Genomic DNA, 55,327 nt, shown 5'->3' with positions numbered 1-55,327 from the left:
TGTGCATGCCTCCCGCTCACCTGCTCCGCCGGTTGTCTATCGCTCCTTTCCCCGCGGTCCAGGAGCTGCAACCTCCGCCGCGAGCATTCTGCGCAGGCATCCCAGGCAACGGGAACGTTCCGGCCCCAGGCTGCCCTGTGACATTCCCAACTCGCCTGCGATCTCCCGGTAGGTGAGGTCCTTGGGGGACAGCAGCGCGGCCATGAGACCGGGGCAGCGGCCGGGCAGTCTGCGCACCGCCGCGTGCAGCGTGCGGTCGCGGTCGGCCCGCAGGGCGCGCTGTTCGGGCCCGCGCTCGGTGTCGTCGGCGGGCTCGGTCGCGTACGCCACTTCGCGCTCTGCCGTACGCCGGGTGCTGCGCGCCTCGGAGGCGACGGCGGCCCGCAGCCAGGTGGCCGGGTCGGCGGGTGGGTCGGCGGCCTCCATGCGTTCCAGGAGGCGCAGCCAGACGGCCTGTTCGAGGTCACCGGGGTCGGCGCCGCTGCCGTGCGCCGCGGCGGAGGCCTCGGCGGCGAGGAGCGGACGCAACGCGGGGATGAGCGAGTGAGTCATGCAGGGCTGAGTCATGCAAGGCGTGACGCGGCCGCCCCGGCAGGAGGTTGCCGGAGCGGCCGTCTGTCACCCCAACCGGGGCCGGACGATCAGCTGTTGACGCGGCTCGACGGCGAACGTCCGCGCGTGTCAGCCCTTTCGGCCCGTGTCAGCCCCTGAGGAAGTCCTCGCGTCAGCCCCTGAGGAAGTCCTCGCGGGCGAGCAGCGCGGTGTCGCAGTTGTCGGAGAAGATCCCGTCGATGCCCGTCTCGAAGTACGCCTTGAAGGCTCCGAAGGCGTCGCCGTAGGCGGCCGGGTCGGTGCCCTTCTTGAAGTTCGCGGGCAGGAAGGTGTTTTCGTTGCGCATCGTGTACGGGTGCAGGATCAGACCCTCCGCGTGCGCGTCCTTCACCAGGGTGGTCGGGGTGCCGAGGCTTCCGTCGGGCTTCTTCGGGATGACCAGGTCGAGCGTGGGGCCGATGCCCTGCGCGAACGACGCCATCCACTGCAGGCCCTCGGGCTTGACGAGGTCGGCGACGGTGCGCGGGTCGCCCGCCTCGACGAAGTCCCAGGGGCGCGAGCTCGCGCTGGACAGGAGCACCACGAGCGGCGGGTCGACCAGCTTGTTCAGGCGCTGGATGCTGCTGGGCTCGAAGGACTGGAGGAAGTTGGGCGAGTTCTTCTTGTGCCGCCCGTACTTGCGAAGGAGCTTGGCGAGGGGCTCCTCCAGGCCGAGGCCCAGCTTGCGGAAGTACGTGGGGTGCTTGGTCTCGATGTGCAGCCAGATCCGCTTGCCGCGCTCACGCCCCTGCTTCTCCGCCCACCGGAAGACCTCTTCCAGGGTGGGCACGTCCCAGCGGCCGTCGTAGAGGGTGTTGCGCTGGCGGGTGCCGGGGATGCGCTCCTTGGCGCGCAGCGTCTTCAGCTCGGCGAGCGTGAAGTCCTCGGTGAACCAGCCGGTGTAGGAGGTGCCGTCCACGGACTTGGTGGTCTTGCGGGACGCGAACTCGGGGTGCGCGGCGACGTCCGTCGTCGCGGTGATGTCGTTCTCGTGACGGCATACGAGATGGCCGTCCTTGGTGGGGACGATGTCCTGCTCGATGACGTGCGCGCCCATGTCGAGGGCGAGCTGGTACGAGCCGAGCGTGTGCTCGGGCCGGTAGCCGCTGGCGCCGCGGTGCGCGACGACCGTGGGCACCGGCAGGTCCTTGTGGCCGTGCCCGTGCTTCGCGTCGGCTCTCGCCACGCCGGGCAGTCCTACGACGGCTGTGCCCGCCCCGAGGACCGCCGCTCCCAGTACCGCGCGCCGGCCCGGCCGCTGCTCCCCCGACCCCGACCGACCCGACTTCTGCGTAGCCATAGAGCGCTCCTCCCGATGTACTGCCTTGCACCTGACAAAGCGGCACGATCGTAGGTGGCCTCACGTGACGGATGGGAGACCCCGGACCGAACGGAAGGGTGACGCCGGATGGCGACTGGTGTGCGGGGAGGGGTCCTTTCGATGGGCATCGCCCGAGCGGACCGGGACCGAACTCCGTGGCAGCGCGTGACCCCGGTGCGTGACAAGGACCACTAGGGCGCGCCACATGCCGCACACAGGGATAACGTCGTCACAGGGAGAGCGGTCCAAGGGCTACACCACGCGCCCGCATGTCAACTCTGCGTATCCAGTGCGTGAACCCGATGTGCGGTGAGCGGGGACCCGCGAGTATCGTCCTCACCTGCACATACTCGTCGTCGACCCGTTGACACCGGAGGGCTCGTTGTCCCGTCTCGCGCTCATCAAGGCTGTGCTCGGACCGATCTTGCGTCTGATGTTCCGCCCCCGGGTGGAAGGCGCAGAGAACATTCCGGGCACCGGTCCGGTCATCATGGCCGGCAACCACCTCACGTTCATCGACTCGATGATCATGCCTCTCGTCTGCCCGCGTCCGGTGTTCTTCATCGGCAAGGACGAGTACGTCACGGGCAAGGGGCTCAAGGGCCGCCTGATGGCCTGGTTCTTCACCGGCTCCGGGATGATCCCGGTGGACCGCGACGGCGGCCACGGCGGTGTCGCCGCCCTGATGACCGGGCGGCGCGTCCTGGAGGAGGGCAAGCTCTTCGGCATCTACCCCGAGGGCACCCGCTCCCCCGACGGCCGCCTGTACCGCGGCCGCACGGGCATCGCACGCCTGACCCTCATGACCGGCGCGCCCGTCGTCCCCTTCGCGATGATCGGCACGGACAAGCTCCAGCCCGGCGGCAAGGGCCTTCCGCGCCCGGGCCGCGTGACGGTGCGGTTCGGTGAGCCGATGGAGTTCTCGCGGTACGAGGGCATGGACCGCGACCGCTATGTGCTGCGGGCGGTGACGGACTCCGTGATGACGGAGGTCATGCAGCTCTCCGGCCAGGAGTACGTGGACATGTACGCCACGAAGGCCAAGGCAGCCTGACGGCACGAGACATCCGAGGAGGGCCGTACCCACGGGGTACGGCCCTCCTTCGCGTTGCCGGTCGACGACTAGTGCTCGACGCCGTCCTCCAGCCTTGAGCCCTTCAGGAGGAACCACGCCGCCACGGCCGTGGCGAGGAGCACCCCCGCGCCCACGCCCGCCGCGAGGCGCAGGCCGTCGACGAAGGCGTCCTGGGCCGAGTGCAGCAGGGCCTCGGCCTCGTGGGCCGGGAGACCCGCGGAGGATTCCACCGCGCCGCCCAGCGATTCGTGCGCGGCCGACGCCACCTCGGGCGGGGTCCCCGCCGGAGCGGTGAAGTCACGGTAGACGCCGGTCACGATGGAGCCCAGCAGGGCGATGCCGAGGGCCGCGCCCAGTTCGTACGCCGTCTCGGAGACCGCGGACGCCGCGCCCGCCTGTTCCTTGGGCACGCTGGAGAGGATGACGTCGGCGGTCACCGTGAACGAGAAGCCCGCGCCGATGCCGACGACCAGGAGCGAGGCCCCGAGCAGCGGATACCCGGTGCTCTGCTCCAGCGTGGTGAGCGCCGCCAACGCGATGCCCACCGCGGCGAGTCCGCCGGCGACCACCGCGCGCACGGAGAACCGCCGCGCGACCATGCCCGCGATCAGACCCGCCGCCACCGCGCCCACCGCGGCGGGCAGTTCGGCGAGGCCCGCCTCGAACGGCCGCCTCCCCTGGACCAGTTGCAGGAACTGGGAGAGGAAGAAGACCAGGCCCGAGAGCCCGAGCACCGTCAGGAGGTCGGCGAGGACCGCACCGGAGAACCCCCGGTTGCGGAAGAGACGCATGTCCAGGAGGGGCGCCGTCAGGGTGAGCTGGCGTCGTACGAACCAGGTGAGCGCCGCCACGCCGAGCACGGCCGCCACCGCCACGTCCCAGCGGATGCCGTGCGCCGCCGCCTCCTTGATGGCGTACACGACGGCGATCATGCCGATGAGCGAGAGCACGACGCTGATCAGGTCCCACGGGCCCGGCGCCGGATTCTTCGACTCGGGCAGGAACTTGATGCCCACAAGGACCAGGACCGCCATCACCGGCAGGTTGATCAGGAAGACCGAGCCCCACCAGAAGTGTTCGAGCAGGAAGCCGCCGACGACGGGCCCGACGGCGGCACCGGCCGACGCCATGGCGCCCCAGATGCCGACCGCGAGGCTGCGCTCGCGCGGGTCGTGGAAGATGTTCCGGATCAGCGCGAGCGTGGACGGCATCAGCGTCGCGCCCGCGACACCGAGCAGCGCCCGCGCCAGCATGAGGAGTTCGGGAGTGGTCGCGTAGGCGTTGAGCACCGAGACCGCTCCGAAGGCGACAGCGCCTATCAGCAGGAGCTTCTTGCGGCCGATGCGGTCACCGAGGCTGCCCATGGAGACCAGCAGACCCGCGATGACGAACGAGTAGATGTCGCCGATCCACAGCAGCTGCGTGCCGGTCGGCTTGAGGTCCTCGCTGATGTACGGCGTGGCCAGGCCGAGCACGGTCGCGTCCACGGCGACGAGCAGCACGGCCAGGACCAGCACGGCGAGCGCGAGCCAGCGGCCGGGGCTGCGCTCGACCTCCGCCGACGCGGTCCGCTGTTCGATGCTGGTCATGGTTCCACTCTCCGTTGTGCGCCGCCGATCAGCAGCTCGGCGATCATGTGTGTGAAGTCTTTGGCGGCCACTCGGCCGTCCAGTACGGCCCAGGCGCCCGCGCCGATGAGTCCGTACAGCGCCTCCGTGAGCCAGACGGGGCTCAGGTCGATGCGGAACTCGCCGCTCTCCTGGCCGCGCCGGAAGAGCGCGCCGATGTTGTCGTCGAGCCGGGACCAGCCCTCGTGCTGCGCGTCGTCCTCGAAGAGCTGGTTCTCGGTGACGAGGAACGCGAGCAGCCCCGCGGCCGGCTGGATCTCCTTCACCAGACGGCGCAGCGCCTCCTGGGCGCTGTCGTCGCAGAGCCTGGCCGCTTCGAGGGCGGCCTCGCACTCCTGGATGCCGAGCTCCTCCAGGGCGCGTACGAGTGCCTCGCGCCCGGCGAAGTGGCGGTGCAGGGTGGCCCGGCTGATCCCCGCCGCGCGCGCCACCTCGTCCATCGTGGACGAGCCTTTGCGGGTGAGGGTCGCCGCGGCACTGCGGAGCACCTGGTCGCGATCGACTGACATGAGACAAGCATAGCCCTCGTGAGACATATTTGTCTCACGAGATACTCGCGCCTCTCACCGAGGGGGCACCCCAAGGGTCCGTCAGTGCCAGGGCAGCTGTCCGCGCCGCTCCCAGTACGCGGTGGGCTCCTCCACGAGACCCGCGAGCCGATCGAGCTGCTCGGCGTCGAGGTCGACGGCCGCCGCGTGCAGGTTCGAGACGAGCTGGACCGAGGTGGCGGCGCCGGAGAGGACCACGCCCGCCCACGGCTGACGCAGCACAAGGGCGAGGGCCACCGCGTCGCAGCCGAGACCGGTCGCCCCGGCGATCTCACGCAGGGCCGCGGGCGCCTGCGGGTCGGCCAGGCGGCCGTTGGCCATGGCCTCCTTGACCAGGACGGTGAGCCCCGCGTCGTGTGCCTCGGCGAGCGCGGGGCCCGCCGATGTCTCCAGGGCGTTGTACGTCGCCTGGACCGTACGGAAGAGCGGCTCGCCGTCGACGGTCACTTCGAGGGCGGCGCGGATCGCGGCCGCCTGCTCCGGGCCGCTGACGGAGAGTCCGACCGTCACGCCTTCGGCCGCCAACTCGGCCAGTTCGGCGTGCAGTTCCTTGTCGGTGAGGGCGGGGCTCTGCGGCGTGACGGAGTGGATCTGGTAGAGGTCGAGCCGCTCGCCGAGCAGTTGGGCGCTCTCCTCGCGCTGACGGACGTACGCGGCGACGCTGTGGTCCTTGACCTCGTGCGGCCCCGCGGCGTCGGCGTTCCAGGCGGCCGTGTACGTGTAGCCCCACTTGCTGCCGATCACGACGTCCCGGATGTCGGGCCTTGCGTGCAGCCAGTCGGCGAGGAACTCCTCGGAGCGGCCGTAGGAGCGCGCCACGTCGATGTACCGGACGCCCAGCGCGTAGGCGGCGTCGAGGAGTTCGAGGGTGCGCTCGCGCAGGGCCTCGACGCTGCGCGAGGGCGGCAGGTCGGCGTCTCGGCCAAGCGTGATGTAGCCGGGCCTGCCGACGGCGGCCAGGCCGAACCCGATGTGGGCGGTGGGGGTCGTTGCTGCGGCCAGGCGCGAGAAAGGCATCGCGGGCTCCGTTCGGTCGACTCCTTCGGCTCCTTGCGAAGACGACCAACGTAACCCGCGATGCCCACGTCAACGCGGCACGCGCCGCCCCGGCGTCACTTACGCGCCGCGGCCCACTCCTGCTGGACCGTCAGGTCGGTCTTGACCTCGGCGAGCTGGGCGGCGACGGCCGAGGGTGCGGTGCCACCGCGGCCGTCGCGGGACGCCAGGGCGCCGGGGACGTTCAGGACGGTCCTGACCTCGGGGGTCAGGTGCTCGGAGATCTTGGCGAACTGCTCGTCCGTGAGCTGGTCGAGCTCGATGCCGTGCGCCTCGCACTCCTTGACGCAACTGCCGGCGACCTCGTGCGCCACACGGAACGGCACGCCCTGCTTGACCAGCCACTCGGCGATGTCCGTGGCGAGCGAGAAGCCCGCGGGTGCCAGCTCCTCCATGCGCTCGCGGTGCACGGTGAGCGTCGCCATCATGCCGGTGAAGGCGGGGAGCAGGACCTCCAGCTGGTCGCAGGAGTCGAAGACCGGCTCCTTGTCCTCCTGGAGGTCGCGGTTGTACGCGAGCGGAAGCGCCTTGAGCGTCGCCATCAGACCGGTGAGATTGCCGATCAGACGCCCCGACTTGCCGCGCGCCAGCTCGGCGATGTCCGGGTTCTTCTTCTGCGGCATGATCGACGAGCCGGTCGAGAAGGCGTCGTGGAGCGTGACGAAGGAGAACTCCTTCGTGTTCCAGAGGATGATCTCCTCGGCGATCCGGGAGAGGTTCACGCCGATCATCGCGGTGATGAAGGCGAACTCCGCCGCGAAGTCACGGGCGGCCGTCCCGTCGATGGAGTTGGCCGCCGAGCCGCGCTCGAAGCCGAGGTCCGCGGCGACGGCTTCGGGGTCAAGGCCGAGAGAGGATCCCGCCAGGGCACCCGAGCCGTACGGCGAAACGGCCGTCCGCTCGTCCCACTGCCGCAGGCGTTCCGCGTCCCGGGAGAGGGACTGGACGTGCGCGAGGACGTGGTGCGCGAACAGCACGGGCTGGGCGTGCTGGAGGTGCGTGCGGCCCGGCATGGCGACGTCCGGGTGCGCCTCGGCGAGGCCGACGAGCGCGCCCTGGAGGTCGGCGATCAGGCCGCCGATGACGCGGGCGTGGTCCCGCAGGTACATCCGGAAGAGCGTCGCGACCTGGTCGTTGCGGGAGCGGCCCGCGCGCAGCTTGCCGCCGAGGTCGGGGCCGAGCCGCTCAAGGAGGCCACGCTCCAGGGCGGTGTGCACGTCCTCATCGGCGATCGTGCCCACGAAGGAGCCGTCGGCCACGTCGGCTTCGAGCTGGTCGAGGCCGCCGAGCATGCGGGTCAGCTCGTCCTCGGTGAGCAGCCCCGCCTTGTGGAGCACGCGCGCGTGGGCGCGGGAACCGGCGATGTCGTACGGCGCGAGGCGCCAGTCGAAGTGGACCGATGCCGACAGCTTGGCCAGGGCCTCTGCCGGGCCGTCCGCGAACCGGCCGCCCCAGAGCCGGACGTCACCGCCGTTGTTGCTGCTCACTTCACGTGCTCCTTAACCTGCATGCGCCTGTCATGCATGAGTATGCAGTGTTCCGTATGTTTCGTCAATCCAGCCTCGCGCGACGCGGCCGCGCGGCATCGCGAGAAGTCATTAGACAGGCGAACTAACTTTGTGAATAATCCTTAGGCATGGGAAAGACTTACGAACGCATAGACGGCAGGCTCCGCTCGTTCATCGAGGCTCAGCCCCTCTTCTTCACCGCCACCGCGCCCCTCTCCGGCGACGGCACCATCAATCTCTCCCCCAAGGGCATCACGGGTTCCTTCGCCGTCATCGACGAACACACCGTGGCCTACCTGGACTTCGCGGGCAGCAACGCGGAGACGGTCGCGCACCTGCGCGAGAACGGCCGCATCACCCTGATGTGGACCGCCTTCCAGGGACCGCCGAACATCGTCCGGGTGCACGGCCGCGGCGAACCCGTCTTCCGCGACGACCCTCGCTGGGCGGAGCTGCTCGGGCACTTCCCCGACGTCGACCCGACCCCGCACGGCCTGCGCGCGATCATCGTCGTGACGGCCGAACTCGTCCGCGACACCTGCGGATACGCGGTGCCCTTCATGTCGTACGACGAGGACCGCGACCTGCACGCCAAGCGCTTCGCGCGCGAGGACGACGCGTCGCTGAGCGCGTACTTCACCAAGAAGGAGCACATCGCACAGAGCATCGACGGCCTGCCGGGGCTGCCGCTGCCCTTGCCCCCCACTACCGTCTGACCCATGCGCCCTCGTGCCGCCGCCCTCGCGTCCGCAGCAGCCCTCGTCCTGGCCGTCGTCGGCACGCTCGGAGCCGCGCCCGGCGCGGGCCCCCCGCTGCCGGACCGCATGGCCGACACGGGTGGCGGCACCCAGCTCATCACCGCCGAGGCCGCGCGCACCGGCTCGACCACCGGCACCGTCACCTGGTGGGACCGGAGCGGCGGACGGTGGGTGAAGTCCGGGTCCACGGCGGCTCGGTTCGGCGCGAACGGCCTGACGGAGGGCGGCTCCCGCAAGCAGGGGACGAACACGACCCCCACCGGGCTCTTCCGCCTCCCGTACGCCTTCGGGATCAAGCCCGCGCCGTCCGGCACGGACTACTCCTACCGCCGCGTCACGAAGAACTCCTGGTGGTGCCAGGACAACGACTCCCGCTCCTACAACCGCTGGACCCAGCCACGCCCGGCCGACTGCCGCGCCGCAGAGTCCGAGCACCTCATCACGTACGACCCCCAGTACACGCACGCCCTGGTGATCGGCTTCAACTACGACCGCCCGGTGCGCGGTCGCGGCGCCGGAATCTTCCTGCACGTCAACGGGCGCGGGGCGACGGCGGGTTGCGTGTCCGTGCCCGAGGGCGCGATGCGGCGGATCCTCGCGTGGGCCGATGAGGCGCGGCGGCCGCACATCGCGATCGGGACGGCGTCGGGGGGTACGGCGATCACGCGGTACTGACACACTGGACAGGCGGCGGAGGCGTCAACTCCAGCCCATTTATCGGCCCTTGCAGTGTCATCATGTTCCCTCAGCCTGTGGGAGGGACGATGGGAAACGTGCGTAAGGCGCTGCTGATCGGTATCGGGCACGCGCCTTCGGCGCTCGACTTCTTCGATCCACTCGACGCAGTGGTCGACGCGGATCTCCGGCTCATGAACTCTTCCCTCGGTGCCGCCGGATACGAGGTGGAGACCCTGCACGACGCGGGCCTCAGCCAGATCAGGACGAAGATCTTCGAAGTCGCCCGCGACGTACCGGCCGACGGCACTCTCCTGCTCTACTTCAGCGGACACGGCGTACGCGTCGGCCAGACCGACTACCTCGTCCCCTTCGACGCCTGCCCGCCCAGCGACGGGGTCTGGCAAGAGCCCTACGTGTCCTCACTGTTGCCTGCGGCCATCAGTCCCGCCCTCAAGGCATGCACGGCGGGCACGGTTCTCTGGGTGATCGATGCTTGCCGCACGGACCTCCAGGCGGACGGTGGTGCTTTTGGCAACACCATCGACAACGGACCGCCAGGCGGCGGCTTCGCTGTGCTGACGGGTTGCTCCGCGGGGGAACGCAGCGGATACACCGTCGAGGGAAGCTTCTTCACACGCGGCCTCGCCGAGGCGCTCGGTCCGTTGACGCCCGCCCGCTCCGTCCATGAGGTCTTCTCGGCCGCGAGCGCCAAGACGCAGCGCATGGCACGACAGCACGGACAGACGCAGACCGCCGGCATCCGCTACGGGACGAACTCGGAGACACGGACCAGAGAGGCGGAGATCTGCGAGGGGCGCGACCTTCTCGACTCCTGGCGGGACGCCGTGCGCGACACGTCGCTGTGGGAGCGCGTCTGCGTCCGGGACAAGGAGAGCATTCCCCGGTTCCAGGAGGCTCTCGCCGCTTTCGTGGAACAGTGCGCCCGCACCTTGCACCTTGCCCGGACGAGACTCCCGCACCCGGACCCCTGGGCCGACGACGCCTTCGCGGTACGCCTGCTGTGCGACCGGCTGCCCCTGCTCCTCGCGCCGTCGGCGCAGCTCTCCGCCGTGGAGGTGGCGGCACTCGTCGCGGCGCCGTTCTTGCGGGAGGCCGCCTGGGCCGACCGGCTGAGCCAGGCCGCCGAGATCGATCCGTACGCGCTGGAGCGGCGCGCCGGGGCGGGTGCGCATCGCAGGCACTACGAACAGATCGGGGATCAGCACGCGCGTGTGGCACGCAAGCTGGCGGAGTGCCGGGCGCGTGACCGTGCCGAGGACGCAGTGGCCGTCACGATGTGGCTGGTGCACCGCTGGATCGCGGACCGCTTCGACACCGATGACGCAGCGGTGCCCGCCGGGCCTGCCGACGCACTCGCCGCCGCGCTGGTGAACGGCCGGGGCGCCACCGCGGACCGAGTCGGGGAACTTTCCGATCTCCTCCGTACGGCCGCAACCGGTATCGGCCTCGACGAAGTGTGCGACGAACTGCACACCCGCGCACCGGGGAAGGTCCTGCTTCCGGAGGGCCGTCAGCAACTGCGCGTGCGCCCGCTGGTCGCGCTGCTCCGCCTCGGGGCCGCGCTCGCTGTGGACGTCCGCACCTTCCCCGCGGTCGTCGCGGAGCATCTCGCGGTCACCGACCCCGTGTTGCCGCAGCACGTCATCGGCATCGCGCACAGCATGAGCTGGGAGCACGAGGACGACTCCCTCCACCTTGACGCGGTCTGCCCGCACCAGGCCGTGCACGCCGCGCTCACCGAGATCACCGACCAGGCCGATCAGCTGGCCGAGGAAGCGACGGGGCTCGCCGCCCTGCTGCCGGAGCCCGAGGCGGCCCTGCTGGCCGCCGTGCCGACCCGGGTGACGGCTCGGGGACTGCGCCCCAGCAGGAACGGCGGCCAGACGTCGTACGAAGTTCCGCTGCTGCGCTTCCACTTGGCGCAGACCGAAGTGCGCGAGCTTTTGATGGGCGAGCAACTGTACGGCGGCGAACCACAGTTGGCTCTGCGCGAGCTCTACCAGAACGCCATGGATGCCTGCCGCTACCGCGCGATGCGGTGGGCCTTCCTGGAGAGCAGCGGCGCCGGCCCCGCCCCCTGGTCCGGAAGTATCTCCCTCGCCCAGGGCGAGGACGCGCGCGGACGCTACGTCGAGTGCCGGGACAACGGCGTGGGGATGAGCGCGGAGCAGCTGAAGTACACCTTCACCCGCGCCGGCAGCCGTTTCGAGCAGTCCAAGGCGTTCCGCCGCGAGCAGTCCCGCTGGCTGCGACACGACTCCGCCCTGCGGCTCTACCCCAACAGCCGTTTCGGCATCGGCGTGTTCAGCTACTTCATGCTCGCCGAGGAGATGACGATCGTCACGCGGCAGGTGAGCCCGGAAGGTTTCCCCGCTGAGCACGCCCTGCGCGTCGACATCCCGAGCAGCGGGAGCCTGTTCCGCATCCAGCGCCATGACGGTACGGACGACGGTCTGCCGGAGGGCGGCACCCGGGTCCGCCTGTATCTGCGAAGCGGCGCCCTCGCCGACGGGCTCTCCTGCGTGAACACCCTGCGTGGCCTGGTCAGGATCAGCGAGTTCGACCTGGAGGTGCGTGAGGCGAGGGGACACTCGCACCGGTGGCCCGCGGGCGTGCTGCAGTCCGCTCCCGGGACCGAAGCCGTGGAGGCCGTACCGGGCGTGCTCTGGTGGGTAAGTGAGGCGGGAGCCGTGCTCTGCGACGGCATCGAGACCGACAAGAAGCCTTTCGGCCACGTGCTCAACCTGACCGGGCCCCACGCGGGACGGCTCAGCGTCAGCCGCAAGGAACTGCAGGACTTCGATCGTGCGTGGGCCGAGCAGAACTGGCGCAAGGGAGCGCGTGCACTCTCGGCGTGGTCCGGGCTCACCATGGAGTGGCTCTGGCAGCTGGACAGGGCCGGCCAGGACAACCAGGACGACCAGGACTCGGCCCAGGTGCTCTGGGACGAGTGGCAGGGCAAGGGCATCAGTGTCCGACGGCACGGCCTCCGTGAGGAGCACGCGCTCGACGAGGTCGGCTGGTTCCATCTGGACGACGCGCTCGCCCCCGACTCCTCCGCCCGCCACAGCACTTCGGCCGAGCGCCGCTTCTTCCCGTGGCGGGCGGCCGCGCTGCGGCACTCCTACAGCAAACACGCCCTGACGTCACCGATGAGCCTCGTGGGACATCCGGTGCCAGGACCGGGTGACGCGCGCATCTTCAACAACGTCGGAGGCACTTGGCAGGCGGTGGTCGCGCACGCAGCGAAACACCGGATCACGGTGGCCGAGGTCCTGCGGCGCCAGCGCAGGCTGAGGATCGTCCACCCCTCCCAAGGACCGCCCCCGGTGACGGACGGCGATCTCGACTGGGTGCCCGACGAACTGGACGGCATGCTGGCGGATGTGCTCGCCGGACAGCTGCGCGGAGAGCACACCCCCACCGTCTACGGCTCCGTCGGCGGCAGCGACCTCGGCGGCCTCGCCCTCGCCTCCCATCGGCTCGCCGTCCCTCTCGGTGTCCTGGCTCGGCGCTCCGCCCGCCTCGCACCCCTTCTCAGAGAGCCGATCCCGCTCGCCCCCACGCACCACGAAGACTATGTGTGCACCGACGAGGACATGGTCCAGCTCTTCGGCAAGGCCGCGGCGGACAGTCACATGCGCCGCCAGCGCCTTGACCGCGTCGGCAGCGCGCCACAGGTGCGTGCCGTCTGGGAAGCCACGGAGACGGAGCCTTCGGAACTCTTGCGCCGGATCTCGGAGTTCGCCTGGCTCGGCTGGACGACGCCCCCGCTCGAAGAGGTCACCAAGTGGCTGGACCTCGATGAAGACGTCTATGAAGTCCTGACCTTGTTCACCACACCGCTGCCCGATGGGCGGCTCCTGCTGCGCTGGGCGGCCACCATCGACTTCGCGGACACCTGTGACATCAGCCTGGAGCAGGCCGAGGCAGAACTCGCCCGCGTGGCGGTGGAGCTGGGCCTGGTGTACGAGGCCCGTTACGCGGGCGACCGGCACGCGGGACCGCTCGTACCGTCCACCGAGGCGGCCCAGCTCCTGCGCGACATGGTCGCCATCGGGCGGCACCTGGAGGCCGGCCTCGACCTGGAGGGGCTTGCACTGGTGTGGGCCTATGCCGAGGACACCACGTCGGCGGGTGACGATCTGGCGGCCACAGTCCTGGAGTTGCAGCGGGCCGGGGTGCCCACGCCCGACGACACGAGCATCATCACCGTCTGGAAGAGTCTTCCGCTGCGCAGCCGCTATGTCCTGGCCGGCAAGGACGTTCTGTTGGACGAGGAGGACTATCCGGCGGCGGAGCTCACCACCGCCTCGCTGTTCAGCGCCGGAATGGTCCTGCAGGAGTCCCTGCGTGAGGTGTGGGAGATCGCGCGGCGAGACGGAAAGCGATTCGGTCTGGCTGTTCCCCACCTTCCCGAGCAGCTGGCCGCGTACCGCCCCACGTCGCACGACTCCGCCCTGACCACCCAGCCGCGCGACCCGGGTGGCCACTTCACCGGCCACGTCTGGCGGCATCTGACGCCCCACGCCCTGGCCAAGTACGCCCACGACCTCGGCATCGACGCCGCGACGGCCCACGAGCGCCTCGCACGGCTACGCCCCCTCGGCGCCCTTGTCCCGGACCTCACGCCACAAGCGCTGTACACGCTGCGGGCGTCCGTCCCCGACGAACGCGACCTCATCGCGCTCTCGGAGGAGCACCTTCTGACGGAATCGGACGAGGCGCCGGGCGCACTGGGCCTCGTCAGCATCGCCGGGCGGCTGGGTGAGCCCCTTCCTCTGACACTCGGACGCCTCACTCCCTACCTCTCGATGTGGTCCGCCTCCCGGCAGCTGCCGGACCCGCCCGACACCATTCCGCTCTGGCAGGACCTGGCGCTCCTCAGCCGGCACCTGGACGGCCGGCTTCCCGCCCTCGAAGGCCAGGTGACGTACCGCCATGTCGCGTCTGCCGCGCGTGCGACCGGTGAGTCCGAGGCCTGGGTCAGGAACCGGCTGCGGCTCTACTCCTCCCTGTTCGACCTGCACCTGGACTCCCTTGATGACTGAACCGCCCGCCATGTCGCACGACTTCGACGCCGCCTACGCCGATCAGCACTTGGGCGAGACGGCGGCACCCTTCACCGGCCATGCCTCGGCAGACGGCCTCGGTGTCGTCGTCGAGGGCGCATGCCCCCGCTGTCAGGGCAAAACGGTCACCGAGTACCGCCTCGGCCTGCCGGGCACCGGCACGAAAGGCCTGTGGTCCTGGCTGTCCGGCGGGCAGGGCCCGGCACCGGCTTCGGGCTCCGTAGCGGCGACGCTGGCCCAGGAGACGTATTTCTGCGAATGCGGGCACCCCCATCCGCAACTGCCCGGGGACGCGGCCTTCGTGGGGTGCGGCGCCAGCTGGCGCGTGCGGGCGCTGCTCTTCGACGGTTCGCCGTGAACAGCCGGGCGGATCGCCGTTGGGCTGAACTCGCCCGCGAGCTGGAGTTCGACCAGCTCCCCGAACTGAGGAGGCGGGCCGAGGGCTGGCGCACCGGGCTCACCGGGCTCAGCACACTGTTGGCGATCCTCGTCGTCCTCAAGGGTCGAGACGACCTCACTGGGCTGCCCCCGGCCGCCCGCCACGCGGCGATGGGCCTGATCGCCACCGCGTTCGTGCTGCTCGTGGCGGGGTCTGTCCTCGCGATGCGCGCCGCACACGGCGCGCCAGGCAGCTCCGGGGAACGGATGCTCTTGGCCGGCCAGGCCCTGCGCCGCTGGACCGAGCAGGAGGTCGTCCGGGTCACCCGTTCCCTCCGCCTGGCCTCACTGTGCTGTCTGCTCGGCGTCGCGCTGGTGGCCGCGGCCGTCGGGGTCGCCTGGGCCACCACCGAGACACCCAAGGACCATCTGGTGCGGGTCGGCACCACGACGGGCGTGCTGTGCGGCGAGCTGCTCGGCGTGGGTCGGGGCGGAGTTGCCTTGGAGGTCGACGAGCAGGACGGGCCGCGACGCGTCACGCTGCCCGCTCACACCGTGGACTCCGTCGATCCGGTCGCCACCTGCGGCCCATCGGGTTGACTCAGCGGTGCGCCCTGCGCCCGTACGTGTAGCGACCACATATCGAGACGGGGTTGCGTCCGCGCTCCGCCGCGGCGTTGCATCGCCGGGTGCAAACCGAACAGACGATCCCCAGTTCAACGGCGAGCGGCGACAAGGCTGCCCGCCTCGCCGTCACGGTCTTCCCCGTTCTCGTGCTCGCCGCGGGCGCGCTCGGCCTGATGGCGCCGGACGCCTTCAAGGGCTGGGGCGAAGACGTCCCGTACCTCCTGGGCCTCGTGATGTTCTGCATGGGGCTCACCATGACCCCGCTCGACTTCCAGGGCGTCGTCAAGCGGCCGTGGGCCGTCGCGCTCGGCCTGGTCGCGCACTACGTGATCATGCCGGGGCTCGGCTGGCTGGTCGCCCACGCGCTCGGGCTCTCGCCGCAGTTGGCTGCCGGTGTCATCCTCGTCGGCTGCGCGCCGAGCGGGACCGCGTCGAACGTGGTCACCTATCTGGCGCGCGGCGACGTCGCTCTCTCCGTGTCCGTCGCCACCGTCTCGACCGTGCTCGCGCCGCTCATCACGCCGCCCCTGACGCTGCTCCTCGCGGGCGAGTATCTGCCCGTGGACGCGGGATCGATGGTCGGGGACATCCTCAAGACCGTGCTGCTTCCGGTCATCGCCGGTCTCGTCGTACGCCTGCTGTTCGGGCGCTACATCGGGCGGGTCCTCAGCGCTCTTCCGTGGCTGTCCGCCCTGACCATCGCCGTCATCGTGGCGATCGTGGTCGCGGGCAGCGCGGCGGCCATCAAGTCGGCCGCCCTGCTCGTGTTCATCGCCGTCGTCCTGCACAACGGCCTCGGCCTCGCGCTCGGCTACGGCGCGGGCAAGCTGGCCCGCCTCGGTCCGCCCGCGTCGCGGGCCATGGCCTTCGAGGTCGGCATGCAGAACTCGGGACTCGCGGCGTCGCTCGCCACCGCCCACTTCAGCCCGCTCGCCGCGTTGCCCGCCGCCGTGTTCTCCGTGTGGCACAACGTCTCGGGCGCGCTGGTCGCCGCGTGGATGTCGCATCGGGCGCGCCGGACGGAGCAGGCAGAATCCAGCCCGTCCGGCGTGTGAGGACGAACTCGGCGAAGCCGGTGGTCGACGGTGCGCGAGGCCCTGGGGCCCGCTAGTGCTCGTTCGAGGCCAGGCGCAGCAGATGGTCCGCCAGCGCCTGGCCCCCCGTGGCCTCCCGGCTGATCAGCATCAGCGTGTCGTCCCCCGCGATGGTCCCCAAGATGTCGTGCAGTTCCGCCTGGTCGATCGCCGAGGCGAGGAACTGCGCGGCCCCCGGCGGCGTCCGCAGGACGACGAGGTTGGCCGAGGCCTCGGCGGAGATGAGCAGCTCCGCCGAGAGGCGGCGCATGCGCTCCTCCTTGGCGGACTCCCCCAGCGGCGCACGCGGAGTGCGGAAGCCGCCCTCGCTCGGCACCGCGTAGATGAGGTCGCCCTCGGCGTTGCGGATCTTCACGGCGTTCAGCTCGTCCAGGTCCCGCGAGAGCGTCGCCTGGGTGACCGTGAGCCCGTCGTCGGCGAGCAGCTTCGCCAGCTGGCTCTGGGAGCGCACCGGCTGCCGGTTGAGGATGTCCACGATCCGGCGGTGGCGTGCGGTGCGGGTCTGCGGCACGGCGGGCCCGGCGTGATCCGGGTGTTCCGCGTGCTCGTTGCCTTGCGCCTGGCTCATCGTCGTCTCATTCTCCGGATCGTCCGTCCCCGTCGGCCGCGGTGGCCTGGTCAAGCACGCCGGGCAGGGCCCTCAGAAGCGCGTCCACCTCGTCGTCGCGCACGTTCAGCGGCGGCATCAGCCGTACGACATCGGGGGCGGGCGCGTTCACCAGGAAGCCGGCGTCCTGAGCCACCTGCTGCGCCTGGGGCGCGAGCGGCTCGGTGAGCACGATACCCAGCAGCAGGCCCGCACCCCGGACATGGCCCACGAGCGGGTGTCCGAGTGACTCGATTCCGTCGCGCAGCTTCTCGCTCGCCCGCTTCACGTTCTCCAGGAGTCCTTCGGCCTCGATCGTGTCGAGTACCGCGAGGCCCGCGGCGCATGCCACCGGGTTCCCGCCGAACGTCGTTCCGTGGTGACCGGGCTTGAGGAGCTGGGCCGCCGCGCCGAACGCGACCGTCGCGCCGAGCGGCAGGCCGCCGCCAAGACCCTTCGCGAGCGTGACGACGTCCGGCTCCACGCCCTCGTGCGCGAGGTACTCGAACCAGTGGCCGGTACGGCCGATTCCGGTCTGCACCTCGTCGAGGACGAGGAGTGTTCCGGTGGCCGTCGTGATGTCGCGGGCCGCCTTGAGGTAGCCCGCGGGCGGCACCACCACGCCGTTCTCGCCCTGGATCGGCTCGATGACGACGAAGGCCGTCTCCTCGGTGACCGCTGCCCGCAGGGCCTCCACATCGCCGTACGGGACGTGCGTGACGTCGCCGGGCAGCGGCAGGAACGGCTCCTGCTTGCCGGGCTGGCCGGTGAGCGCGAGCGCCCCCATGGTCCTGCCGTGGAAGCCGCCGTCCGTGGCGACCATGTGCGAACGCCCGGTCAGGCGGCCGATCTTGAAGGCGCCTTCGTTGGCCTCGGCGCCGGAGTTGCAGAAGTACACCCGGCCCTCGCGCCCGAAGAGCTGGAGCAGCCGCTCCGCGAGCGCGACCGGCGGCTCGGCGACGAAGAGGTTCGAGACGTGGCCGAGCGACGCGATCTGGGTGCTGACCGCCTCGACGACCGCCGGGTGGGCGTGGCCGAGCGCGTTCACCGCGATGCCGCCGACGAAGTCGACGTACTCCTTGCCGTCGGCGTCCCACAGCTTGGTTCCCGCGCCGCGGACGAGGGGCAGCCTGGGGGTGCCGTAGTTGTCCATCAGCGCGTCCTGCCAGCGCTTGGTCAGCTCCTCGTTGCCGGTCATGCCGCTTCCCCCTCGGTCGCGTTGTCGCGTACGCCGGGCGCGTCCGGCACGACCATCGTGCCGATGCCCTCGTCGGTGAAGATCTCCAGCAGGATCGAGTGCTGGACCCGCCCGTCGATCACGCGGGCCGTCTCGACGCCGTTGCGTACGGCGTGCAGGCAGCCCTCCATCTTCGGGACCATGCCGCTCGCCAGCTCGGGGAGGAGCTTCTCCAGCTCCTTCGCGGTCAGCCGGCTGATCACCTCGTCGCTGTTCGGCCAGTCCTCGTACAGTCCCTCGACGTCCGTGAGGACCATCAGGGTTTCGGCGTCCAGCGCAGCCGCAAGTGCCGCAGCCGCCGTATCAGCATTGACGTTGTAGACATGTCCGTCATCCTGGGAGCGGGCGATCGAGGAGACGACCGGGATGCGGCCGTCGGCGAGCAGGGCCTCGATGGCGCCGGTGTCGATCTCGGTGATCTCGCCGACCCGGCCGATGTCGACCAACTCGCCCTCGATGCGGGGCTGGTGCTTGGTGGCGGTGATGGTGTGCGCGTCCTCGCCGGTGAGGCCGACGGCGAGCGGGCCGTGCTGGTTGAGCAGACCGACCAGCTCGCGCTGGACCTGCCCCGCGAGCACCATGCGTACGACGTCCATGGCGTCCTCGGTGGTGACCCGCAGGCCCGCCTTGAACTCGCTGACGATGCCGTGCCGGTCGAGGGCCGCGCTGATCTGCGGTCCGCCGCCGTGCACGACGACGGGCCGCAGGCCCGCGTGGTGCAGGAAGACGACGTCCTGTGCGAAGGCGGCCTTCAGCTCCTCGTCGATCATCGCGTTGCCGCCGAACTTGATGACGACGGTCTTGCCGCGGTGCCGGGTCAGCCAGGGCAGCGCCTCGATGAGGATCTGCGCCTTGGGGAGCGCGGTGTGCTTCCGCGCGGTCGGGTTGCCGCTCATGAGGAGTACGCGCTGTTCTCGTGGACGTAGTCGGCGGTGAGGTCGTTCGCCCAGATCACCACGGGCTCGGCGGTGCCTGCCGCCAGATCCGCCGTGATCCTGACCTCCCGGTAGCGCATGTCGACGAGGTCGCGGTCCTCACCCACGCTGCCGTTCTTGCAGACCCAGACGTCGTTGATGGCGACGTTCAGGCGGTCGGGCTCGAAGGCCGCCTTCGTCGTGCCGATGGCGGAGAGCACCCGGCCCCAGTTGGGGTCCTCGCCGTGGATGGCGCACTTGAGGAGGTTGTTGCGGGCGATGGAGCGGCCCACCTCGACGGCGTCGTCCTCGGACGCGGCGTTGACCACCTCGATCCGGATGTCCTTGCTGGCGCCCTCGGCGTCGCCGATGAGCTGGCGTGCGAGGTCGTCGCAGACGGTGCGCACGGCCTCGGCGAACTCCGCGTATCCCGGGGCGACTTGAGAGGCGCCGGAGGCGAGAAGCAGCACCGTGTCGTTCGTCGACATGCAGCCGTCGGAGTCGACGCGGTCGAAGGTGACCTTCGTGGCGTCCCGCAGGGCCTTGTCCAGGACGTCGGCCTCGACATCGGCGTCCGTGGTCAGGACGACGAGCATCGTGGCGAGCCCGGGGGCGAGCATGCCCGCGCCCTTGGCCATGCCGCCGACCGTCCAGCCGTCCTGGGTCGCCACGGCCGTCTTGTGCACGCTGTCGGTGGTCTTGATGGCGATGGCGGCCTTCTCGCCGCCGTGCGCGGAGAGTTCACCCGCGGCGCTCTCGACTCCCGGCAGGAGCTTGTCCATGGGGAGGGTGACGCCGATGAGCCCGGTCGATGCGACGGCGACCTCGCCCGCGTTCAGGTCGAGGGTGTCGGCGACCTTCTCGGCGGTGGCGTGGGTGTCCTGGAAGCCCTGGGGGCCCGTACAGGCGTTGGCACCACCGGAGTTGAGGACGACGGCCGAGACGAGCCCGCCCTTGACGACCTGCTCCGACCAGAGGACGGGGGCGGCCTTGACGCGGTTGGAGGTGAAGACGCCCGCGGCGGCCAGGCGGGGCCCGGTGTTGACCACGAGGGCCAGGTCCGGGTTGCCGTTCTCCTTGATCCCGGCGGCGATGCCCGCCGCCGTGAATCCCTGCGCTGCCGTGACGCTCACGGTGCCACTCCGATCGTGGAAAGACCGAGCTCCTCAGGGAGCCCGAGTGCGATGTTCATGCTCTGCACCGCGCCGCCCGCGGTGCCCTTGGTCAGGTTGTCGATGGCGCTGATCACGATGACGCGCCCCGCCGCCTCGTCGTACGCGACCTGGATCTGCACGGCGTTCGAGCCGTACACAGCGGCGGTCGCGGGCCACTGCCCCTCGGGGAGCAGGCGCACGAACGGCTCGTCCGCGTAGGCCTTCTCGTACGCGGCCCGCACGGACTCGGCGGTGACACCCTCCTTCGCCTTCGCGCTGCACGTGGCGAGGATGCCGCGGGGCATCGGGGCCAGGGTGGGCGTGAAGGAGACGGTGACGGGGGTGCCCGCGGCGGCGGAGAGGTTCTGGATCATCTCCGGGGTGTGCCGGTGGACGCCGCCCACGCCGTACGGCGACATGGAGCCCATGACCTCGGAGCCCAGGAGGTTCGGCTTGGGCGCCTTGCCCGCGCCCGAGGTCCCGGAAGCCGCGACGACCACCGCTTCGGCCTCGGCGAGCCCGGCCGCGTACGCGGGAAAGAGTGCGAGCGAGACGGCGGTCGGATAGCAGCCGGGCACCGCGACGCGCTTGGACCCCGCGAGGGCCGCACGCGCGTCCGGCAGCTCGGGCAGGCCGTAGGGCCAGGTCCCGGCGTGCTCGCTGCCGTAGAACTTCTCCCAGTCCCCCGCGTCCTTCAGCCGGAAGTCGGCGCCCATGTCGACGACGAGGACGTCAGGGCCGAGCTGCTCGGCGACGGCGGCGGACTGGCCGTGGGGCAGGGCGAGGAACACGACATCGTGCCCGGCGAGCACCTCGGCGGTGGTCGGCTCCAGGACACGGTCGGCGAGCGGCATCAGGTGCGGCTGCAGCGCGCCCAGGCGCTGGCCCGCGTTCGAGTTGCCGGTCAGGGCGCCGATCTCCACCTCGGGGTGGACGAGCAACAGACGCAGCAATTCACCGCCCGCGTACCCACTCGCTCCTGCCACTGCTGCGCGTACCGCCATGGAACCCTCCTCCTTGATGGCATGACTATACGTATCTACGCAGCTTTATGCAATGAGCCGATCACCCGTTCGGGGGTTTCAGCGGGTCCGCCGCCGGTCGTGGGTGCGGTACTGGGAAGCGACCAGTACCGCGACCAGCACCGCGACCGAGGAGCAGCGATGGGTGAGAAGCGACGTGACGACGAGGCGCAGGGCGCCCGCTGGATCGGGAAGACGAATGCGGCGCCGGAGCGGAGGCAGCCCGCCGACGCCGAGGCGACCGAGAACGACGTCGCCGAGGAGCCGGAGACGTACGACGGGGGCGGGACGAGCAAGCAGCGCCCCCCCAAGGAGTGACCGGGGAACCTGTGTCCCGATGGGTTCCGGCGATGAGTTCCGGCGGGCGCGAGGGTCAGTACAGGCGGAAGGACCCGAGCGCATCCCGCGCGAGCTCCGCCGACGACAGGAGAGAGTCATGCCCCGGATCACGCCCACCCTCTGGTTCGACACCCAGGGCGAGGACGCCGCCACGTTCTACGTGTCGGTCTTCCCGAACTCGAAGATCACGAACGTCTCCCACTACGGCGAGGCCGGGCCGCGTCCGGCCGGGACCGTGATGACGGTCGAGTTCGAGCTCGACGGCCAGCAGTACCTGGTGCTCAACGGCGGCCCCCAGTTCACCTTCAACGAAGCGGTCTCCCTCACGATCGACTGCGCCGACCAGGAAGAGGTCGACCACTACTGGACCAAGCTCTCCGAAGGCGGCGAGGAAGGCCCGTGCGGCTGGCTCAAGGACAAGTTCGGCCTCTCCTGGCAGGTCGTGCCCGCTGCGATGGACGAGCTCATCTCCGACCCCGACCAAGGGCGGGCACAGCGCGCCATGGCGGCCATGCTCGGCATGAAGAAGATCGACGTGGCGGCGCTGTACGCGGCGGCGGACCGGAAGTAACCGACGCAAGGCCCGTACAAATGGTTTGACTTGGAGTCGACTCCAGCTCCTAGGGTCGGGAGCGACCGCCTGAACAAAGGGCCCACGCTCCACCTGGAGGTACCGGCATGACCAGCATTCCCACGCGCCGTCTCGGATCACTGACCGTCTCGGCGCAGGGGCTCGGCTGCATGGGGATGAGTCACACGTACGGCGCCTCGGACGACGCGCAGTCGATCGCGACGCTCCACCGCGCCCTCGACCTCGGCGTCACCCTGCTCGACACCTCCGACTTCTACGGCGCGGGGCACAACGAAGAGCTGATCGGCCGCGCGCTGGCCGGCCGGCGCGAACAGGCCGTCCTCGCCACGAAGTTCGGCTTCGTCAACCGCCTCGGCGAGCCGATCGAGATCAGGGGAGACGCGGCCTACGTACGGCAGGCGTGCGACGCCTCGCTGCGGCGGCTCGGGGTCGACCACATCGACCTGTACTACCTGCACCGCGTCGACGGAAGCGTGCCGATCGAGGAGACCGTGGGCGCGATGGCGGAGCTCGTCGAGGCCGGGAAGGTACGGCACCTCGGGCTCTCCGAGGCGAGCGCGCGGACCATCCGGCGGGCGCACGCGGTGCATCCGATCGCCGCGCTGCAGAGCGAGTGGTCGCTGTGGACGCGGGACCTGGAGGCGGAGATCGCGCCGGTCTGCCGCGAGCTCGGCATCGGCATCGTGCCGTTCTCGCCGCTCGGGCGCGGTTTCCTCACCGGGCGCTACACCTCGGCAGCCGGCCTCCAGGAAGGCGACATGCGGCGCACCCAGCCGCGCTTCGCCGACGGGAACCTGGAGCGGAACCTGCCCATCGTGACCGCCCTCAACGCGCTCGCCGAGGAGAAGGGCGTCACCGCGGGGCAGCTCGCCCTCGCCTGGGTGCAGCACCGCGGTGACGACGTCGTACCGATCCCGGGCACGCGCCGGGAGAAGTACCTCACGGAGAACCTGGGCGCCCTCGCCGTCGAACTCTCCGCCGAGGACCTCGCGGCGATCGACGCGGCGGCACCGGCGGGTGCGGTCGCCGGGACCCGCTACGACGAGAGCAGTCTCGCGTTCGTCGACAAGTAGACATCCTGGACGGTGGCCGGGGCGGGGGGCCGCGTAGCCTGGATCAAGGCGGCGATCGGTGCGGGACGGGGTGTGCGATGAGCGAGGCCTTGTACGGCGTACCGGATGTGCTGGCCTACCTCGCCGGGACCTGGCAGGTGGAGCGGACGGCGCGGGATCTGGCGGGCGACGCGGAGGGCCACTTCTCGGGCACGACGGTGTTCACGCCGGGCGACGACGGCGGCCTCCTGCACCACGAGTCCGGCACCTTCACCTGGCACGGCACTCCCCGCCCCGCCGAACGCACCCTGCGCTTCCTGCCGGGCCACGACCCGGCCACCGCACACGTCCTCTTCGCCGACGGCCGCCCCTTCCACGACCTGGACCTGCGCACCGGCAGGCACACCGCCGACCACCCGTGCGCGCTCGACCTCTACCGCGGCGAGTTCGAGGTGTACGACGAGCGGCACTGGCGGATGCGGTGGCGGGTCGCGGGCCCCGCCAAGGACCTGATCCTCACGACCACGTACACGCGACTCCGCCAACCCCTCACTGCCGCCCGAACGCCATCCACATCCTTCGCACACCGCACGGCTCCAGGTGGTCCCTGACGGCGGCCACGAGGGCGCTCCCCAAGCCCTTGCCGCGCACCGACCGGCCCACGTACACGTCACAGAGCCGGGCGTCACACCCTTCCCGACGGGTACGAGATATCCGAAGAGCGTCAGTCATACGCGCAAGCCTCGCAGCCGCCCCGGGAGTTGCCTCAGCGGGTGCCGCTCAGCGGGTGGTCCCCCAGACCTCCTCGCACGCCCCGCGGAGCCTCCGCACCCCCTCGGCGATCTCCCCGACCCCCGCGACCGCCGCGAAGCTCATCCTCAGGTACGCCGCCGGGGGTTCGGCCGCGAAGTACGGGCGGCCGGGGGCCACCGCGACGCCCGCGCGCAGCGCCGCGCCCGCCAGGGCCGCCTCGTCCGTGCCGTCGGGCAGGCGCAGCCACAGGACGTAGCCACCCGCGGGGATGTGCGGCAGGGCGAGTTCGGGCAGGTCGAGGCGGAGGGCCGCGGTCATCGCGTCCCTGCGGTCCTTCAACTCGCCCGCCACGTGCCGCAGATGGCGCGGCCAGGCCGGGGAGCCGACCAGTTCGAGCGCCGCCTCCTGGAGCGGTCTCGGCACGAAGAAGTGGTCGACGACCTGGATCGCGCGCAGCCTCTCCAGGACCGGCCCGCGGGCGACCAGCGCGCTCACCCGGAAGCTCGGTGACGTGACCTTGGTGAGCGAGCAGACGTGCACGACGACTCCGTCGGGGTCGTCGGACTGCAGGGGCCTCGGCAGCGGCCCCGCGTCCTCGTGGACGAGGCGGCGCACGAAGTCGTCCTCGATGACGAAGGCCCCGGCCTCACGCGCGATGCGCAGCACCTCCGGGCGCCGCTCGGCGGAGAGCACCGCCCCCGTGGGGTTCTGGAACAGCGGCTGGCAGACGAACACCCGGGCCCCCGTGGCCTTGAACGCCGCAGCGAGCAGCTCGGGGCGTACGCCGTCCACGTCCACCGGCACCGGGACCGGCCGCAGTCCCGCCGCGCGGGCGATGGCCAGCATGCCGGGGTACGTCGGCGACTCGACAAGGACCGGCGCACCCGGCGGGGCGAGCGCCCGCAGCGCCGTGGTGAGCCCGCTCTGGCCGCCGGCGGTGATCAGCACCTCGGCGGCCGTGATCGCGCCGCCGATGCCACGGGCGAACCACTCCCGCAGCTCGGGGAGCCCGTCGATCGGCGGCCTCCCCCAGGCGCCGGGCCGCCGCCCCGCCCGCGCGAGGGCCGCCGCCATCGCGCGCTCGGGCTGGAGCGAGGGATGCAGATAGCCGCCGTTGAACTCGATGACACCGTGCGGCGGCGCCGCGAGCGTGACCAGGACCCCGGAGGCGTCCACCGCGCGCGGCACCAGTTCCGTGACCGCGTCGGCGCTCAGCGACACCTCCTGCCACGAGGTGTCCCCCGCCGGCGCGGCGGTGGCCTGCGGCTCGGCACGGAAGACACCGGCGCCCGGCCGCGAGACGACAAGGCCCTCGGCGGCCAACTGCCCCAGGGCCCGCGACACGGTCACCGGGCTCACTCTGAACCGTTCGACCAGCGCCCGACTCGACGGCAGCTTTCCACCTGGCGAGTAGCGGTCCAGGTCGCTCCGCAACTGTTTTGCCAACTCAGCGACACTGCTACCCTCATGCATGACAGCACAGGATAGCGCTACTCTCCCGAGTCGGATAGCGGTCACCACAGCCCAAGCCACAGTCGCAGGGCCCCCGCAGCACAGCTCCCGCCGCGCCGGCACCGTCATGGCCGCGCTCGGCGTCACCGCTTTCTCGCTCACCTTCCCCGCCACCGCCTGGGGCCTTGAAGGCATCGGCCCCTGGTCTTTCGTGGCCCTGCGTGTCGTGCTGAGCGCGGTCATCGCGGGCGGCGCCCTGCTCGCCCTGCGCGTTCCGCTACCGGCCCGCCGCCACTGGCCCGGGATCGCGGTCGTCGCCGCCGGAGTCGTCATCGGCTTCCCGCTGCTCACCACGCTCGCCCTGCAGACCTCCACCACCGCCCACGCGGCCGTCGTCGTAGGTCTGCTCCCGCTGACGACCGCCGTGTTCTCGGCGCTGCGCACCGGGGCCCGGCCCTCGCGAGCGTTCTGGGCCGCTGCCGTCGCGGGCGCCGCCGCGGTGATCGCGTTCACGGTGCAGCAGAGCGGCGGCGACCTGTCGACCGCCGACCTCTACCTCTTCGCCTCGCTCCTCATCTGCGCCGCCGGCTACACCGAGGGCGGCCGCCTCGCCCGTGAGATGCCGGGCTGGCAGGTCATCGGCTGGGCGCTGATCCTGTGCCTGCCGCTCGCCGTGGTGGGGGCGGCGCTCGCCCTCCGGCACGAGCCCTTCCAGCTCACCGGGCACAGCACCGCCGGGCTGCTCTACGCCGCCGTCGGCTCGCAGTTCCTCGGCCTGGTCGTGTGGTACCGGGGCATGGCCGCGATCGGCGTGCCCAAGGCCAGCCAGCTCCAGCTGGCGCAGCCGCTGCTCACCCTGGTCTGGTCGGTGTTCCTGCTCGGCGAGCACCTCACCGTGGCGGCGCCGCTGACCGCCGCGGCCGTCCTCGTGTGCATCGCGGTCACGCAACGGGCGCGCGGCTAGGGCCTACCTCACACCACCCGACGTAGACTGACGGCCACGGAAAGCAACCGCAGGGTGGGACGAGGAGGTCGCTCCAGATGCAGGCAAGCGTAGGCGACAAGCTGCTGGTCCACGGCAGGATCGTCGGTCAGCACGACCGGACCGCAGAGGTCATCGAGGTACTCGGTGAGAACGGCACACCGCCGTACCGCGTCCGCTTCGAGGACGGTCACGAGACCCTGATGTCACCGGGCCCCGACACCGTCGTGCGGCATTTCGGGGACACCGACTGACTCAGGGCCTGGCCCGCTTCTGATAGTGGTCGGCGACCACGCGCGCCATCGCGCCGATCTTGTCCACGCCCACTTCCTTCGCCGAGAAGTACACATGCCCGCGCGCCTGCGGGAACCCCTTGGCGTACGTGAGGTGGCGGGACAGCTCGGCGGGGTCCTGCCAGGCGGCGGGCTGCGCGGGGTCGCCCGCCTTGTAGAGGGCCTCCCCCACGTACAGGCGCACGCCCGTGTCCTTGACGACGTCGGCCCACCAGGGCAGCAGCTTGCCGTAGTCCGCGACGGTGAAGCCGATGTTCCAGTAGAGCTGCGGGCAGATGTAGTCGAGCCAGCCCTTCTTGACCCAGCCGCGGGTGTCGGCGTGCAGGTTGTCGTAGGTCTGCACGCCGGCCCGGGTGTCCGAACCGAGCGGATCGGTCGAGGCGTTGCGCCAGACCCCGAACGGGCTGATGCCGAACTGCGCCTTCTTGCGCACCTTCTTCACCCGCGCCGCCATCTCGCGCACCAGGCGGTCGATGTTGTCGCGCCGCCAGGCGGCTCGGTCCGGGAAGCCGCCGCCGTAGCGCGCGAAGGCGTCATCGTCGTCGAAGACCTGCCCGGCGACCGGATACGGGTAGAAGTAGTCGTCCCAGTGCACCGCGTCGATGGCGTAGTGACGCAGGGCGTCGAGCATCGCGTCCTGGACGAAGCGCCGCACCTCGGGCAGGCCGGGGTTGTAGTAGAGCTTCCCGCCGTACGGCACGACCCAGTCGGGGTGCAGCCGCGCCGGGTGCGTCGGGACGAGGCGTGAGGGGTCCGTGTGGTTGGCGATACGGAAGGGGTTGAACCAGGCGTGCAGTTCAAGGCCCCTGCGGTGTGCCTCGGCCACGGCTGTGCCCAGCGGGTCCCAGCCGGGGTGCTTGCCCTGCACGCCGGTGAGGCACTCGGCCCACGGCTCGTACGGCGAAGGCCACAACGCGTCGGCGGTGGGCCGCACTTGGAAGATCACGGCGTTCAGCCGGCGCCGTACGGCCGTGTCGAGATGGCCGATCAGTTCGGCGCGCTGCTCGGCCGCCGGGAGTCCGGGCTTCGAAGGCCAGTCGCGGTTGACGACGGTCGCCAGCCACATGCCCCGCAGCTCGCGGCGCGAGGGGGCCTTCCCGGGCACGGCCGCCGCGTCCCCCGCGGCTGTGAGCCCCGCCACCATCGCGGCCGCCGCAATCGTGAACCCTCGGCGTGACATACGCCTCATCCGCTCGCCCCCTGGCCTGTATATCCGCCGGAACCGCTGCTTGTACCGGACAGCATGCCCGACCCGGCACGTCATGCACCTGAGGTTCGGCGGTAACGTTCACCGCTGGGGCAGACACCGCATCCGAACGGGGGACTGCCCGCCCGTTGATCAGCGAAAGGCACGAGGTGACCGACTCTATGCCCGACATCGCACGCGTCGGAGTAGTGGGCTGTGGCCAGATGGGCGCCGGGATCGCGGAGGTCTGCGCCCGCTCCGGACTGGACGTGATGGTCGCGGAGACCACCGGCGAGGCCCTGGAGATCGGCCGCACCCGGCTCTACAACTCACTCTCCAAGGCCGCCGAGCGCGGCAAGATCTCGGAGGAGGAGCGGGACGAGACGCTCGCCCGCCTCAGCTTCACGACCGACCTCGGGGAGTTCTCCGACCGCGACCTCGTGATCGAGGCGGTCGTCGAGAACGAGGCGGTCAAGACCGAGATCTTCCAGGTGCTCGACCAGGTGGTGACCCGGCAGGACGCGATCCTCGCCTCCAACACCTCCTCCATCCCGCTGGTGAAGCTGGCCGTCGCGACGTCCCGCCCCGACGCGGTCATCGGCATCCACTTCTTCAACCCGGCCCCGGTGCAGCAGCTCGTCGAGCTGATCCCCGCGCTGACGACGTCCGAGGGGACCATCAGCCGCGCGCAGTCCATGGTCGAGAAGGTGCTCGGCAAGCACGCGATCCGCGCCCAGGACCGCTCGGGCTTCGTGGTCAACGCACTGCTCATCCCCTACCTCCTCTCCGCGATCCGGATGTTCGAGTCGGGCATCGCGAGCCGCGAGGACATCGACAACGGCATGGAGATGGGCTGCGCCCACCCGATGGGTCCGCTCAAGCTCGCCGACCTGATCGGCCTCGACACGGTCGCCTCGGTCGCGGACAGCATGTACGCCGAGTACAAGGAGCCGCTGTACGCCGCTCCCCCGCTGCTCCAGCGGATGGTGGACGCGGGAAGGCTCGGCCGCAAGTCCGGCTCGGGCTTCTACCCTTACGCCTGACACGGCACGCCCCGGTCTCACACTGGCACCGGAACTTCGCACCGCACGCGGGCCCGGCACTCGATCGAGTGCCGGGCCCGCGGCGTTCACACACCGTGTGCGCGGCGGGCTCGCATATGCCCTTCGCACACTCTCCCGTCCTGGCCACCACGAGAGTTGACTTTCCGTGCGCATCAGGGGGATGGACAGCTACAGAGAGGAACGGACTAGTGACCGCCGACCCTGAACTTCGCGTGGTCCCCGAGGAACTCGCCGAGTTACGCCGCAGCTTGGACGTGGGCCTCGCCCGCGTCGACGGACAGCTCGCGTTGCTCACCCAACACGACGAACAGAGCGCCAAGAACCAGGACGAGCTGACTGTAAGGATCACCGCACTGGAACACACTCGCTGGCCACTGCCCGCCCTTCTCGCCCTTACGGCGGTCGGAGCGCTCGCCGTGGCAGTTTGGCAGGCCATCGGCCGTTAGTGCGCGTCCTGGCCAAGACGCAGGTGGTGCAGGAGGAGTAGCGCAGCCGCCATGTTGGCGGCCGGTACTTCTCCGCGGGCCACCATGTCAGGGACGAGTTTGAGTGGGACCCATTCACGGCGGTCGGACTCGAAGTCGTCTTCGGGATGACCGATGTAGGTGCACTCATCCGACCAGTAGATGTGGTGCCTGGCGTCGGTGAGCCCATTGGACGGCTCGACACTCATCAGGTGTCGTAACGGGCCCGGCCGCCAGCCGGTCTCTTCCTCCATTTCCCGGGCTGCCGCGTACGCGAGGTCCTCGCCGTCCTCGACGACGCCGGCTGCGAGTTCCCAGCCCCAGCTGTCGGTGATGAAGCGGTGCCGCCAGAGCAGCAGCACCTCGTTGGACTCATTGACCGCGGTGGCCACGGCGACGGGCCGCAGCCGTATCAGGAAGTGGTCGAGGTGCCGGCCGTCGGGCAGTTCCACGTCTGCCAGATTGACCGTGAACCACCTGTTTCCATACACAGTTTGTTCGCTTTGTTTCGTCCACTGCACGGTTCTGCCACCTTCCGCCGAGTAGATGGCAATATCGCAGCAGGAGGGTGTTCAGAGCAGTGGTACGCGCGTCATGTCACAGCGGTACGCGCAGTGCCCCGTCGATGAGTTCGGCCGCCTCGGCCGTGCCCGCGCAGTCGCTGCGCACCAGATGTTCCCGCACGGCCCGCAGCCGGTCGCGCAGCCGTTGGGACTCCATCCCCCGTGCCTGTTCTGCCATTTCCACCGCCGTGGCCACCGCCTCGTCGGTGTTTCCCTGGCGCAGTTCGATCTGGCTGAGCATGGCGAGCCGGTGGACCCGGCCCCGGTCGTGAGCCGGCGTGTCCACCGCCGCCGCCGCATGCTCGTACGCTCCCGTGAGGTCGCCGAGGCTGAGCAGCGCCTCCGCCACTTGTACGTTGACGAGTCCGGGCTGGACATAGCCGGTCTCGTCCGGCTCGCGCCCACGCCGGATACGGTCCGCCGCGGCCTCCGCACGCCGGATGCAGGACAGCGCGCTGCTGCCGTCGCCCAGGTGCGCGTACGACTTGGCCTGCATGGCGTAGAGATCGGAGGCGAGGGCCGGGGTCAGCTCGCGCCCCGCGGCGCGCAGCGCGGCCTCCGCGAAGGCCACCGCCTGGCGGTACTCGCGCATGAACAGGGACTGGTTGACGAGCAGCGCGATGACATAGGCCCCAAGTCCCCTGTCCCCGCTGGCCTTTGCCAGGCGCAGGGCCTGGTGGAAGTAGCGCTGGGCCAGGCCGTGCGCGTCCGAGTCGTAGGCACAGATGCCCGCGATGGCCACCAAACCGCCGGTGGATCTGTGGAGTTGGCGTCCCGTCTCGTCCGTGTAGCTGCCGCGAAGGAGTGGGGCGGCCTCGGCGTTGAGGAAGCCGACGATGCGGGTGCGGGTCGCGATGCCTCCGGTCTTGCGGTACATCTGCTCGTAGTGGGCGCGGGCCGCGCGCATCATGTCGATGTCGGCCGTGCTCACCTGGTGCCTGCCGCCGCGCGAGACGTCCACGTCCTCGGGCGGGTTCTCCCACTCCCAGACGGGCATCACCGCGGGTGTTCCCGTGACCGCGGGTGCGCCGAGCAGATGCGGGCGCTGCTGTTCGTCCGAGCGCCACAAGGCCGTGGCTCTCTCCACGAAACCGGACAGCGTCGAGGCCGCGGAGCCGAGCCCCACCGCCGGCAGGCCCGGCACGCCGAGGCCGATGTCGTCGAGCGTGACGGTGCGCTGGAGCCGCCCCGCGAGGACCTCGCAGATCAGGTCGGGCACCTGGCCGCGCGGGCGCTGGCCCTTCAACCACCGGGAGACGGCGGTGTGTTCGTACCGCAGGGCGAGGCCGCGCCTCTTCCCCGCCTGATTGACGTGGGCAGCCAGGCCCGCGTGGGAGATTCCCGCCTCGTCGAGGATCGCGTCGAGCAGGGTATTGGGCTGCATGGAGGCCCTCCGGTGACTCGGTGTCGCCAGCGTAGTAGAGGTGACTTCACACGGGGTGTGAACGGAACGCCCGAATCCGGGGGGTGTGCGCTCTGCCGTCGCCACTCCTGTCACGCTTGACTGAGATGCCTCACAAGGAGGCCGGCCGGGCCGCCGGCTCCCCCTCGAAAAGTACGGCGGCCCTCACTGGCGCCGTCCGTTCCGTCGTCTGCCCGACAACTCCAAGGGCGGGACGGACGGCGCATGGCCGGCGGAGGTTGACGGTGCGTCATGTCATGGTGCTTTGCCGACGCACCGTCTCCCCCTGCTGAACCGGAACCCGCCGGCGGTCGTTGCGCAGGACCAGGAGCGCCGCGTCGTCGGTGGGGAACCGCCCGGCGTGGCGCAGGAGTTGGGCGTACACCGCGCGGATCACGGTCTGGGGCGCGACCGGCGGGACCCGCACCGCTTCGGAGAGCGCCGCCTGGAGCGGGAAGAACCGTCCGGCCGCGTCCCGCGCGTCCTCCATGCCGTCCGTGTGCAGGACGAGCGCCTCCCCCGGAAGGAGCGGTCCGCAGTGCAGCAGGGACAGTTCGGCGGGGAGCGGGAAGGGACCGAGCGGCGGCAGCGGATCCCCGCCCGTGACCGGCTCGGCATGCCCGCTCAGGCGGTAGGGCCAGGGGTGACCGCAGTTGAGCGCGGTCAGCTCGCCGTCCGGGCCGATCTCCATCAGGAGTACGGTGACGAACTCCTCGGCCAGCGGGCTGTCGGGCGCCGGAGCGCCGTTCGCCGGATGCTCGGCCCGCGACCGCTCCCGCAGATGCCGCCCCAGGGCACGCTCCAACTTCCTGAGCACATGCGGCAGTTCCGACTCTTCGTGCGCCGCCTCGCGGAAGCTGCCGAGTACGGCGGCGGCCGTACTGATGGCGGTCAGGCCGTGCCCGCGCACGTCACCCATGACGACGCGGACGCCATGGTCGGTGGCCACCACCTCGTACAGATCCCCGCCGACGGAGGCGCCACGTGACGCGGAGAGCCGCCCGGCCGCGACCGTGAGGCCCTCGACGCGTGGCGGCAGCGGGCGCAGCAGGACGTTCTGCGCGGCGCCCGCGACCTCACGGAGCTGACGCAACTCCCGCAGCAGCGAGGCGCGGACATGCAATATCAGACCGGCGCCGACCGCGAAGAAGACCGCGCTGGTGACGATCCGCGCCTCGAGGCCGTCCCGCTGGGCGAGCGGGCAGACGAGTTTGTACGTGATGGCGGCCGCGCCCCACACCGCGGGGAGGCCGAGCGTGAGAACGCGCCGGATCCGCGGCGGGTCCACACGGAACACCCTCGGCCCGGCCCTCGCCCGGCTCCTTGCCCGAAGCAACACCCGTCGGGGAGCTCCAGCCCTGATACGGATCATGCCGATGGCCCCCCTAAGGCCCTGTTCAGCGTGCAGTCCGCGCAGACCGTACAGATCACGGACCCTGCGGCCGGACTGATTCTGTCGACCACCTGAGCCGATCGGACCAGAGAGGGCTTACTTGTCACTCAAACGAGTGAAGGGCGTATCCGGAGGCCCGGATACGCCCTTCTTTGCGCCTCTTGTGCGCCTGGCGGCGACTACTGGCGGTGACTACGCTCCGCGCAGCACCGCGCCGGTCCGCTCGGCCGCCAGGGCGACGGCCGCGTCACGGGCCGCGGAGGCCTCGTCGACGGTCAGCGTGCGGTCGGCCGCGCGGAAGCGCAGCGCGTACGCGAGGGACTTCTTGCCCGCACCGATCTGCTCGCCGGTGAAGACGTCGAACAGGCGGATGGACTCGAGGAGTTCACCCGCGCCCTCACGCAGCACCTTCTCGACGTCGGCGGCGGGGACGCCCCCGTCGACGACGAGCGCGACGTCCTGCGTGGCGACCGGGAAGGTGGAGATCTTCGGACCCTGCGGGACACCGGCTCCGGCGTCCTCCAGACGGTCCAGGTCGAGCTCCATCGCGCAGGTGCGCGCGGGCAGACCGAGCGTCTTGACGACGCGCGGGTGCAGCTCGCCCGCGTACCCGATGACCTGCTCGGCGCCGTCGATCACGACGGCGAGCTCGGCGCACCGGCCCGGGTGCCACGGGCCGTACTGCCCCTGGCGCACGAGCAGTTCGGTGCCCGACTCGGCGGCGAGGGCGCGCGCGGCCTGGACCGCGTCGGCCCAATCGGCCGGACGGCCCTTGCCCCACCAGCCGGCCTGCTCGCGGGCGCCCGAGAGGACGACGGCGGCGTGCCGCGGCTGCACGGGGAGCGCCTCGGTCAGGGAGGCGATCTCCTCGTCCGTGGGTCGGCGGTCGACGGGAAGACGCACCGCGACGCGGGCTTCCTCACGCGGCTGGAAGACCAGGCCCGTCTCGAAGAGCGCCAGGTCGTGGCTGCCGCGGCCTTCGTTGCGGCGCAGCGCGCCGAGCAGCCCCGGCAGCAGCGTCGTACGAAGAGCGGGCTCCTCGTCGGAGAGCGGGTTGACCAGCTTCACGACCCTGCGCTTGGGGTCGCCGGGCTCCAGGCCCAGCTGGTCGAAGGCCTGCTCACCGATGAACGGGTAGTTCGGCGCCTCGACGAATCCGCTTCCGGCAAGGGCACGGCCGAACCGGCGGTGCAGCCGCTGCCGGTCGGTCAGGCCGCGGCCCGCGGGGGGCTTGGGCAGCGTCGACGGGAGGTTCTCGTACCCCTCGAGCCGGATGACCTCTTCGGCGAGGTCGTTCGGCTCGGCGAGGTCGGGACGCCAGGACGGCACGGTGACGGTCAGGGCGTCCTGGCCGTAGACGTCGCAGCCGACCTCCTGGAGGCGGCGCACGACGGTCTCGCGGCCGTACTCCACGCCGGCGACCTTGTCCGGGTGGTCGGCGGGCATGGTGATCGTGTGCGGCGCGGAGGGCGCGATGACCTCGGTGACCCCGGACTCGGCGGTGCCGCCCGCGAGCAGGACGAGGAGATCCACCGTGCGCTGCGCGGCGGCGGACGCGGCCTGCGGGTCGACGCCGCGCTCGAAGCGCTTGGCCGCCTCGGAGGGCAGCTTGTGGCGCCGGGCCGTGCGGGCGATGGAGATCGCGTCGAAGTGCGCGGCCTCGATGACGACGTCGGTCGTACCGGCGGCCTCTTCGTGGTCGGCGATCTCGGTGTTCGCGCCGCCCATGACGCCCGCGAGGCCGATCGGGCCGCGGTCGTCGGTGATGACCAGGTCCCCGGCGTCGAGGACGCGCTTGGCGCCGTCGAGCGTCGTGAACTTCTCGCCCTGCTCGGCACGGCGCACGCCGATGGTGCCCTGGATGCGGGAGCGGTCGTAGGCGTGCAGGGGCTGGCCGAGCTCCAGCATCACGTAGTTCGTGATGTCGACGGCGAGCGAGATCGGGCGCATGCCCGCCTTCTGCAGGCGGCGCCGCAGCCAGATCGGCGAGCGGGCCTCGGGCTTCAGGCCCGTGACCGTGCGCGCGGTGAAGCGGTCGCAGCCCATCGGGTCGGAGATCTTGACGGGGTAGCCGAGGGCGTTCGGCGCGGGCACGTCCAGGAGCGCCGGGTCGCGCAGCGGCAGGCCGTACGCGATGGCGGCCTCGCGGGCGACGCCGCGCATCGACAGGGCATAGCCGCGGTCGGGCGTGACGGCGATGTCCAGGACCTCGTCGACCAGTTCGAGCAGCTTGATCGCGTCGGTGCCGGCCTCGTGCTCGGGCGGAAGGACGATGATGCCGCCGCTTCCGTCGTCGCCCATGCCCAGCTCGTCGCCGGAGCAGATCATGCCGTGCGAGGTCTTGCCGTACGTCTTGCGCGCGGCGATCTTGAAGTCGCCGGGCAGGACGGCGCCGGGCAGCACGACGACGACCTTGTCGCCGACCGCGAAGTTGCGCGCGCCGCAGACGATCTCCTGCGGCTCGCCGGTGCCGTTGGCGGAGCCGACGTCGACGGTGCAGAAGCGGATGGGCTTCTTGAACTCCGTCAGCTCCTCGATGGTGAGGACCTTGCCGACGACCAGGGGGCCGGTGAGGCCGGCGCCGAGCTGCTCGACGGTCTCGACCTCCAGGCCGACCTCGATCAGCTTGGCCTGCACGTCACGGCCGGTCTCGGTGGCGGGGAGATCGACGTACTCCCGCAGCCAGGAAAGCGGGACCCGCATCAGATCTCCATCCCGAAGGGCCGGGTGAACCGGACGTCACCCTCGACCATGTCTCGCATGTCTTCGACGTTGTGGCGGAACATCAGCATCCGTTCGATGCCGAACCCGAAGGCGAATCCGCTGTACTTCTGGGGGTCGACGCCGCAGGCGGTGAGCACCTTCGGGTTGACCATGCCGCAGCCGCCCAGCTCGATCCAGCCCTCGCTGCCGCAGGTGCGGCAGGGGCGGTCGGGGTTGCCCACGGACTCGCCACGGCAGACGTAGCAGACCATGTCCATCTCGGCGGACGGCTCGGTGAACGGGAAGTAGTTCGGGCGCAGGCGGGTCTTCATGTCCGCGCCGAAGAGCGACTGGACCATGTGGTCCAGGGTGCCCTTGAGGTCGGCCATGGTCAGGCCCTCGTCCACGGCGAGCAGCTCGATCTGGTGGAAGACCGGGGTGTGCGTCGCGTCCAGCTCGTCCGTGCGGTACACACGGCCGGGGCAGACGATGTAGACGGGCGGCTCGCGGTCGAGCATCGCGCGGGCCTGCACCGGGGAGGTGTGGGTGCGCAGCACGACACCGGACTCGTCGCCCTCAGTACCCTTCGGGCCCTCGACGAAGAAGGTGTCCTGCATCTGCCGGGCCGGGTGGTCCGGGGTGAAGTTCAGGGCGTCGAAGTTGAACCACTCCGCCTCGACCTCGGGGCCCTCCGCGATCTCGTAGCCCATGGCGACGAAGACGTCCGCGACGCGCTCCATGAACGTGGTCAGCGGGTGCCTGGCACCGGCCGGGACGCGGTCGTACGGCAGCGTGACGTCCACTGCCTCCTCGACGAGCACCCGGGCGTCGCGCTCGGCCTCGAGCTCGGTCTGGCGGGCGGCGAGCGCCTTGCTGACCGCGCCGCGCGCCATGCCGACGCGCTTGCCGGCCTCGGCCTTGGCCTGCGGGGGCAGCGCTCCGATCTCGCGGTTGGCGAGGGCCAGCGGCGAGGTGCCGCCGGTGTGCGCGACCTTGGCCTCCTGGAGCTGTTCGAGGTCGCCCGCGGCGGCGAAGGCGGCGAGCGCCTCGTCCCGCATGCGCTCGATCTCTTCAGGTTTCAGTGCCTCGACCTCAACAGGGTCGTACGACTTGTTCGGTGCCGACATCTCTTCCCGTGCTTCCGGTTGGCTGGTGATGGTCCCCGTCTACGACTCGGAGACGAATCGTCCACAGATCAGGGACGCAAACGTGCCAAGGATCGAGTCTAACGGGGGTGACGCAGGTGAATGAGCCCGCGGGCGGTGCTCGGGCGGATCAAGGACTGATCGGTGAGGGGATCAGAGGAGATACGCCGGAGTGCCCACAGGCAACGTAAATCGGAACTGGGCGCCGCCACCGGGCGCGCGGCCGACGGTGATCGTCCCGCCGTGCGCTTCCACGATGCCCTTCACGATGTACAAGCCGAGTCCCGTCCCGCCGCGCTTGCTGCCCCGCCAGAAGCGGGTGAAGACACGGCCCATCGATTCCTCCGGAATGCCGCTTCCCTCGTCGCTCACGGTCACGGCCGTCTCGGCCCCGCCCCGCTCGCGCGGGGACGACGAAGGTGCCACGTCGATGGTGACGGTTCCCTCGCCGTGCCGCACCGCATTTTCCAGCAGGTTGCTGAGCACCTGGTCGATCTTGTCGGGGTCGGCCCAGAGGTCGGGCATGGGCTGCTGTATCCGCACGAGGAAGCGGTCGGCGTCCTGGCCTGATGCGACATGGGCCTGGATGTGGCGGCCGACGGCGGCACCGATGTCGACGGGCTGACGGCGCAGTTCAAGCCGCCCGGAGTCGATGCGGGAGATGTCGAGGAGCTCGGCGATGAGCCGCGTGACGCGGTTGGCGTCGGCGTCCACCGTCTCCAGCATGAGCTTCTTCTGGTCGTCGGTGAACCGCTCCCACTTGGCGAGGAGCGTCGCCGTGAAGCCCTTCACGGAGGTGAGGGGCGAGCGGAGCTCGTGGGCGACGGTGGCGATCAGCTCCGCGTGGCTGCGCTCGGTGCGGCGGCGGGCCTCGGTGTCGCGGATGGAGACGACGACGCGGCGGACGGGGCCGGTGGGCGCGGTGCGCACGTAGCGCGCGGAGACGAGGACCTCACGCCCGCCGGGGAGCAGGAGATTGCGCTCGGGCTGTGCGAAGCGGGTGGCAAGGCCGCCGTACGGATCGGTCAGCTGCCACCAGCGGCGGCCTTCGAGGTCTTCTAAAGGAAGGGCCCGCTCCAGCGGCGCGCCGAGGGCCTCGTCGGCGTGCACCGCGGTGATGCGTACGGCCGCGGCGTTGAAGCAGATGACCTGACCCGTCTCGTCCGCGACGACGAGGCCGTCGGGCAGGTCGTCCGGGTCGACACCGAGGCAGCCGAGGTCACCGAGGGCGCCATGGTCCGCGCGAGTGGACAGGATGTCCTGTACTCCCGGTGATCTGCTCGTGCCGATGCTCATTCCCCGTACCCCACCTCTCGGACCGGCGCAGGAGGCCTCCGAGCCCGTCACCCTACTAGCTGGGAGTGACGGAACGGCACCCTCCAGCCGCACGCTGTGCACGGGCGGAGGCATAGAGGCACACGGCCGCCGCCGTCGCGAGGTTGAGGCTTTCGGCTCTGCCGTGGATCGGAACGCGCACCACGGCGTCGGCGAGTGCGCGGGTCTCCTCCGGGAGCCCCCAGGCCTCGTTGCCGAAGACCCAGGCGGACGGCGTGCCCATGGTGCCCTTGTCGAGCTCGTCGTCGAGGTCGTCCTCGCCCGCTCCGTCGGCGGCCAGGATGCGTACGCCCGCGTCCTTCAGCCCCTGGACGGCCCGCTCGACGGGTACGCCGACGGCGACGGGCAGGTGGAACAGCGAACCGACCGACGCGCGCACGCACTTGGGGTTGTAGAGGTCCACGGAGGCGTCCGTCAGGACGACGGCGTCGGCCCCCGCCGCGTCGGCACACCGCAGTACGGTGCCGGCGTTCCCGGGGTCACGGACGTGCGCGAGGACGGCGACCAGCTTGGGCCGGGCGGCGAGGATGCTGTCGAAAGGGGTGTCGATGAACCGGCAGACACCGACGAGCCCCTGCGGCGTGACGGTCGTGGAGATGTCGGCGATGACGTCCTCGTCGGCGAGGTGCACCCGGGCCCCCGCGGCACGGGCCTCCCCCACGATGTCGGCGTAGCGCTCGGCGGCCTCGACGGTGGCGAACAGCTCGACGAGGGTGTCGGCTGTGTCCCCGTACGCGGCGGCCTCCCGCACGGCCTGCGGCCCCTCGGCGAGAAACAGCTGCTCCTTCCCCCGAAAGTTCCGCTTGGCCAGCCGCCGGGCGGCGCTGACGCGGGGCGACTTGGGGGAGATCAGCTCGGGGCTGGCAACCATGTAATTCACCTCGGAGAGAGCGCCCGTCAGGGGCGCGGGGAACTGCGCGACCAGCCCAATGCGGCCCGCGGTCGACGGACAACGGACGCAATCGGACCCGCAAGCCACAGGCTTGCGGGTCCGATCACGTTCAAGCTCAGCGCAGCGTCAGGCGGCCTTCGGGGCGTTGACGTCGCTCGGCAGAGCCTTCTGCGCAACCTCGACGAGCGCGGCGAACGCGTTCGCGTCGTTGACGGCGAGCTCCGCGAGGATCTTGCGGTCCACCTCGATGTTGGCGGCCTTCAGACCCTGGATGAGGCGGTTGTACGTCATGCCGTTCTGGCGGGCAGCGGCGTTGATGCGCTGGATCCACAGCTGACGGAAGTCGCCCTTGCGCTTCTTGCGGTCGTTGTAGTTGTAGACCAGGGAGTGGGTGACCTGCTCCTTGGCCTTGCGGTACAGGCGCGAGCGCTGACCGCGGTAGCCGCTGGCGGCTTCGAGGATCGCCCGACGCTTCTTGTGGGCGTTGACTGCCCGCTTGACGCGTGCCACTTGTTAACTCCTTGTAGCGGGGCCGTGGTTGGACTCACACGACCCGGTATCGATTGGGTCCCGGTCAGAGTTCAGGCGCGGTGTGCGCCTGGACTCACTTGCCGAGAAGCTTCTTGATCTTCTTGGCGTCGCCCGGGGCCATCTCGGCGTTGCCGCTGAGGCGACGCGTCAGACGGGACGACTTGTGCTCGAGCAGGTGGCGCTTGCCGGCGCGCTCACGGAGCACCTTGCCGGAGCCGGTGATCTTGAAGCGCTTGCTGGCACCGCTGTGCGTCTTGTTCTTCGGCATAGCGCCGTTCTCTCCTCGTCAGTGGCACTCCCTGCCGTTTCCGGTTCCTGCGAACCGGAGGCAGGGAGCGTCAGATGTATCGATAGTCACCAGGGCGCGCGTGGGAGGCGCGTCCCGGATCAGGCCTCTGCGGGCTCCTCGGCGGGCGCCTCGGCCTCAGCGGCGTCCTCGGCGGAAGCCTTGTCGGCCTCCTCCGCGACGGCGTTCTGCGAGCGGCCCGGGTTGGCCTTCGCGTCCGCCTTGCGGACCGCCTGGGCCTCGCGAGCCTCGGCCATGGCTTCGGTCTTCTTCTTGTGCGGACCGAGGACCATGATCATGTTTCGGCCGTCCTGCTTCGGGTTCGACTCGATGAACCCGAGGTCTTCGACGTCGTTCGCGAGACGCTGCAGCAGTCGGTAGCCGAGCTCCGGCCTGGACTGCTCGCGACCACGGAACATGATCGTGATCTTGACCTTGTCGCCCTGCTTGAGGAACCGGACGACGTGACCCTTCTTGGTGTCATAGTCGTGCGGGTCGATCTTCGGCCGGAGCTTCATCTCCTTGATGACCGTGTGCGCCTGGTTCTTGCGCGCCTCACGGGCCTTCATGGCCGACTCGTACTTGAACTTCCCGTAGTCCATGAGCTTGCACACGGGCGGGCGGGCAGTCGCCGCCACCTCGACCAGGTCGAGGTCGTACTCCTGTGCGAGCTCCAGGGCCTTGGCAAGCGGAACAATCCCGACCTGCTCGCCGCTGGGACCGACAAGTCGCACCTCGGGAACGCGAATCCGGTCGTTGATGCGGGGCTCGGCGCTGATGGATCCTCCTCGGTAGCACCACGCGGCGGTCTGGCGGACAGCCGCGTTACGTCTGTTATCTCGACCAACCGAGTGAGTACATAAAAAATGCCCCAACCGATCACAGGAAGGGGCTCCATTACTACCGGAGCACCTCCGCGGTGATCGCGGGGCGCATCTCGGGCCTGCCGTAGTCTCGGGGACTGCGGCCGCCTGACCGGTGACCCGCCGCTCCGGGGAGCGACCAGGTGGGAAGCGGAGCCTCCACTTGTGGGCCGGGTCTCTGCGTGGCACGCGAGTGTCCGGCCGGTCGTTACACAAGGTTAGCAGGTCCGCGGGGGTGGGGCTAACCGACGGTGCCGAACGGTCCTCGCGGACTCCCCCGGCGTACTCCCGGTGGGGCTCCGCATATCGTATGGGACATGAGCGACGCGACCCCCACCCCCGAGTCCGCCACCGGCTCGGCCCCCGATTCCCCCGACTTCGACACCCTGACCCGTGACATCGCGGACGTCCCCGCGGTCGAGGTGATCACCACGGTCGCCGTCCACCTGATGAGCGCCGCGGCCGTGAACCTCGGACTCGCCGAGGGCGGCGAGGGCCACAAGGACCTCGACGAGGCCCGCAAGCTGATCCACTCGCTCGCCGGTCTGATGGACGCGAGCGCCACGGAGATCTCCTCTTTCCACGCGGCCCCGCTGCGCGACGGCCTGAAGTCGCTGCAGCTGGCCTTCCGTGAGGCGTCCGATGTGCCGGACGAGCCGGGCCAGGGCCCGGGCGAGAAGTACACGGGCCCGGTCTTCGGCTGAGGACTCACATGGGTACGTGATTCACGGACGTACGTAATTCACGGACGTACGTAGAAGGGCTCGCCCGGTGGCGTCGCCTCGGCAGGCAGCAGTGCCAGGTCGAGGCCGCTCACCAGGCGGGCCCTCAGTGTTTCGTCGGCCGCGATGTGCCGGGCGACGCGCTGGGCGGCTTCGGCCGGGTCCGCCGAGGGGTCGATGACGAGCGCGAGGGTGCCGTCCGCGGTGCCCGCACCGAGGTAGGCGCGCAGAACGGCGGGCTCGGCGGCGACGGACGCGCGCACGGCGGCCGTGACGGCGGGGTCGGCGAGCGGGTCCCGGGTGTGGCGGCCCTCGGAGAGGGCGATGAGGGCGGGCCGGTTGATCTCGTAGGGGACGGGTCCCGCGAGGTCGAGGACGATCGTGTCGGCCTGCTCGTGCGCGGCGGCCTGGAGCGCCTGGTGCAGGGGGACGGCGACGGGCCGGGCCTCCGGGTCCCACAGGGCGAGGGCCTGGGTCGAGGTGAACGCGGGCAGCGCCTTGCGGTCGCCCGCCTTCAGGGTGGGCACGGCCATGTCGCTGGACTTCTCGCGGCGCAGCCCGTTCTCGTCCTCCTCGACCTCGCCGAGCACGGCGACGACGGGGACGAGCAGCCGAGCACCCGTGAGCGCCTCCAGGACGGGGCCGTGAGCCGTGCGGTCCTCGGCCCAGGCAGCCAGGGCCGTGGTGAGCCGGGGATCACCGGACCCGTCGTCATCGGAGAAGCCGGGGTCCGGGATGTTCTTGTTCGCCACGGCCCTGAGCCTATCGACCGCGGCCCGGCCCTTATCGGGCGGTGCCGGGACGGGCCCCGGCGGCGGCCACGCCAGGGATGGACCGCCGCGACCAGAAGCACCACGCCAATACCGCCCGCGACCGGGCCCCACCCAGCCGACGGGGCTGCCGTCGTCCCTGTCCGCTACGGTCCAGCCCCTGCCACCGTGGCCCAACCCGTCGGCGCGAGGCTGCCGTCGCCCCCATCCACCACGGCCCCACCCCTACCGCACAGAGCCCCGACCGCTCCCCCGACGCCCCGCCAGAGAGAGACCGCCGCGACCAAAAGCGCCGCGCCAGTGGCGCCCGCCGCCGAGACCCACCCAGCCGACGAGGCTGCCATCGCCTTCGTCCGCCACGGTCCAGCCCCCGCCACCGTGACCCCATCCCTACCTCACAGAGCCCCGACCGCTCCCCCGGCGCCCGCGCCACAGGTACACCGCCGCCACCAAGAGCGTCACGCCAATGCCGCCCGCCACCGGGCCCACCCAGCCTGCGGGCCCTCCGTCGTCCCCGGCCGCGTCCGGGCCCGGGCCGAAGTACTTCTTTGCGTACGCCGCCGACTTCAGTCCGTCCGGCTTCTTCTTGCCGCCCTCGGCGATCGCGGCCGCCGGGTCGATGAAGCCGAAGCCGTGTGAGTCGTCGCGGCCGCCGCTCGGTACGTCGCGGGCGGTGTCCTCCAGGAGCTGCTTGATCTGGGGCGGGGTCAGGCCGGGGTGGGCGGCGCGGATGAGGGCGACGGCGCCGGAGACGAACGCCGACGCGGCGCTGGTGCCCCAGCCTTCGTAGTACTCCCGGTCGGGGTCGGCGATGACGATGTCCTTGCCGGGGGCACTGACCGTGGCGTACCAGCGGCGGGTGGAGAAAGAGGCACGGTCGCCGCTCTCGTCGACGGCGGTGGCGGCGATGACGCCGGGATAGGCCGCGGGGTACGAGATGTGGTCGCCGCGCTCGCCGCCGTTGCCCGCCGACGCGACGACGACGGCACCCTTCTTCAGGGCGTACTGGACGGCGGCGTCCTCGGCGGGCTCCGGGTGGGCGGACTTGGAGTCGTCGCCCAGGGAGAGGTTGATGACGTCGGCGCCGTGGTCGGTGGCCCAGCGGATGCCGTCGGCGAGGGCGTTGCCCCGGGTGTTGCGGGCCTTCGTCCTGTCCGGGTCCCCGTCCTCCAGGATTACGCGGATCGGCAGGATCTTGGCCTCGGGCGCGATGCCGAGCACGCCGTCCCCGCGGCCCTCGCCGTGTCCGTGACCCGCGATGATGCCGGCCATGGCGGTGCCGTGCCGGGCCCAGGGGCGGTCGCCCTTCTTCGCGCCGAAGCCGACCATGTCCTTGCCTTCGAGGACGCTGCCGGCGAGGTCGGGGTGCTCGCCGTCTATGCCGGTGTCCAGGACGGCGACGGTGATGCCCTTGCCCTTGGTGGTCTGCCAGGCCTGGCTCGTGTGCATGGCGTCGAGGGCCCACTGCTGGGCGCGTATGCCGTCGTCGGCGTGGGCGGTCGCGGGCAGGAGGGCGAGCGACGCGGCGAGGGCGGCGACGAAGGCGGCGACGACCGGCTGACGGGTTCTCATGAGGGCTTCTCCGTGGCCGCGATGGTCTTGCGAAGGCGCCGCTCCACGCGATCGGCGATGCCCTTCGCCTCGTGGCCGAGACCCGCCTGGGCGGGGGCGGAGGTGGCGGAGGTCTTCATGGCCTCGTCGGCGGGCTCCGGTTCGGTGACCGCGCGGCCGTCGGCGAAGCCGGAGACGGAGAAGGCGACGACGGGGGCGTCCGGCAGCACGGACACGGTCCAGGAGGCGCGCTGGGCGTCGCCGAAGTCGGCGGCGGGGGTGCCCTTGGCCGCGTACGGCCGTGGCATGAGGTCGGGGCGCCGGTCGAGGCCCTCCTCCGTGAAGCGGGTGCGCAGCGAGCGCATCGCGTCGGCGTCGGCCTTGGTGAACAGCAGGCCCACGGTGGTGACATGGCTGCGGGTCGCGTCCGTGTACGTGGCGCGCAGCAGCCGGAGGCAGCCCGCGGGGGCGAGCGCCTTGCGCAGGAGGGGGTCGAAGGCGCTCTTGCAGTGGGAGTCGGGGGCGACGGCGACGCGGGTCCAGGTGCGGTCGGCTCCGCCGGGTCCGGCGCCCTCTCCCTTGATCGTGGCAGGGAAGAGCTGGTCGACGGGCACGCTGTGCCAGAGCTCGCCCGCCACGGCGTACGCGCTCCGCGTGGCGCCCGTCCCTTCGGAGCCCCCGGTCAGCCAACTCCCGGTGGCCGCGCCCGCGATGAGCCCGAGGCCGAGCACGACACAGGCAGCCGCGGCGGTCACGCGGGGCTGCACCCAGGTGCGGACGGGACGCAGCCGGGTGGTGCTGTCGTCGTACAACGCGGGCCGGGCGAACGAAACGAAGGGCCGCCCGGCTCCGGGGCCGGGGGTGAGATCGACGGCACCAACCGCACGGCGGGCGGCGGCCGTTCGGGGGGAAGGGGCGGGGGCGGGGGCGGGCGTGGATATGGGCTTGGGGGTGCGGGCATGTGCGTGGGCGGGAGAGACCGCAGGGACGGAGATCCTGCTCTCACCGCTGGACAGAGGGGCCGCGGCGGGCGGAGCGGCCGACGCGGACGGGAGCCGCGCGTCACGCCCGTCCCGCACCTCAGCCGCATCGACGGACGCACGGGGTACGGAGTCGGGCACGTCCCAGAGCTCAGGCGTCCCCACGGACGCACCGGGTACGGAGCCAGGCGTGGGGCCGGGTTCCGCAGCGGGGCCCGCAGACCTGAGCCGCGTGCCGGGCGCGTCCCAGAGCTCAGGCGTCTCACCGGACGTACCGGGCACGGAGTCAGGCGCGGGGCCGGGTCCCGGAGCGGGGTCCGCAGACTTGAGCCGCTTGGCCGGACTGTCCCAAGGCTCAGCTGCCTCCACGGACTCGCCGGGTACGGGGCCGGGTTCCGGAGCGGGGTGTGCGGAGTTGGGGCGCGTGGCCGGACTGTCCCGACGGTCAGCCTTCTCTGGCGACGCGGCTGCGGGGTCGGGCACGGGTATGCCCGCCGTCATCGGCTCCGAGAACGGCACAGGTTCCGCCAGCCGTCCCGGGGCCGACGACGGCACCGGAGGCATCGGAGGGCGCAGGGGGTATTCCGCCTCCGCATCCGGGGCGCCCACGCGCGGCGGGGCAGCAGGCAGCGGCGGGGGCGGAACAGCATCCGGGGCGGTGGGCTCCGAGGGACGCGCGCGCGTCCCTGTCGTCGTTGACGGCGGGGCGTCGGGGAAGCGCGCCGACGCGGGCGGCGGGGGCGGCGACTCCTGAGCCCCGGCGGCCGCGTCGCCCGCGATATCCGCGTCGCCCGCGTTGTCCGCCCTGTCCAGGTTGTCCTGGTTGCCTGCGTATCCCGCGTCGTTCGCGTCCAGTGCCACCGACCGCCCCGGCATCCGCACCCGGTCGAAGGGTGCGAGCAAGTCCCCCAGGACGGAGTCCCTGTCAGCGTCGGCTGACGATGGCGATGGCGATGGCGAGTCCTCCGGCGCCGGATCGGCGGCCGTCTGCGGACGCACGTCCGGGAAGCGGGCCGACGGAGCGGGAGGGGGCAGGGACGAGGGCGGGCCCGGCGGTGGGGGTGGAGTCGTGGGACGTGGCGGGACTGGGGCCCGTCGCGCTTCCGTGCCCATGCACCCCCCGTTTCCTCGCTCTTCTGCGCGTAACTCTAAGGGCAGATTCCGGTCGTGCGGGAACCAGTCCTGGGCCCCGGGCGATCTGCCCGGATCATCCCCCTACCCTCGGGTAATCCCGTCTGGCAGGCTTCGGCCATGACCTCCCGTGCAGCAGACCGGGCCCGCTACGACCGGGCCACCGCACACCTCGACGCCCCCGTCGCGATCGTCGATCTGGAGGCATTCGACGCCAATGCCGACGACCTCGTGCGCCGGGCCGGCGGAAAGCCGATCCGCCTCGCGAGCAAGTCCGTGCGCTGCCGGGCCCTGCTCGAACGTGTCCTGGCCCGCGACGGCTTCGCCGGGATCATGTCCTTCACGCTCGCCGAGTCCCTGTGGCTCGCGCGGTCCGGGTTCGACGACGTCCTGCTCGCCTATCCCTCGGCCGACCGCGCCGCCTTCGCCGAGCTCGCCGCCGACCCGAAGCTCGCGTCCTCGGTGACGGTGGTGATCGACGACCCCGCGCAGCTGCGGCTCATCGACGAGGCCAGGAACGGCGGGCGCGAAGAGGTGCGGGTCTGTCTGGAACTGGACACCGCCTACAAGGTCCTCGGGGGGCGGGTAAGGATCGGCGCGCTGCGGTCGCCCCTGCACTCCCCCGTCCAAGTCGCCGCCCTCGCCCGCGCCGTGGCCCGGCGGCCCGGCTTCAGGCTCGTGGGCGTGATGGCGTACGAAGGTCATGTGGCGGGGGTGGGTGACGCGGTCGCCGGTCATCCCGCGCGCTCCCGGGCGATCCGGCTGATGCAGGCCGCCGCCCGCAAGGAACTCGTGGCGCGGCGGGCCGAGACCATCCGCGCGGTGCGGGCGGTCGCGCCGGACCTGGAGTTCGTCAACGGCGGTGGCACCGGCAGTGTGCAGCACACCGCGGCCGAGCGGGCGGTGACCGAGATCGCCGCGGGGTCGGGCCTGTACGTACCGCGGCTCTTCGACAACTACACATCGTTCAGCGGGCGTCCGGCCGCGCTGTTCGCCCAGCCCGTCGTGCGCCGCCCCGGCGCGGGCACCGTGACCGTGCTCGGCGGCGGCTACCCCGCCTCGGGTGCCGCGGGCCCCGACCGCTCCCCGGTGCCGTACCTCCCGGAAGGCCTGCGCTACGACCCGCAGGAAGGCGCGGGCGAGGTGCAGACGCCGCTGCTCGGCGCGCCCGCCGACGACCTGTCGATCGGCGACAAGGTGTGGTTCCGGCACGCCAAGGCCGGGGAGATGTGCGAGCGGTTCGACGCGCTGCACCTCGTCGAGGGCGACCGCGTGACGGCTACCGTCCCGACGTATCGCGGCGAGGGCCACACCTTCCTCTGAGGAGCCCCATCAGGGCGGCGTCGCGTCCACGCTGTTGCCCACGCCGCCGCTGGTCTCTCCGCCGCCGACCGGGCGGATCCCCTTGGTGATCTCGTCCATGTCGGAGAGCGGCGGCGCGCCTTCGCCGGTCCGCGCGTCGATCGCGAAGCGGACGATCACCATCGCCTCGGATCCGACGCTGGAAGGGAAGGCCAGCGACTGGACGTACCCGCCGGGGCCCTTCTCGGTGCGGACCCGCCAGCGCACGAGGTAACCGGAGCGGCCCGCGACCGCGACGGTCCCCTCCTTGACCTTCTCGTGGCTCGCGATGCCGCCGAAGGGCTGCATGCCGACCTTGTCCTCGTCGTACGCACGGTCGGCCGCGTCCTTGATGTCCCTGAGCGCCAGTGCCTTGGGCGAGCGCTCGTCGGTCGCGGTCGACGTGCGTGAGTACACCGTGCCGTGGCGGCAGAGGCTGCCCTCGCCGGGGCAGTCGTAGGTGTCCGGGGTGCGGACGGTCGGATCGCCGCCGACCGTGCTGTCGGCCTTCTCCCAGCCGTCGGGTACGGGGAGCGTGATGCCGTTGAGCTGGTCGACGAGGGTGGAGGGGTCGGGGTCGGGCGCCGATGTGGTCGGGGTCGGCGAGGTCGGTGACGGCGGGTCCACCGGCTCCGACGTGCCGGGCACGGGGGCCTCGACCTGCGGCTCGCCGTCGTCCTCGCCCAGGAGCACCACGCCGGTGACGATCGAGGCGACCAGGACGACCCCGGCGGTGGCCAGCGCCACCACCTTGGCCCGGCCGCCTCCGCCGGAACCCGTCGGCCGCACCGGCTGCGGCGGGCCGAACCCCGGCTGCGCCTGGCCCATTTGGGGCGCTTCGGGCGCACGCCGGTGCTCGGTCCACGCGGACCCGTCCCACCAGCGCTCGACGTGCTGTGCGGGCGGGGCCGACGGGTCCGGGTACCAGCCGGGAGGGGGCGACATGCTCATCCCGGCACTCTAGGACGTGCCGTGAAGATCAGAACAGCCGGACAGTCAGAACACCGCGTCCTCCTGATCGGGCACCACCGAGCCGTCGTCGCGCAGGACCGGGCCCTTGCTGCCGTCCGGTGCGTTGTACGCGGCCGTCGAGCACGGGTAGAGGTCCGGCTTCTGCTTCATGGGCTCGATGAACATGGGGTTCACGACCCAGCGGCCGTCCGCGTTGTCGTACGCACGGCACATGAACTCGTTCTTCTCGCGGTTCAGGACGAGATGGGCGCCCGTGGCGTCGCCGACGAACGTCACGTCCGTGTCGGCGTCGCCGCCGCCGAGCGCGATGCGGTGGGCCCGGTCCTGCTTGTCCCAGGCCGACTTGCCCTTGACGCCGAAGATCTCCTGGTTGATCCAGCAGCGCTTGCCGTCGATGTACGGGATGGCCTCGCCCTTGTTCACGGGGACGTTGCCGCAGCCTTCGTTCCAGGGCGTGATCCGGCCCTTGCGGTCGAGGACGGAGCGGATGGCGATGGTGTGCTCGCGGTCGATGCCGACGCTCTTCGACCACACCTCGGTCACGGGCTCCGAGCCCGCCGAGACGATGTAGACGTCGAACCCGGCCTTCTTGAGCGTGCGGATGAGGTCGCGCTGCTGGTCGTAGTAGCGGGCGTAGCCGGGGATGGTGTGCGTGCCGACGGTCTGGGTGGCGCCGACGGGGGCGGCCAGCGCCTCCTTGCGGGCCTTCGCGGCGTAGGACTCCAGTTCGGGGATGGTGTGTCCGGCGAAGAGCTGGGGCACCCAGGCGTACTGCGGGACGGTGTGCCGGTGGTCCCACTTCCCCGCGAAGGCGGCCGCGCCGCTCATCGTCTTCCCGTCCTCGCGGACCTCGAAGATCTCATCCGCGCAGTCGGTGTCGGTGGAGGTGGGCAGCGGCTTGCCGACCGGCACCTTCGTGCCGCATGCCTGGGTGAGCGCCTTGTCGGCGTCGTCCGTCATCCACTTGCTGGTGGACTTCCAGGTGGCGGGACGCAGGATCTTGTCGTGGTGCAGGGCCCAGGCGATCGTCGCGTCGGTGATGTCGTTCTTGACGACGGTGTTGTCCCAGTCGAAGGCGGCGACGGGACGCTTCTGGTCGTGAGGGGCGTGCCCCCGGTGGGAACCGCAGCGTCCGCGCTCGTCGATCATCCGCTGGAGCCGGTCACGGTTGTCGCCGAACCAGGTCAGCTTCTTGGACAGCTGCGGGCAACGGGCCTTCGCAGCGGCGGAGTTCGGGGAGTTCGCGGGCGTGGCGGCGGCCGCGGGGAGCGACGCGGGCACGGCTGCCAGAGTGGCGGCCGTGGCCAGCGTCAACGCCAAGGCATGTCTGTTGCGCATGCGCATGGACCGTACATCAATCTTCCGTGCCAGGTCAGGCCCCATGCACCGTGTCCTTCTGGTCGGGGATCACGGACCCGTCGGCGCGGCGCACGGGCCCTTCCTCGCCGTTCCGTTCGGTGTAGCCGGTGCTCGCGCACGGGTACGGCTCGGCAAGCTTGCCCTTGGGCTCGATGAACATGGGGTTCACCAGCCAGCGGCCGTCGCCGTTGTCGTAGGCGCGGCACATCAGCTCGTTCTTGTTGCGGTTCAGGACGAGGCGCAGAGCCGTGGCGTCGCGCAGGAAGGAGATGTCGGTGTCGGAGTCACCGGCCGCGAACACCTGGCGCTGGGCTGCCGGTTGGACCTTCTCGGCGGCCGCGCCCCGGACCCCGTAGATCTCCTGGTTGATCCAGCAGCGCTTGCCGTCGATGTACGTGATCATCGAGTCGTCGCCGTCCTTGACGGTGCCGCAGCCCTTGAGATGGGCCGTCAGCTTCCCGTGTGCGGCGACGTTGCGGATGCCGATGGTGTGACGGGCGTCGACGCCGACGCTCTTCGCCCACACCTCGGCGACCGGCTCGGGTGACGCGGAGACCACGTAGACGTCGAATCCGGCCTTCTTGAGGGTGCGGATCAGGTCGCGCTGCTGGTCGTAGTAACGGACCCAGCCGGTGAACTCGCCGCTGCCGACGCGCTGTTCGGTGCCGATGGGCGCGGCGAGGTTCTCCTTGCGGGCCGCGGCGGCGAAGCCCTTGACCTGGTGGGTGGACCAGCCGCGGGTGAGCTGGGCGAGCCAGGCGTACTGGGGTTCCATGCGGCGGTGGTCGAAGCCGGCGAAGGCCGTGTCGCCGCCGGTGGTCGTGCCCTCGCTGTAGACGGAGGCGATCTCGTCGGCGCAGTCCGTGTCGCGGCGCGTGGGGAGGGTGGCGCCGTCGGCGGGGCAGGCCTTGGCGAGGGCCTTGGCCGCCGGGTCGGTGAGATAGCGGCTCGTGGTGTGCCAGTCGGTGTTCTTCGGCGTACGTATCTTGCTGTTGCGCAGGAGCCAGAACATGGTGGCGTCGCCGACGTCGTTCTTGATGACCGTGTTGTCCCAGTCGAAGGTGGCGACGCGCTTGGCCGCGCCTCGGCCGTGGCGCTCGCCGCACTTCCCGTACGTATCGATCATCTTCTGAAGCCTGGCCTTGTTCTCGCCGTACCAGCCCTTGCTGACGGTGAGCGAGGGGCAGTCCTTCGGCCGGGACTGCACGGGCTGGGTTGCTTCCGCGGTGGCCTGGACGGTGACGAGACCGGCTCCGGCGACGGCGATCACTGCTGCTGCCGCGGCGGCGCGGCGCTTGAAGTTCACGAACACACTCCCGTGTTTACGCAGGTCAGCCGGGCGTCGTGCGACGCCCGGCTGACGGGTGGGTGGCTTCGGGGTGAACTGCTCGCGGTGCCTACAGCGGGGTGACGTACGCCCCGGTGAGACCGCCGTCGACCAGGAAGTCGGTGGCGTTCACGAACGAGGAGTCGTCGCTGGCGAGGAACGCGACGGCGGCGGCCATCTCCTCGGCCTCGGCGAAACGGCCCACGGGGATGTGGACGAGGCGGCGCGCCGCCCGCTCAGGGTCCTTGGCGAAGAGCTCCTGGAGGAGCGGGGTGTTGACCGGGCCGGGGCACAGCGCGTTCACGCGGATGCCCTCGCGGGCGAACTGCACGCCCAGCTCGCGGGACATCGCGAGGACGCCGCCCTTGGAGGCGGTGTACGAGATCTGGGATGTCGCCGCGCCCATCCTCGCCACGAACGACGCGGTGTTGATGATGGAGCCCTTGCCCTGGCGCCGCATGTAGGGGATGGCGGCCTTGCAGCACAGGTACACGGAGGTGAGGTTGACCTCCTGGACGCGCTTCCAGGCCTCCAGGCCCGTGTCCAGGATGGAGTCGTCGTCGGGCGGCGAGATGCCCGCGTTGTTGAAGGCGATGTCGACCGAGCCATAGGTGTCGTACGCGGTCTTGAAGAGCGCGTCGACCTGCTCGGCGTCGGTGACGTCGACCTTGACGAAGGTACCGCCGACCTCTTCGGCCGCGGCCTTGCCCGCGGTCTCGTCGATGTCGCCGCAGACGACGTGCGCGCCCTCGGAGGCGAGGCGGCGCGCGGTGGCGAGGCCGATGCCGCTGCCGGCGCCGGTGATGACGGCGGTGCGGCCGACGAGGCGGCGGCAGATGTTCTCTGACATAGGGCTTCAGGCCTCCGTGCTTTCCGGGCTGGTGCTTTCCGTGCTGATGAAGACGTTCTTGGTTTCCGTGAAGGCTGCGAGCGCGTCCGGGCCGAGCTCGCGGCCGAGTCCGGACTGCTTGTAACCCCCGAACGGGGTCCAATAGCGCACGCTGGAGTGTGAGTTGACGGACAGGTTCCCGGCCTGGACGGCTCCGGAGACCCGCAGGGCGCGGCCCACGTCCCGTGTCCAGATGGATCCGGAGAGGCCGTACTCGGTCGCGTTGGCGAGGCGGATCGCGTCGGCCTCGTCGTCGAAGGGGAGGACGACGGCGACCGGTCCGAAGACCTCCTCGGTCGCCACCGGCGAGGCGGCGTCGACGTCGGTGAGGAGCGTCGGCGGGAACCAGAAGCCGGGCCCTTCGGGGGCGGTGCCATGGATTCCGGTGCCGGAGGGTACGTACGAACGCACCCGTTCCAGCTGGGACTTGGAGATCAACGGGCCCATCTGGGTCTTCTCGTCGGACGGGTCGCCGACGACGACCGACTCGACCGCGGGCCGCACGATCTCCAGGAAGCGTTCGTACACCGACCGCTGGACGAGGATGCGGGTGCGGGCGCAGCAGTCCTGGCCGGAGTTGTCGAGGTACGACATCGGGGTGGCGAGGGCGGCGGCCTCCACGTCCGCGTCGGCGAAGACGATGTTCGGGCTCTTGCCGCCGAGTTCGAGCGTCAGGCGCTTCACGCGGTCGGCGCACTTGGCCATGATCCGCTTGCCGACGCCCGTGGAGCCGGTGAACACGATCTTGGCGACGCCGGGGTGCTCGACCAGGGCGTTGCCCGCGACGCCGCCGGCGCCGGGCAGGACCTGGAAGAGGCCTTCGGGAAGGCCTGCCTCCAGGGCGAGTTCGGCGAGGCGCAGCGCGGTGAGCGGGGTCGTCTCGGCGGGCTTGAGGATGACCGCGTTGCCTGCCGCGAGCGCCGGGGCGGTGCCCCAGGCGGCGATCGGCATCGGGAAGTTCCAGGGCGCGATGACGCCGACGACCCCGAGGGGTTCGAGGATCGTGACGTTCAGGCCGCCGGGCACCGGGATCTGACGGCCGCTCAGCCGCTCCACTCCCCCGGCCGCGAAGTCCAGGAGGTCGCGGACGTTGCCCGCCTCCCAGCGCGCGTTGCCGATGACGTGGCCGGCTTCGCGCACCTCCAACTGGGCGAGTTCTTCCAGGTGTTCGTCGACGGCCACCGCGAAGCGGCGGAGCAGGCGGGCGCGGTCGGCGGGGGCGGTGGCCGCCCACTTGGCCTGTGCCCTGGTCGCGCGTACGACAGCGGCATCGACGTCCTGCGGGGTGGCGGCGGGGACGGTCGCGATGACCTCTTCCGTCGCCGGGTTCAGTACTTCGAGATTCTGTGCGTCGAGATTCCGTGCGTCGGGCAAGGGTGCCTCACATGCGTTCGAAGGAGCGGCGGAGCTCCCAGTCGGTCACCGCGGAGTCGAAGGCGTCCAGCTCGACCCGGGCCATGTTGCTGTAGTGCGCGACCACCTCGTCACCGAAGGCGGCCTTGGCGATGGGGCTGTTCTCCCAGAGCTCGGCGGCCTCGCGCAGGGTGGTGGGGACGTGCGCGTAGTCGCCGGTGTAGGCGTTGCCGGTGCACTCGTCGGGCAGTTCCAGCTTCTGCTCTATGCCGTGCAGACCGGCGGCCACGAGTCCGGCGACCGCGAGGTGCGGGTTCACGTCGCCGCCCGGGAGGCGGTTCTCGAAGCGCATCGAGCGGCCGTGGCCGACGACGCGCAGGGCGCAGGTGCGGTTGTCGTAGCCCCAGGCGGCGGCGGTCGGCGCGAAGGAGCCGGGGCGGAACCGCTTGTACGAGTTGATGTTGGGCGCGTAGAGCAGCGAGAACTCCCTGAGCGCGGCCAGCTGCCCGGCCAGGAAGTGCCGCATGACGGGCGACATGCCTCCGGGCCCGTCACCGGCCATGACGTTGGTGCCGTCCGCGTCGGCGAGCGAGAGGTGAATGTGACAGGAGTTGCCCTCGCGCTCGTTGTACTTGGCCATGAAGGTGAGCGAGACACCTTCATGGGACGCGATCTCCTTGGCGCCGGTCTTGTAGATGGCGTGCTGGTCGCAGGTGACGAGGGCGTCGTCGTAGCGGAACACGATCTCGTGCTGGCCCGGGTTGCACTCGCCCTTGGCCGACTCGACGACGAGTCCGGCGGCCGCCATGTCGTTGCGGATGCGGCGAAGGAGCGGCTCGATGCGTCCCGTGCCGAGCACGGAGTAGTCGATGTTGTACTGGTTGGCCGGGGTGAGGGCCTTGTAACCCGCGTCCCAGGCCTGCTCGTAGGTGTCCTTGAAGACGATGAACTCCAGCTCCGTGCCGACGTTGGCGGTGTAGCCGAGTTCGGCGAGCCGGTCGAGCTGGCGGCGCAGGATCTGGCGGGGCGCGGCCACGACGGGCGACGAGTCGTTCCAGGCGAGGTCCGCGATGAGCATCGCGGTGCCTTCGTTCCAGGGGACGCGGCGCAGGGTGGTCAGGTCGGGGTGCATGGCGAAGTCGCCGTAGCCGCGGTCCCAGGAGGACATCGCGTAACCCTCGACGGTGTTCATCTCCGCGTCGACGGCCAGGAGGTAGTTGCAGCCCTCCGTGCCGTGTTCGAGGACGTCGTCGAGGAAGAACTGGGCGGCGAACCGCTTGCCCTGGAGCCGCCCTTGCATATCGGGGAAGGCCAGGACGACAGTGTCGATCTCGCCGCTCGTGACGAGAGCACGCAGCTCCTCGATCCCGAGCGGGGGTGTGCGGTCTGCCACGGGAAAATCCTCCTTGGGTCAGCCGAGAGCCATAAGGTATTGCCGAGAACCATTGATTGGGAAGGGGGTACGGCCAGATGTCGCACACGGATGCCGACGACGCGGGCGCCGCGACCGATGACCGGCTGACGCCGGTGCTTCGTCCCGTACGCGCGGGCAACGGCTTCGAGGAGGCCCTGGAGCAGATCCTCCAGGTCGTACGCCTCGGCCTGGTGCCCGGCGGCGAACGCCTGCCGTCGGAGCGGGAGTTGGCCGACCGCCTCGGCATCAGCCGCGTGACGCTGCGCGAGGTCCTGAAGGTGCTCCAGGACCAGGGCCTCGTCGAGTCGCGGCGGGGCAGGTACGGCGGCACGTTCGTGCGCCCGCGCCCCGAGGCGGCCGGCGAGGACGAGCTGCGGCGGCGTGTGGCGGACGTCGACGTCGAGGACGCGCTGCGGTTCCGCGAGGTCCTGGAGGTGGGGGCGGCCGGGCTCTGCGCGGCGCACGGCCTGAGCGACGAGCAGCGCGAGCGGCTGCGCACGGCGCTCGCGCAGACCCACGAGGCGCCGCTCTCCGAGTACCGCCGCCAGGACACGCTGCTGCACCTGACCCTCGCCGAGCTCTGCGGCTCCCCCTCGCTGACCGCGCAGTACGCGGCGGTCCGCGCGACCGTCAACGACCTCCTGGACTGCATCCCGCTCTTGGTACGGAACCTGGAGCATTCGCAGCGCCAGCACACCGCGCTCGTCGAGGCGGTGCTCGACGGGGACGCGGACGGTGCGCGGGAGATGATGCGCGAGCACTGCGGCGGTACGGCCGCCTTGCTGCGGGGTTTTCTGACATAAGGGGCGGGGTGAGCGGTGATTAACGGTGACGTAACGCAGGGGTCTTGATTTCTCGCGGGTCACACGGCAAAGGTATGGATCCGTTCCATTGAGTCGCCAACCGCCTTCCGCAGTGCCGCCGCCGCTTAGGAGCCGTGCCATGACCGTGGAGTCCCCC

At 70.9% G+C, this 55,327-nt stretch carries 51 protein-coding genes and 1 pseudogene (1 of these 52 only partly in view); 19 read left to right on the top strand and 33 right to left on the bottom strand.

What is annotated here, in order from left to right; all coding sequences use genetic code 11:
• Positions 1–36: 36 nt before the first annotated feature.
• Together ACWGI2_RS36830 and ACWGI2_RS36825 are read right to left on the bottom strand one after the other, a co-directional pair.
• Positions 37–552: a sigma-70 family RNA polymerase sigma factor gene (locus tag ACWGI2_RS36830; protein ID WP_453399476.1), complete on the bottom strand. Its 516-nt coding sequence runs from the start codon at positions 550–552 to the stop codon at positions 37–39.
• Positions 553–724: 172 nt separating this feature from the next.
• Complete coding sequence (locus ACWGI2_RS36825; protein ID WP_453700212.1) at positions 725–1,891, bottom strand: glycerophosphodiester phosphodiesterase; 1,167 nt, start codon at positions 1,889–1,891, stop codon at positions 725–727.
• A 454-nt stretch (positions 1,892–2,345) separates the two neighbouring features.
• On the opposite strand from ACWGI2_RS36825, the gene ACWGI2_RS36820 reads away from it, so the two are divergent.
• Positions 2,346–2,966, top strand: a complete 621-nt coding sequence (locus ACWGI2_RS36820) for a lysophospholipid acyltransferase family protein (RefSeq protein WP_237330157.1) — start codon at positions 2,346–2,348, stop codon at positions 2,964–2,966.
• Positions 2,967–3,034: 68 nt separating this feature from the next.
• Here ACWGI2_RS36820 and ACWGI2_RS36815 read toward each other — a convergent pair whose 3' ends face one another.
• The 4 genes from ACWGI2_RS36815 to argH form a co-directional block, all read right to left on the bottom strand.
• The gene (locus tag ACWGI2_RS36815) at positions 3,035–4,576 is read right to left on the bottom strand and encodes an MFS transporter (RefSeq protein WP_453700210.1); all 1,542 of its coding nucleotides are present in this window, start codon (positions 4,574–4,576) and stop codon (positions 3,035–3,037) included.
• Positions 4,573–5,124, bottom strand: a complete 552-nt coding sequence (locus ACWGI2_RS36810) for a TetR/AcrR family transcriptional regulator (protein WP_453700208.1) — start codon at positions 5,122–5,124, stop codon at positions 4,573–4,575. The genes ACWGI2_RS36815 and ACWGI2_RS36810 overlap by 4 nt, the downstream gene beginning before the upstream one ends.
• A gap of 81 nt (positions 5,125–5,205) precedes the next feature.
• Entirely contained in the window at positions 5,206–6,180 is a 975-nt protein-coding gene (locus ACWGI2_RS36805) for an aldo/keto reductase (RefSeq protein WP_453700207.1), read from the bottom strand.
• A gap of 95 nt (positions 6,181–6,275) precedes the next feature.
• Complete coding sequence (gene argH, locus ACWGI2_RS36800) at positions 6,276–7,706, bottom strand: argininosuccinate lyase (protein ID WP_453700206.1); 1,431 nt, start codon at positions 7,704–7,706, stop codon at positions 6,276–6,278.
• Positions 7,707–7,855: 149 nt separating this feature from the next.
• Between argH and ACWGI2_RS36795 the strand changes: the two genes are divergently transcribed.
• The 6 genes from ACWGI2_RS36795 (at position 7,856) to ACWGI2_RS36770 (ending at position 16,316) form a co-directional block, all read left to right on the top strand.
• Positions 7,856–8,443, top strand: a complete 588-nt coding sequence (locus tag ACWGI2_RS36795) for a pyridoxamine 5'-phosphate oxidase family protein (RefSeq protein WP_453700205.1) — start codon at positions 7,856–7,858, stop codon at positions 8,441–8,443.
• A 3-nt stretch (positions 8,444–8,446) separates the two neighbouring features.
• The gene (locus tag ACWGI2_RS36790; protein WP_453700203.1) at positions 8,447–9,160 is read left to right on the top strand and encodes a L,D-transpeptidase family protein; all 714 of its coding nucleotides are present in this window, start codon (positions 8,447–8,449) and stop codon (positions 9,158–9,160) included.
• Positions 9,161–9,249: 89 nt separating this feature from the next.
• Positions 9,250–14,235, top strand: a complete 4,986-nt coding sequence (locus ACWGI2_RS36785) for an HD domain-containing protein (RefSeq protein WP_453700202.1) — start codon at positions 9,250–9,252, stop codon at positions 14,233–14,235.
• On the top strand, positions 14,228–14,614 hold the full coding sequence (locus ACWGI2_RS36780) for a hypothetical protein (protein WP_453700201.1): 387 nt from the start codon (positions 14,228–14,230) through the stop codon (positions 14,612–14,614). Before ACWGI2_RS36785 ends, ACWGI2_RS36780 begins: the two co-directional genes overlap by 8 nt.
• Positions 14,611–15,234 carry a hypothetical protein gene (locus ACWGI2_RS36775; RefSeq protein ID WP_453700199.1) on the top strand — a complete coding sequence of 208 codons (624 nt, stop codon included), beginning with the start codon at positions 14,611–14,613 and terminating at the stop codon, positions 15,232–15,234. The genes ACWGI2_RS36780 and ACWGI2_RS36775 overlap by 4 nt, the downstream gene beginning before the upstream one ends.
• A gap of 89 nt (positions 15,235–15,323) precedes the next feature.
• Positions 15,324–16,316, top strand: a complete 993-nt coding sequence (locus ACWGI2_RS36770; protein WP_453700198.1) for a bile acid:sodium symporter family protein — start codon at positions 15,324–15,326, stop codon at positions 16,314–16,316.
• A gap of 52 nt (positions 16,317–16,368) precedes the next feature.
• Here ACWGI2_RS36770 and ACWGI2_RS36765 read toward each other — a convergent pair whose 3' ends face one another.
• The 5 genes from ACWGI2_RS36765 to argC are packed head-to-tail and all read right to left on the bottom strand — an operon-like array spanning position 16,369 to position 21,250.
• A complete protein-coding gene (locus ACWGI2_RS36765) occupies positions 16,369–16,923 on the bottom strand; it encodes an arginine repressor (RefSeq protein ID WP_160503870.1) in 555 nt (184 codons plus the stop codon).
• Positions 16,924–16,930: 7 nt separating this feature from the next.
• Positions 16,931–18,139 carry an acetylornithine transaminase gene (locus tag ACWGI2_RS36760; RefSeq protein WP_453700197.1) on the bottom strand — a complete coding sequence of 403 codons (1,209 nt, stop codon included), beginning with the start codon at positions 18,137–18,139 and terminating at the stop codon, positions 16,931–16,933.
• Positions 18,136–19,074 carry an acetylglutamate kinase gene (gene argB / locus ACWGI2_RS36755; protein WP_453700195.1) on the bottom strand — a complete coding sequence of 313 codons (939 nt, stop codon included), beginning with the start codon at positions 19,072–19,074 and terminating at the stop codon, positions 18,136–18,138. Before argB ends, ACWGI2_RS36760 begins: the two co-directional genes overlap by 4 nt.
• Positions 19,071–20,225: a bifunctional glutamate N-acetyltransferase/amino-acid acetyltransferase ArgJ gene (argJ, locus tag ACWGI2_RS36750; protein WP_453700193.1), complete on the bottom strand. Its 1,155-nt coding sequence runs from the start codon at positions 20,223–20,225 to the stop codon at positions 19,071–19,073. The genes argB and argJ overlap by 4 nt, the downstream gene beginning before the upstream one ends.
• Entirely contained in the window at positions 20,222–21,250 is a 1,029-nt protein-coding gene (gene argC, locus ACWGI2_RS36745; RefSeq protein WP_453700192.1) for an N-acetyl-gamma-glutamyl-phosphate reductase, read from the bottom strand. The genes argJ and argC overlap by 4 nt, the downstream gene beginning before the upstream one ends.
• A 159-nt stretch (positions 21,251–21,409) precedes the next feature.
• On the opposite strand from argC, the gene ACWGI2_RS36740 reads away from it, so the two are divergent.
• From ACWGI2_RS36740 to ACWGI2_RS36725, 4 genes are all read left to right on the top strand, one after another.
• Positions 21,410–21,586 (top strand): hypothetical protein, encoded by a 177-nt coding sequence (locus ACWGI2_RS36740; RefSeq protein WP_453399463.1) that lies wholly within the window; start codon positions 21,410–21,412, stop codon positions 21,584–21,586.
• A gap of 118 nt (positions 21,587–21,704) precedes the next feature.
• Positions 21,705–22,178 carry a VOC family protein gene (locus ACWGI2_RS36735; protein WP_453700191.1) on the top strand — a complete coding sequence of 158 codons (474 nt, stop codon included), beginning with the start codon at positions 21,705–21,707 and terminating at the stop codon, positions 22,176–22,178.
• Positions 22,179–22,285: 107 nt separating this feature from the next.
• Positions 22,286–23,272, top strand: a complete 987-nt coding sequence (locus tag ACWGI2_RS36730; RefSeq protein ID WP_453700189.1) for an aldo/keto reductase — start codon at positions 22,286–22,288, stop codon at positions 23,270–23,272.
• A gap of 77 nt (positions 23,273–23,349) precedes the next feature.
• Positions 23,350–23,862 carry a DUF6314 family protein gene (locus ACWGI2_RS36725; RefSeq protein WP_453700188.1) on the top strand — a complete coding sequence of 171 codons (513 nt, stop codon included), beginning with the start codon at positions 23,350–23,352 and terminating at the stop codon, positions 23,860–23,862.
• Here the strand turns inward: ACWGI2_RS36725 and ACWGI2_RS36720 are convergent.
• Positions 23,816–23,935: pseudogene (locus ACWGI2_RS36720) on the bottom strand (GNAT family N-acetyltransferase); the annotation flags it as partial. The gene ACWGI2_RS36725 and the pseudogene ACWGI2_RS36720 overlap by 47 nt on opposite strands.
• Before the next feature lie 96 nt (positions 23,936–24,031).
• Positions 24,032–25,477: an aminotransferase-like domain-containing protein gene (locus ACWGI2_RS36715; RefSeq protein ID WP_453700186.1), complete on the bottom strand. Its 1,446-nt coding sequence runs from the start codon at positions 25,475–25,477 to the stop codon at positions 24,032–24,034.
• On the opposite strand from ACWGI2_RS36715, the gene ACWGI2_RS36710 reads away from it, so the two are divergent.
• Both ACWGI2_RS36710 and ACWGI2_RS36705 read left to right on the top strand, forming a co-directional pair.
• Complete coding sequence (locus ACWGI2_RS36710) at positions 25,476–26,420, top strand: DMT family transporter (protein ID WP_453399458.1); 945 nt, start codon at positions 25,476–25,478, stop codon at positions 26,418–26,420. The genes ACWGI2_RS36715 and ACWGI2_RS36710 overlap by 2 nt on opposite strands.
• A 77-nt stretch (positions 26,421–26,497) precedes the next feature.
• Complete coding sequence (locus ACWGI2_RS36705) at positions 26,498–26,692, top strand: DUF1918 domain-containing protein (protein ID WP_453399457.1); 195 nt, start codon at positions 26,498–26,500, stop codon at positions 26,690–26,692.
• A gap of 1 nt (position 26,693) precedes the next feature.
• Here the strand turns inward: ACWGI2_RS36705 and ACWGI2_RS36700 are convergent, their stop codons facing one another.
• A complete protein-coding gene (locus ACWGI2_RS36700) occupies positions 26,694–27,920 on the bottom strand; it encodes a glycoside hydrolase family 10 protein (protein WP_453700184.1) in 1,227 nt (408 codons plus the stop codon).
• Positions 27,921–28,099: 179 nt separating this feature from the next.
• On the opposite strand from ACWGI2_RS36700, the gene ACWGI2_RS36695 reads away from it, so the two are divergent.
• Positions 28,100–28,960 carry a 3-hydroxybutyryl-CoA dehydrogenase gene (locus ACWGI2_RS36695; protein ID WP_160503891.1) on the top strand — a complete coding sequence of 287 codons (861 nt, stop codon included), beginning with the start codon at positions 28,100–28,102 and terminating at the stop codon, positions 28,958–28,960.
• 209 nt (positions 28,961–29,169) lie between these two features.
• Complete coding sequence (locus ACWGI2_RS36690) at positions 29,170–29,427, top strand: hypothetical protein (RefSeq protein ID WP_160503893.1); 258 nt, start codon at positions 29,170–29,172, stop codon at positions 29,425–29,427.
• On the opposite strand, the gene ACWGI2_RS36685 is transcribed toward ACWGI2_RS36690, so the two are convergent.
• From ACWGI2_RS36685 to infC, 10 genes are all read right to left on the bottom strand, one after another.
• On the bottom strand, positions 29,424–29,966 hold the full coding sequence (locus ACWGI2_RS36685; protein ID WP_367040117.1) for an NUDIX hydrolase: 543 nt from the start codon (positions 29,964–29,966) through the stop codon (positions 29,424–29,426). The two genes, ACWGI2_RS36690 and ACWGI2_RS36685, sit on opposite strands and share 4 nt — an antisense overlap.
• Before the next feature lie 76 nt (positions 29,967–30,042).
• Entirely contained in the window at positions 30,043–31,392 is a 1,350-nt protein-coding gene (locus ACWGI2_RS36680) for a transcriptional regulator (RefSeq protein WP_453399455.1), read from the bottom strand.
• 268 nt (positions 31,393–31,660) lie between these two features.
• Positions 31,661–32,782: a PP2C family protein-serine/threonine phosphatase gene (locus tag ACWGI2_RS36675; protein ID WP_453700183.1), complete on the bottom strand. Its 1,122-nt coding sequence runs from the start codon at positions 32,780–32,782 to the stop codon at positions 31,661–31,663.
• Between the two features lie 213 nt (positions 32,783–32,995).
• Positions 32,996–35,506, bottom strand: a complete 2,511-nt coding sequence (gene pheT / locus ACWGI2_RS36670; protein ID WP_453700182.1) for a phenylalanine--tRNA ligase subunit beta — start codon at positions 35,504–35,506, stop codon at positions 32,996–32,998.
• A complete protein-coding gene (gene pheS, locus ACWGI2_RS36665; protein ID WP_453399452.1) occupies positions 35,506–36,633 on the bottom strand; it encodes a phenylalanine--tRNA ligase subunit alpha in 1,128 nt (375 codons plus the stop codon). Before pheS ends, pheT begins: the two co-directional genes overlap by 1 nt.
• A gap of 171 nt (positions 36,634–36,804) precedes the next feature.
• On the bottom strand, positions 36,805–37,947 hold the full coding sequence (locus tag ACWGI2_RS36660) for an ATP-binding protein (RefSeq protein ID WP_453700180.1): 1,143 nt from the start codon (positions 37,945–37,947) through the stop codon (positions 36,805–36,807).
• Between the two features lie 55 nt (positions 37,948–38,002).
• Positions 38,003–38,857 (bottom strand): TrmH family RNA methyltransferase, encoded by an 855-nt coding sequence (locus ACWGI2_RS36655; RefSeq protein WP_453399450.1) that lies wholly within the window; start codon positions 38,855–38,857, stop codon positions 38,003–38,005.
• Positions 38,858–39,004: 147 nt separating this feature from the next.
• The gene (rplT, locus tag ACWGI2_RS36650) at positions 39,005–39,388 is read right to left on the bottom strand and encodes a 50S ribosomal protein L20 (RefSeq protein ID WP_003970214.1); all 384 of its coding nucleotides are present in this window, start codon (positions 39,386–39,388) and stop codon (positions 39,005–39,007) included.
• A gap of 94 nt (positions 39,389–39,482) precedes the next feature.
• Positions 39,483–39,677: a 50S ribosomal protein L35 gene (gene rpmI, locus ACWGI2_RS36645; protein ID WP_135330421.1), complete on the bottom strand. Its 195-nt coding sequence runs from the start codon at positions 39,675–39,677 to the stop codon at positions 39,483–39,485.
• 119 nt (positions 39,678–39,796) lie between these two features.
• Positions 39,797–40,474 (bottom strand): translation initiation factor IF-3, encoded by a 678-nt coding sequence (infC, locus tag ACWGI2_RS36640; RefSeq protein ID WP_453399647.1) that lies wholly within the window; start codon positions 40,472–40,474, stop codon positions 39,797–39,799.
• Positions 40,475–40,875: 401 nt separating this feature from the next.
• Here infC and ACWGI2_RS36635 point away from each other — a divergent pair, with 401 nt between their 5' ends.
• Positions 40,876–41,262, top strand: coding sequence for a DUF1844 domain-containing protein (locus ACWGI2_RS36635; RefSeq protein ID WP_160503909.1), 387 nt, complete (start codon positions 40,876–40,878; stop codon positions 41,260–41,262).
• A 38-nt stretch (positions 41,263–41,300) separates the two neighbouring features.
• On the opposite strand, the gene ACWGI2_RS36630 is transcribed toward ACWGI2_RS36635, so the two are convergent.
• The 3 genes from ACWGI2_RS36630 to ACWGI2_RS36620 form a co-directional block, all read right to left on the bottom strand.
• A complete protein-coding gene (locus tag ACWGI2_RS36630) occupies positions 41,301–42,032 on the bottom strand; it encodes an SseB family protein (protein WP_453700178.1) in 732 nt (243 codons plus the stop codon).
• A gap of 408 nt (positions 42,033–42,440) precedes the next feature.
• Positions 42,441–43,622, bottom strand: coding sequence for a type VII secretion-associated serine protease mycosin (mycP, locus tag ACWGI2_RS36625; protein WP_453700177.1), 1,182 nt, complete (start codon positions 43,620–43,622; stop codon positions 42,441–42,443).
• A complete protein-coding gene (locus tag ACWGI2_RS36620; RefSeq protein ID WP_453700175.1) occupies positions 43,619–45,484 on the bottom strand; it encodes a hypothetical protein in 1,866 nt (621 codons plus the stop codon). Before ACWGI2_RS36620 ends, mycP begins: the two co-directional genes overlap by 4 nt.
• Before the next feature lie 348 nt (positions 45,485–45,832).
• Here ACWGI2_RS36620 and ACWGI2_RS36615 point away from each other — a divergent pair, with 348 nt between their 5' ends.
• Positions 45,833–47,035 (top strand): amino acid deaminase/aldolase, encoded by a 1,203-nt coding sequence (locus tag ACWGI2_RS36615; protein WP_453700174.1) that lies wholly within the window; start codon positions 45,833–45,835, stop codon positions 47,033–47,035.
• A 9-nt stretch (positions 47,036–47,044) separates the two neighbouring features.
• Here the strand turns inward: ACWGI2_RS36615 and ACWGI2_RS36610 are convergent, their stop codons facing one another.
• The 6 genes from ACWGI2_RS36610 to ACWGI2_RS36585 all read right to left on the bottom strand — a co-directional run bounded on the left by ACWGI2_RS36610 (position 47,045) and on the right by ACWGI2_RS36585 (position 54,346).
• Positions 47,045–48,004, bottom strand: a complete 960-nt coding sequence (locus ACWGI2_RS36610; RefSeq protein WP_453700172.1) for a DUF2510 domain-containing protein — start codon at positions 48,002–48,004, stop codon at positions 47,045–47,047.
• A gap of 45 nt (positions 48,005–48,049) precedes the next feature.
• Positions 48,050–49,363 (bottom strand): haloacid dehalogenase-like hydrolase, encoded by a 1,314-nt coding sequence (locus ACWGI2_RS36605; RefSeq protein WP_453700171.1) that lies wholly within the window; start codon positions 49,361–49,363, stop codon positions 48,050–48,052.
• Positions 49,364–49,397: 34 nt separating this feature from the next.
• Positions 49,398–50,690: a haloacid dehalogenase-like hydrolase gene (locus tag ACWGI2_RS36600; RefSeq protein WP_453700170.1), complete on the bottom strand. Its 1,293-nt coding sequence runs from the start codon at positions 50,688–50,690 to the stop codon at positions 49,398–49,400.
• A gap of 91 nt (positions 50,691–50,781) precedes the next feature.
• Entirely contained in the window at positions 50,782–51,561 is a 780-nt protein-coding gene (locus ACWGI2_RS36595) for a 3-oxoacyl-ACP reductase (RefSeq protein WP_453700168.1), read from the bottom strand.
• Between the two features lie 6 nt (positions 51,562–51,567).
• Positions 51,568–52,974 (bottom strand): aldehyde dehydrogenase family protein, encoded by a 1,407-nt coding sequence (locus ACWGI2_RS36590; RefSeq protein ID WP_453700167.1) that lies wholly within the window; start codon positions 52,972–52,974, stop codon positions 51,568–51,570.
• 7 nt (positions 52,975–52,981) lie between these two features.
• Complete coding sequence (locus ACWGI2_RS36585) at positions 52,982–54,346, bottom strand: glutamine synthetase family protein (protein ID WP_453399440.1); 1,365 nt, start codon at positions 54,344–54,346, stop codon at positions 52,982–52,984.
• Positions 54,347–54,423: 77 nt separating this feature from the next.
• Between ACWGI2_RS36585 and ACWGI2_RS36580 the strand changes: the two genes are divergently transcribed.
• Together ACWGI2_RS36580 and eat are read left to right on the top strand one after the other, a co-directional pair.
• The gene (locus ACWGI2_RS36580; protein WP_453700165.1) at positions 54,424–55,170 is read left to right on the top strand and encodes a FadR/GntR family transcriptional regulator; all 747 of its coding nucleotides are present in this window, start codon (positions 54,424–54,426) and stop codon (positions 55,168–55,170) included.
• A 139-nt stretch (positions 55,171–55,309) separates the two neighbouring features.
• On the top strand, positions 55,310–55,327 hold the 5' portion of the coding sequence (gene eat, locus ACWGI2_RS36575) for an ethanolamine permease (RefSeq protein WP_453700163.1). The gene runs 1,428 nt beyond the window's last position; only the first 18 of its 1,446 coding nucleotides appear in the window; its start codon is at positions 55,310–55,312; its stop codon lies off the right edge, out of view.

This window comes from Streptomyces sp. NPDC054866 (assembly GCF_053610745.1).
The sequence above is the reverse complement of the archived record's forward strand: the minus strand, read 5'-3'. Positions and strand labels throughout refer to the sequence as shown.

Bases quoted from the DNA above. Each gene is read 5' to 3' on its own strand.
- ACWGI2_RS36795 (WP_453700205.1), top strand. From the start codon at position 7,856: ATGGGAAAGACTTACGAACGCATAGACGGCAGGCTCCGCTCGTTCATC.
- argB (WP_453700195.1), bottom strand. From the start codon at position 19,074: ATGAGCGGCAACCCGACCGCGCGGAAGCACACCGCGCTCCCCAAGGCG.
- ACWGI2_RS36615 (WP_453700174.1), top strand. From the start codon at position 45,833: ATGACCTCCCGTGCAGCAGACCGGGCCCGCTACGACCGGGCCACCGCA.
- ACWGI2_RS36735 (WP_453700191.1), top strand. From the start codon at position 21,705: ATGCCCCGGATCACGCCCACCCTCTGGTTCGACACCCAGGGCGAGGAC.
- ACWGI2_RS36725 (WP_453700188.1), top strand. From the start codon at position 23,350: ATGAGCGAGGCCTTGTACGGCGTACCGGATGTGCTGGCCTACCTCGCC.
- ACWGI2_RS36740 (WP_453399463.1), top strand. From the start codon at position 21,410: ATGGGTGAGAAGCGACGTGACGACGAGGCGCAGGGCGCCCGCTGGATC.
- ACWGI2_RS36785 (WP_453700202.1), top strand. From the start codon at position 9,250: ATGGGAAACGTGCGTAAGGCGCTGCTGATCGGTATCGGGCACGCGCCT.
- ACWGI2_RS36805 (WP_453700207.1), bottom strand. From the start codon at position 6,180: ATGCCTTTCTCGCGCCTGGCCGCAGCAACGACCCCCACCGCCCACATC.
- ACWGI2_RS36580 (WP_453700165.1), top strand. From the start codon at position 54,424: ATGTCGCACACGGATGCCGACGACGCGGGCGCCGCGACCGATGACCGG.
- ACWGI2_RS36715 (WP_453700186.1), bottom strand. From the start codon at position 25,477: ATGCATGAGGGTAGCAGTGTCGCTGAGTTGGCAAAACAGTTGCGGAGC.
- ACWGI2_RS36700 (WP_453700184.1), bottom strand. From the start codon at position 27,920: ATGAGGCGTATGTCACGCCGAGGGTTCACGATTGCGGCGGCCGCGATG.
- ACWGI2_RS36655 (WP_453399450.1), bottom strand. From the start codon at position 38,857: ATGGTTGCCAGCCCCGAGCTGATCTCCCCCAAGTCGCCCCGCGTCAGC.
- ACWGI2_RS36680 (WP_453399455.1), bottom strand. From the start codon at position 31,392: ATGCAGCCCAATACCCTGCTCGACGCGATCCTCGACGAGGCGGGAATC.
- ACWGI2_RS36595 (WP_453700168.1), bottom strand. From the start codon at position 51,561: ATGTCAGAGAACATCTGCCGCCGCCTCGTCGGCCGCACCGCCGTCATC.
- ACWGI2_RS36780 (WP_453700201.1), top strand. From the start codon at position 14,228: ATGACTGAACCGCCCGCCATGTCGCACGACTTCGACGCCGCCTACGCC.
- ACWGI2_RS36635 (WP_160503909.1), top strand. From the start codon at position 40,876: ATGAGCGACGCGACCCCCACCCCCGAGTCCGCCACCGGCTCGGCCCCC.
- pheT (WP_453700182.1), bottom strand. From the start codon at position 35,506: ATGCGGGTCCCGCTTTCCTGGCTGCGGGAGTACGTCGATCTCCCCGCC.
- ACWGI2_RS36810 (WP_453700208.1), bottom strand. From the start codon at position 5,124: ATGTCAGTCGATCGCGACCAGGTGCTCCGCAGTGCCGCGGCGACCCTC.
- ACWGI2_RS36815 (WP_453700210.1), bottom strand. From the start codon at position 4,576: ATGACCAGCATCGAACAGCGGACCGCGTCGGCGGAGGTCGAGCGCAGC.
- mycP (WP_453700177.1), bottom strand. From the start codon at position 43,622: ATGAGAACCCGTCAGCCGGTCGTCGCCGCCTTCGTCGCCGCCCTCGCC.
- ACWGI2_RS36760 (WP_453700197.1), bottom strand. From the start codon at position 18,139: ATGACCGGCAACGAGGAGCTGACCAAGCGCTGGCAGGACGCGCTGATG.
- ACWGI2_RS36675 (WP_453700183.1), bottom strand. From the start codon at position 32,782: ATGATCCGTATCAGGGCTGGAGCTCCCCGACGGGTGTTGCTTCGGGCA.
- ACWGI2_RS36710 (WP_453399458.1), top strand. From the start codon at position 25,476: ATGACAGCACAGGATAGCGCTACTCTCCCGAGTCGGATAGCGGTCACC.
- ACWGI2_RS36660 (WP_453700180.1), bottom strand. From the start codon at position 37,947: ATGAGCATCGGCACGAGCAGATCACCGGGAGTACAGGACATCCTGTCC.
- rpmI (WP_135330421.1), bottom strand. From the start codon at position 39,677: ATGCCGAAGAACAAGACGCACAGCGGTGCCAGCAAGCGCTTCAAGATC.
- ACWGI2_RS36825 (WP_453700212.1), bottom strand. From the start codon at position 1,891: ATGGCTACGCAGAAGTCGGGTCGGTCGGGGTCGGGGGAGCAGCGGCCG.
- argC (WP_453700192.1), bottom strand. From the start codon at position 21,250: ATGGCGGTACGCGCAGCAGTGGCAGGAGCGAGTGGGTACGCGGGCGGT.
- ACWGI2_RS36610 (WP_453700172.1), bottom strand. From the start codon at position 48,004: ATGAGCATGTCGCCCCCTCCCGGCTGGTACCCGGACCCGTCGGCCCCG.
- ACWGI2_RS36705 (WP_453399457.1), top strand. From the start codon at position 26,498: ATGCAGGCAAGCGTAGGCGACAAGCTGCTGGTCCACGGCAGGATCGTC.
- pheS (WP_453399452.1), bottom strand. From the start codon at position 36,633: ATGTCGGCACCGAACAAGTCGTACGACCCTGTTGAGGTCGAGGCACTG.
- ACWGI2_RS36605 (WP_453700171.1), bottom strand. From the start codon at position 49,363: ATGCGCAACAGACATGCCTTGGCGTTGACGCTGGCCACGGCCGCCACT.
- ACWGI2_RS36730 (WP_453700189.1), top strand. From the start codon at position 22,286: ATGACCAGCATTCCCACGCGCCGTCTCGGATCACTGACCGTCTCGGCG.
- ACWGI2_RS36830 (WP_453399476.1), bottom strand. From the start codon at position 552: ATGACTCACTCGCTCATCCCCGCGTTGCGTCCGCTCCTCGCCGCCGAG.
- ACWGI2_RS36820 (WP_237330157.1), top strand. From the start codon at position 2,346: ATGTTCCGCCCCCGGGTGGAAGGCGCAGAGAACATTCCGGGCACCGGT.
- ACWGI2_RS36790 (WP_453700203.1), top strand. From the start codon at position 8,447: ATGCGCCCTCGTGCCGCCGCCCTCGCGTCCGCAGCAGCCCTCGTCCTG.
- ACWGI2_RS36695 (WP_160503891.1), top strand. From the start codon at position 28,100: ATGCCCGACATCGCACGCGTCGGAGTAGTGGGCTGTGGCCAGATGGGC.
- ACWGI2_RS36765 (WP_160503870.1), bottom strand. From the start codon at position 16,923: ATGAGCCAGGCGCAAGGCAACGAGCACGCGGAACACCCGGATCACGCC.